The following is a 57,671-nucleotide window of genomic DNA, read 5'->3' as shown; positions in this document are numbered from 1 at the left end:
AGCGGCGGAGGCTCTGGCCATCGCCATTCGCAAACGTGTTCGCGGCGAGGTCCGGTTCGATTTCCGCAGCCGCGCGCTCTACGCGGCGGACGCAGCCGACTACCAGCAGATGCCGATCGGCGTGGTCATCCCGCGCGACGTCAACGACGTGGTCGAGACCGTTGCCGCCTGCCGCAAACACGATACGCCCATCACGACGCACGGGGGAGGAACCCGCTTGGCCGTGCCGTGGCGCAACTCCGTCGTGATCATCGACATGTCCAAGTATCTTCGGGGCGTTCTCGCCATCGACCCCTCACGGCAGCGGGCAGTCGTGGAGCCGGGATGCGCACTCGATTCTCTGCGGAGTAAAGCGGAGGAGCACCGTCTGACCTTCGGTCCCGACCCATCGAACCACGCTCACTGCACTCTGGGCGGCATGATAGGCAGCAACGCGTGCGGACTGCACTCGGTCATGGCCGGGCATACCGCCGATAATGTCTACAGGTTGGACATCCTCACTTACGACGGGCTGCGCATGACCGTCGGTCCGACCTCGGAGGAGGATTTGGAGGCCATCATTCGCGGCGGCGGCCGGCGCGGGGAGATCTATGCCGGCCTAAAGGCGTTGCGCGACAAATACGCCGATACGATCCGGGCACGCTTTCCCAAGATTCCGCGCCGCCTCTCCGGCTATGCGATAGATCAATTGCTGCCCGAGAACGGCTTCAATCTCGCTCGCGCACTGGTCGGTACCGAGGAAACCTGCGTTATTGTCCTGCATGCGGAATTGCGCCTGGTGCCGAGCCCGCCCGTGCGCACGCTGCTGGTGCTGGGTTATCCGGACATTTTCCGGGCCGCCGACCACATTGCCGAACTCATGGCGTTCAAACCCATCGGCCTCGAAGGCATCGACGACTCGCTCGTCAGGTCCATGAAGGCCAAACAAATGCGCTTGGAGGAATTGCAACTGCTGCCTGCGGGGCGCGGCTGGCTGATCCTGGAGTTCGGAGGCGAAACTCAGGAAGAATCCGCCGGCAGAGCGCGGCAACTCATGGACGAACTGCGCTGCAAACCAGGGGCTCCGTCCATGAAGCTGCTGGACGATCCTCGCGATGAAGCCCGGATACGGAAGTTCCGGGAGGCCGGACTTACGGCGACTACCCATGGGGCGGGATTGCGGATGGTCCGGCCGATCTGGGAGGATGCGGCCGTGCATCCTCAGGATGTCGGTCCGTATTTGAGGGAATACCGGGCGTTGCTCGATAAATACGGTTATCGCTGTTCTTTGTACGGCCATTTCGGCGAGGGCTGTATCCACTATCGGATCGACTTCATCGCGCACGAACGCATCCGACATTGGAGGGCTTTCGTCGACGAAAAGACGGACCTTGTCGTGCGTTACAACGGTTCACTGTCCACCGAACAGGCCGACGAACCGGCACAAGCGGACCTTTTGCCCAAACTGTACGGCGACGCGTTGGTTCAAGCATTCCGCGAGTTCAAGGCGATTTGGGACCCGCAGAACCGGATGAACCCGGGCAGGGTGATGGATTCGTTCTCGTATGCGAGACCATTGCATCTGAGACGGGCGATGTGACTTCTAATGCAGGCTCCGGTTTTGCTGATGCTCGCCGTTGGCCGATCTCTTCTGCCATGGCTATGGCGACTGCAAGAGCATTTTTCGGTTTGGTTGTAGAAAGGTTCGTCGGCAAAGGATTGCCGACCTACGCCTAAAACTGACGATATAGTAGGTCGGCAATCCTTTGCCGACGAACCGCGTCAGGACTCGGCCAAGGCCCCCGTTCGGCTTTCGTCGACGAAGCGCTCGGTAGCCTCGTCCAGCGCGCGCGGCTTGCGTTCGCGGATCTCGTGGACGTAAAGGGTTTGCGGCTTGAATTTCTGCTCGTTGCGTTCGGGCGGCAGGGACATCTCGTATTTGACCGGGCGCCGGTGGTCCGCCAGTTGCAGTTCCGGGTTGAAGACGCTGTTGAATTTCCACAGGCTTTTCAGGAAGTTGGTCTGGCCCCGCAGCAGACGGCGGAAGACGATGCCGGCCGCGCCTTTGAGGGATTCCCAGCCCATGTGTTTCAGATTGAGCACCTGCTGGGTTTTCACCAGTTCCGCGTAGAACTCGGGCAGCGGCAGCCGGGTGGGCAGGACGGCATGCTGGATGTCGAACAAACGGTAGTCGCGGGTGGTCAGCTTTCGTGATTCGGTGTGCCAGGTTTCGGTGCCGGGGTAGGGCGTGTTGACGCTGATGTTGACGATCTCGGGAATCTCGAGGCACCATTGGCGGATGGTTTCGAAGCGGTCCCGGTCCCAATCGGGGTCGGCGATGAGGTTGATGGCGACGGTGATCCCCAGGGAGCGGGCGAATTCGAGCGCCTCGAAGTTCTTGGACAGGCTCACCCGCTTCCGATAAAGAGCGAGACCGGCCTCGTCGATGGCCTCGACCCCGAGAAACATGTATTCCATGCCCAGCGTTTTCCAGAACCGGAACACGTCCTTGTTGCGGAGCAGCACGTCGCCCCGGGTCTCGAGGTAATACTCCTTCTTGATTCCGCGTCGGGCGATGGCTTCGCCGATTTCGAAGCCGTGCTTGTCCTGGATGAAAGCCACGTCGTCGACGATGAAGACGCCGGGTTCCCGGACGCGGCTCAGGTCCTCGACGATCTTCTCCGGGCTCATCACGCGGTAGCTGCGGCCGTAAAAGGTCCAGGCGCTGCAAAAGGAGCAGTCCCAGGGACAGCCGCGGGTGAATTCGACCGAGGCACAGGGATCGAGAGTGCCGAGGAAATATTTGCGGCGATGCCGCACCAAATCCCGAGCCGGGCTGACATCGTCGAGATCGGCCACGAAGCCGGGCGGCGGACCTTCGCCGTCGGCCGTGACGGCTCCCGGTACCTTATGCACCGAATCGCGGTCGTGCTCGATCGCCTCCAAGAGCTTCGGAAATCCGGCTTCGCCCTCGCCGCGCAGCACGCAATCGATCTTGCCCTCGCCGTGTTCCAGCAGGTCCTTGGCCGTGAACGAGGCGCTGTGCCCGCCGATGCAGACGAAGCTGTCGGGTAGCCGGTCCTTGGCGTCCTTGGCGAGATCGATCACTTCCGGAACATTGGCCAGGTAATTGAGGGCGAAGGCCACGACGTCCGGCCGCCAGGTTTCCAGCATCCGGTAGAAATCCCGGTGGGTCTCGACCTGAAGATCGATCAGGCGGACCGAGTGCCCCAGGCGGCGTGCCGATTCCGCGACCATTTCCAAACCTAAAGGCTCGAGACGGAGAAAGACCTTGGTGTACATCAGGGGACTGGGGTGGACGGCGAGAATTTTCATGGAGTGATCTCTTCTAGTTATTGGTTTGTCGATTCGTTCAGGAAAATCCTTGTTCCGCACCATCGGTCGGTGTCGGGTCAAAAGCAGACTATGAAATTTGGAGTCCGTGTCAATGACGGAAATTCCTTTGAGGCGGCGCTCGCCATAAGAAAATTGTCATTCCGCCGGATTTCACGGGCTAGAGCGTTTTCCGAATCGGTGTAAGGGACTCGGATATGTAGGTCGGCAATCCCTTGCCGACGTATCGGCTCGGCGAAGGGCTTTGTCGGAAGGGTCGCGACTAAAGCGACCGTTTGCGATTGGAAGGGCAGCTCTGGCGCTCCCAGAGATGCCGTTTGCGATTGGAAGGGTCGCGACTAAAGCGACCGTTTGCGATTGGGAAGGGATTGCCGACCTACGTTCTCCCCTCCTGGAACGAATCCGTACACCGGAATGGAAAACGCTCTATGAGGGCACGGGGCGCGCGCCGGTCGAGCAGGTATTCGGTCACGGGCGCCGGCTGCGGCGAGAGATATCGCGGCACCGGCTCGGCCTATCTCTCGTCTGAACGGTCGCCCAGCAGCGGCTTCAATGTGGTCAGAATGTCCCGCCGGTTCTGCGTGTACCAGAGATTGCCGAGATGGCCGCCGCGGGGGTAAATGGTTGCGCGGTCGCCGAAGATCCGTTCGGCGAATGTCAGGTCTTCGCCGGACACGAGGAAATCATCCGCATTGTGCATGAGATAAACCTTCGGATTGTCGCGCAAGGCCGGCGCGATGCCTTTCAGTGATGACTCTCTGACCAATTCCTCGAAGCCGAGCTTCCGTTTGCTGGTCCGCTCCAAATGCGGCACCAGGACCCGTTCGAGATAGCTCATGAGGTCGTACGATCGGGCTTCTTCCAGGCGGGCGCTTCGATATCCCCAGGTAATCGGTGCCCGGAGAAATCCCATCGCCGGATGAACCAAGGCGCTGACGTAAAGCGAGCTTCCCACGGGCTGACGCAAGGTCCATCCGATCAGATAGCGTATTTTTTCATCGTCCAGCTTGAGACGCCGGTCCCAGTGGGCGAAATAATCGGGATCCTCGATGTCCCGGCTGAGGGCGGCACTGCCAGTGCCGATGGCGTAGGACTGGATGTTCGATCTCTGCTTTTCCGTGTAGCGAGCTTCCAAGTCCGCCAGCTGCTCAATTGTGCGGATCGCCCCGAGCAGATCGATGGGAGGGTTGATCAGGAGAGTGGCGTCGAAGCCGATTTTCTTTCTTTCCGAGTCGAGTTTGCTCAAATGGGCCGCGGTCAACGCGCCGTGGCTCATCCCAATCAGGCCGATTCGGGTGATTTCCGGATGAAATCGCTCGCGTACGGCGTTCAGAGCCGATTGCATGGCTCGGTACATGTCCTCGCTGTCCCTTTCGGTGAGGCCGGGCAAGGCCGAGCGGCTGGCGCCCAAGGTGAAGTTCCAATGAAACGGGGAGGGCAGCGACAGCACTTGAAAACCATGGTCGGTAAGCAGCTGCGCGAGATAACGGGCGGCGCCCGAATAGGCGGAACCGCCGAATCCCGGCAGGAGAAACACCAGCGGCGCAGGTCCCGGATGCGGCGAATAGCGGATACGCAGTTTTCCTTTGCCTTCCAGCAGGTAAACATCGTTCCGGCCCGGAATCAGCTCCAGGTCCAAATGCTGGGTTTCCTCCCAGACATAGCGCTGTTCGCGGTCTTTCAGGATGGCGACGGTGGCGGTGGCGAGATAAGGATTCTTGTAGGGGTAGCGGTACGACGACTCGTCCACTCGTTTGGCGGATGCGATCTGGCAGATGCACAGCAACAATACGGCCGAGATTCCGCGCCATCGAAACATCGGATTTTTCCGGCGATATGGCATATCAGTCCTCGCTGAAGAAATCTGGCGTCTTCACGCCGGCCTGGTCCGCATGCAGCTTTACGCTTCGACTTAGGAGCCTGGAAACGGCAGTGGGCCGTTGTGGAGGATTGCGAAGAATCCCCCTGTCGCCTCTAGTGCACAGTGTTTGGTCCCGACTCTGGACCGAAGAGAACGTTCTACGCCTGGCCGGCTTATCCGGTATTGCCATGAGCAATCACAGGCGGCGCTTGCCGCCGGCACGTTCCATAACGTCCCACCGTTGACCGCCAGGCGGCGATGCCATTTGTGGAATTAGACCAGAGCGGGCATTACCGGTGCAACGGCGACGTGTGCGGCCCGCAGGGGTTAAGACCTGGTGGCGTTCGCTGCACCGAATTGGAAAACACTTGAGTCATCCACTCTGCCATGTCGGTTTGAACGACTGTCACCCATTCAAAAGCCACCCCAACCACCGGCGCATTCAAGCCGTCCGCCGGTGTGAACTTCGCCAGGCCGGGATTTCAATGAGGATGACGACATTCTCCCGCCAAAGCGTTCAGAACACGACCTCCTCCCCGAAGAAGCGCTGAAAAAGCCCTTTCGGGTTGGGAGGATGTCGGGTAAGGGCTTTTCGATTAGCCAGTTACGCGCAGCGGTGGCTTCGGTGGACGAGTAATCGGCGCTTCCTTGGGCCGGAGGGCGGCTTGCCGGTCCGACCAACCCCGCGCGAGCGTCGTGCAGCAGCGTCACTCCCGCGAACAAGATGACTAGGGTCGTCACTTTCGCCCGACAAAACTGTCAGTACTCATCGCTCATGCGTTCGGGGTCATTCAGGTTTCATGCTTTCTTCCAGTTTTGGCTTTCCTGATTCATATCGATTATGTCGTCCGAACCCAAAGTGGAAAAGCTTGCTTCCGCTCAGTGGCACGGGATATGCCAGGATGCTGGACGATCGCGCGCAAATCCGCGGGGATAGTAACCGAGTTAGCAAAGCGGCGACGCCAGAGACAGCGGGGAAAGGCGCCCCATGCTGGGATTACGGGCTGTGCCTCAGCGCAAGATGCCGTGACGCATCGTCGCGGGAAATGCGGGAACTCCGGAAAGAATACGCAAATTCCGTACTGAATTCCGTGGCGACGAACCGTATCCGGTTGGCCGGTCGAATCTCAACGTTCCTTAGTTTGAACGGAACGCTCCTGTCTCGCTGTTTCGAATTACTAACAGGATTCGAAAACGCCATATCTGTATTTTAGGGGGGTTAATGAAAGTATTATTAAAAGTTTTACTAAACCATTTTTTTATTACTCTTGGTAATTCACTTCCAAGATACCTCTATTTCAATAAGATTCGACCAAGTTTTTACAGGATGGCAGGCTTAAATATCGAAAAGCGGGTAGTAATCACCGGGCCCCTTTCTTTGCGCGCAGATACTACGAATAAGATATTTATATCGGAAGGCACATATTTCAACAGCGAAACGAGATTTGGTTGTCAAGAGAGTGAAATACGAATCGGAAGGCACTGCCTGATCGGACCGCGGGTATCGATTGAGTCTGCAAGCCACGACGTTATTCACGAGGAGGGCAAAGGCAGAAGAGTCTTCACCAAACCTATAGTAGTGAAAGATAAAGTCTGGATAGGTGCAGGAGCGATTATTTTGCAGGGAGTTACGATCGGTGAAGGGGCGGTGATTGCGGCCGGAGCCGTTGTTCATAAAGACGTTCCGGACTACACGGTAGTCGGCGGGGTTCCTGCGAAGATACTGAAAAAAATTCAGGCATAAAGCTTTTGATTTGCCCAGGGCGTCAGGCTTTCATGACGAGTCCCGCCAGTTGCGTGATTTCGGACAGAACGGCCGCGACTAAGCCGGGTATCGCCATCGCCACCGGCGCGCTCAAACCGTCGCCCGGTCCGAATTCGGCATCGGCCGGGATTTCGACGAGCAGTATGATGACCTTGTCCGGCAGATCGTTCAGAGCCCTGCCCAGGGCCAGGGTCGAGGAAAGCCCGAAGCCGTGGCTGGAGCAGGGCTCAGAGCTGTCTTCGATCTGTTGCGCATCCAGGCGCCGGACCGAACCCGGCGCCGATCCGGATTGCGCGGCGTCGATCAGGATCGCGAGATTCGCGCCCCGCATGGCGTCGAGGAGATGGTTGCCGACCGGGGCGCAGACCTCCGCCGATACGAGTCCCTCGGGCAGCGCGCGGAAGCCGTCCGACAGCATCAGGTTTTCCACCGCGATCCAGCCGAGTCGGTCGTCGCCGAAAGGCGAACCCAGCCCCAGAACGCGGACCGGCGTCATTCGCGAATCACCTTCAGCTTCAGGAAATGCGTGGCGCAGGAAATGCACGGATCGTAGTTGCGGATGACCTTTTCTCCGTGCAGCCGCAATTCGCCGTCGCTGCGGTCGAGTCCGAAGGCTTCGATCGAGCGGTGCAGGTCCTCGGCGATGCGGGCCTGGTTCTGGCTAGTCGGAGGGACGATGCGCGCCTTGAGGATTTTGCCGTCCTCGCCGACATCGTAGCGGTGCCAGAGCAGTCCGCGCGGCGCCTCGGTGCAGCCGAACCCGCTGCCGACGCAGGTATGGCCGGAGACGAACGGGACGTCCGGCTCATAATTCTCGAGCAGGCGTATGGCTTCCACGATGGCTAGGTGAATCTCCACGGCGCGCGCCAGCATGCTGTGGAACACGTTGCGGGAAGGGAAGGGGATGCCGGTTTTCGCCAGTGTCGAACTTACCGGTTCCGGCAGCCGGTCCCAGTTCAGGTTGAGCCGAGCCAGGGGACCGACCAGATAGGAGCGACCTTCCAGCAAGGAATATAGCGCGGTGGAATGGGGTTCCTGGTGCTCCTTGAAGTGATCTTCGTAGCGGTCGACGGGAATATCGAGTCCGGTGTCCGAAACGATGCGGCCGGAATAGAGCGGGTATTCGCTCGGGTGCCGCAGCGCCACGCTGACGAAGTCCTGTTGGTCTTGAGGCACATCGACACTCGCGGTCCAGGCGACCAGGTTTTCCGCATCCGGCAGAGCGGCTCGCAGCCGGTCCAAGAGCTTTGTCACCCGGTCCTTGGGCGGCGCGGAATGGAACCCGCCGAGCCGCGCGCCCACCGGATGCACCGAGCGCGCGCCGAACAGCCGGATCAGTTCGTTGCCGAGACTTTGAAGGCGCAGCCCGCGGCGGACCTCGTCCGGATAATCCCGCGCCATTTCCGGAGCGCTGGAGTATCCGAAGAAATCGGGCGCCGCCAGCAGGTGGATGTGCAGGCTATGGCTCTGAATCCATTCGCCGCAGTACATGGCCCGGCGCATGGCTTCTATCCAGGGCGTGGAGCGCCAGCCGAACAGGCTTTCCAGGGCCTGCACCGCGCTCATCTGGTAGGCCACCGGACAGATGCCGCAGATCCGCGCCACCATATCGGGTACTTCGAAGGCTTCGCGTCCTTCCAGGAACTTCTCGAACAGGCGCGGCGGCTCGCCAATGCTGAACTTCAGGTTCTCGATGCGGCCGTCGCGGATGTGAAGATCGAGGGCGCCTTCGCCCTCGACCCGCGCCAGGACGGGCACGTTGATCTTGATTTCCCGGCGCTCGTTCATGATTTCTCCCTCCAGCGCTTGCCGGCTTCGCGGAAGGCCTCGGCTTCGCTGTTGATGTAGCGGAAGCGGCGGGCGATGCGCTCCGCGGGCATGCCTTTCTGCTCGAACCAGCGGCCCCAGGAGTCGCCGTTGATGTTCTCCGCCGGTCCGTAGCAGCCGTAGCAGTCGCGGCCTATGCCGGGGCACAGCACGCCGCAGCCGGTGCGGGTGACCGGTCCCATGCAGTGCTGCCCCTGGGCCACCATGACGCAGACGATGTTTTTCCGCTTGCATTCCATGCAGATTTTTTCGTTTTCGTCCCGCGGCGGGGCGCCGAGTAGCAGCGAGCTCACCGTCGCCATGACCTGCCGGGTGTTGACCGGGCAGCCCCAGAGCTCCATGTCTACGGGCACATTGGCGGCGATGGGCGTCGCCGTGTCCAGGTGGTCGATCTTCGAGAGATCGGAATAGACGTCGGCGAACCAGCGGGCGGCGTCCGCCTGGTTGCGCAGCGCCTGCAGGCAGCCCGAGGTGGCGCAGGCGCCGATGGGTACGAGGAAGCGAGTGTTTTCGCGGATGCGGCGGATGCGCTCCCGCTCTTCGTGGGTGGAGATGCTGCCTTCGATGAAGGCGAGGTCGGCCGGCGCATCGGGGTCGACGATGCCCGCTTCGGCAAAGTGCACCACGTCCGCCAGCTCGAACAGTTCCACCAGTTTTTCGCCGGCATTGAGAAAGGCCAGCTGACAACCATCGCAGGACGAAAATTTATGGACGGCGACGCGAAGCTTCTTGTCCATGTCAGAACCCCTTCTTGCCCAGGAGGGCCTTCAATTCGGGATAGGGAAACACCGGGCCGTTGCGGCACACGAAGGGCGCGCCGATCATGCAGTGTCCGCAATGGCCGATGCCGCAGTGCATGTTGCGCTCCATGCTGAGCCAGATGTCCCCGTCGGCCACGCCGCGCTGGCCGAGCTCGTAGATGGAAGCACGCATCATCGGCTCGGGGCCGCACAGGAAGACGATGGTCTGGCCGGGATCGATATGGGTCCGGTCGAACAGCGCCGTCACCAGGCCCTGATGCCAGGTCCAGCCGGGCTCGGCCACTTCCGCCGCCAAAAGCACCTGCGTATCCGGCAATTCCCTCCATCGCTGGTACTGCTCGTGCCAGATGAGGTCGTCGGAGCGTTTGACGCCTTGCATGATCAAGAGCCGCCGGAAGCGCTCGCGCCGCGCCACGATGTAGCGGATGACCGAAACCAGCGGCGCGCAGCCGAGCCCTCCGGTGATGAGCGCGACATCCTTTCCCTGAGCTTCGAGCAGAGGCCATCCGCGCCCGTAGGGACCGCGCACGCCGATCCGGTCGCCCGGCTGGAGCCGGCTCAGCGCGCGGGTGACGCGGCCGACGGCCCTGATCGTGTGGTCCAGCGTTTCCGTCTCGTCGGGATCGGAGACGATGGAAATCGCCACCTCGCCGATGCCGTAGAGGTAAATCATGTTGAACTGGCCGGGTACGTATCCGTAGGCGCCTTGGGCGGCCGGATCGGTGAACCTCAGCTTCAGGGTGAAGATGGTCGGCGCCTCCTGGACGCGTTCGACGATTTCGGCTTCGCGCGGCAGATAAGGATTTTGCATGGGCCTCCTCAGCGGCAGATGGCCGCCAGTTCTTCCGTAATGTCGATCCCCACCGGACACCAGGTGATGCAGCGCCCGCAGCCCACGCAGCCGGAGCGCCCGAACTGGTCGTGCCAGCTGCCCACCTTGTGAGTCAGCCATTGCCGATAACGGGTGCGGGTATCGGGACGGATGGTGATGCCGTGGATGTAGCTGTGCCTCTGGGTAAAGCAGGAATCCCATTCCCGATAGTGTTCGCTGCGGCTCCCGTCGAGGCTCGGCACATCGTTCTCGCTATGGCAGAAGCAGGTGGGGCAGACTAGGGTGCAATTAGTGCAGGAAAGGCAACGCTGCGCCACCTCGTTCCAGCGGGGATGATCGAGACGGGCAAACAGCACGTCCTTGAGATTGCGTGACGGAACGCCCTTGACCTGCCGACGGCCGGCGTCCTCGATCTCCCGGTCGGCGGTTTCGATTTGTTCGGCGCTCGCTTTCTTGACCGGCAGTCCGGCGAGAATCCGCTCGCCCTTTTCGCTTCGCGCCTCGATCAAAAAGCCCTCGTCCAGCTCCGAAAGCGCGAGATCGTAGCCGTAGCTTGCCCGCGGTCCGTCGCCGGTCGAGGCGCAAAAGCAGTTGAGGGAGGGGTGGGTGCAATGGACCGCGATCAGGAACAGCTTTTGCCGCCGCGCCGTGTACCAGGGGTCGGGATGCTCGCCCTGCATGAAATGCCGGTCGTAGATGTAGAGCGCGGCCAGATCGCAGGCTCTGGCGCCGATGACGGCTACGGGTTCGGCTTGCGGCGATTCGCCGGCGAATTCGACGGACCCGTCGGCCTTGCGCTCCGCGGTCCAGAGCTTGTCGCGGCCGGCGAAGGTCAGCGGGCGCAGAGCTTGCGGTCCGTTGGCCCAGGCAAAGAAGCGCGGCTCGGCGGTTTGTTCCAGCCCGTATTGGCCCGGCGCTTGCAGGTCGTGGATACCCTGCGGCAGATCCTCGACGCCGGTAATCGGCTCGTAAACGATGGCGCCGTCCCTGACGCGCGGACCGATGCATCGATAACCGGCGGAAATCAGTTCGGACAAGAGTCTCGGAAATTCGCTCCGGGGCAGAAAGTTGCGTCGCTCGGCCATGGTTTGGACTTCCTGTTGCATTACCGCTTACCCATGGCAAGCGTGGCGTTCGGAGGATTGTAAATCGTTTCGGACATCCGTGAAACGATGAAACGGCGCAGACCGGTCTCTTACGAAAATAGACCAATGGGTCCCGAATGGACCGTTCACCCCGAGCGTATGGAAGGGTTTCAAGCGCCTAATGGGATTGGATCCTAGCGCGGTCTCGCCATGCTGTATTTCTCGAGAATGGATTCAGCCTCGTCGGAACGCAGGAACGCCAGCCAATCCTTCGCGGCACCCGGATTTCGGGCGTTCTTGGCGATGGCGGCGGCCTGTATGCCCTCGCGGTTGTGTTTCGGCGGGATCGGAACGAAGTCGATAGGATGGCCGATCATCATCTGGTATCGCGGCTCGCTGATCCAGGTCACCCCGGCGTCGACCTTGCCCTGCATGATCCAGAGCGGCGTCTGCCGATGATGAATTTCGGTCAGGAATGCCTCGCCCTTTTTCACCTTGGTATCGTAGATTTCCCGGACCAGATCCTCACCGCCCGCCTGCCGGAGAGCGGCTCTGATCTGCTCGGAAATGCCCTCGGTTTCCGGATCGGGATTGGCGAGCCGCACACCCGGCTTGCCGAGATCTTCCAGCGAACGGATGTCCTTGAGATTGCCTTTTTTCACCATGATGGCGAGGCGATTCTTAATGAAACGCACCGGCGGACCTTGCAAGACGCCCTGTTCGATCAGTTCGGCGATCCGTTTTTCTCCGGCCTGGACCACGTCGGGCTGGATCGACAGGGTAAGATTGCCCACGGTAATCGTGTTGTGGTCTTGAAGTTGTTTCACGATGACGCCCGGCGGAAGCGTTTCGTAGAAGATTCGTCCCCGGAGTTCGGGCTTTTGCCGCTCGAATGCGTCGACCAGTTCTTCCAGGGCGAAAAAGTAGTTGCCGCCGGCAAATACGACGAACTCGGCCGCAGCCGGATTGCCGTGGAAATCCGGCATGTTGTCGACTTCCGGCACCGTGAACACGACACCGGGATGGGCAGCGGGAGGCGTTTCTCCTTGCCAAGGCGGGAAGACGGCGGGCAATGCGGCGGTGGCCGAAGTATCCGCGCTCATGATCGACTCCGCGAACAGAAAGGCCGAAACGGCCAGCCAGAGGTGTTTCCACACGTCGGCTACTCCATCGGTTAAGAGGACGGCATGCTTCTTTAATCCGGAATCAGGGCGTACCCGTCCATCTGATACAGCGGGAGTACGGACAGAGCCGAAAGCGCCACCGTGATGTCCGGATTGACGTCGGCCGGCTCGAATTCCTTTTCCGCCAGAGCTTGCCCGCAGACGTAAAGCGTAACGCCGGCTTTCTTCAGCGCCTGGATCAGTTCCGTGTTGGGGTTTCCGTTGCCGAACCGGTTGCGGTAGCGTTCGTCCTTCAGAATCGCCGGGGTCGCCGAGCCGTGCACCACCAGAACCAGCTTCAGGCGTTCGATTGGCACTCCGGCTAGGGCGAAGGTGTTGATCAGCCGGGCCACGTGATCCAGCCCTTCGTTCGGCTTTTCGGGCGTCTCGGCGCCTTGGGTGATGTCGAACAGCACCTTGTAAGTCCGATCCGGCGAAGGCCGCGCCGCCGCATCCGGATACGGCCGAACCTTGCCGTAGCCCCGAATGGCGGGGTATTCCCATCCGGACTTGGATTCCGCCGAAGCCTGGTCCATCGAGCTGCCGATTAGCAGACCCGCCAAAACGAAGGTCGTCCTTTTGGACATGCCGGTCTCCTTTTCGGGAACGGTAAAGAAGCGGAGCTCAGATCTCGACCGCCCGAGACACGGTGTCGGCATCGCGGGCGGCCTGACCTCCCGCAATCGACTCGAAGTCGCCTCGGAGTGCCTTCAGTGCGTATTTTTCCCGGTCGATCTCGCGCCGTGTGCGGATGCCGAGCCGACGGAACACGGAAACCGGCGGACACCAGCCTTGCAGCGCGTGTTGAAGGAGGAAGCCGGCGACGCCGGTCGAAAGCCATAGCCAACGGCGGCTGTGTATTTGGGACAAGGCCAAGCCGGCGAGAGAAAAACTGGCGGCATTGGCTTCCAATACCCTCTCGATGTCCCACTCCCGGTCCAGCGCATCGATGCGGCGCGTCAGGGTTTCCCGGCTCGTACCGGCGTACTGGCTAATAGTCGCGCGAATTTCGTCGTCGATGCGCGCGTTGATGTCCGGGGGCGTATGCCGTCGGACCCGATCGGTTTCATAAGGCTGAATTGCAGTCATCTTCGATCTCCTCGGATGTTTTTCGCTCCGGGATCGCTTAGCACCCATCACCACAGTCTGTGTGGTCCTCCCGTGCGGGTGGCGGGATCTCGGATCAGTCTGGCCTCAGAATTTGGTCGAGGTTACGCCCTCGAAGTAAAGGGTATCTTCGTACGCGGTGACGCACGCTTGGCATCCGCATTGCCCCAAGCAGGGGTCCGGGCATTCCGGAACGCATGTGCAGACTTCCCAAAAGGTCTGATCGTTGGTAAAGGGCCCCTTGTAAATGCCATCCGGCCGATAGCGTTTCCTTCCTTCTTGGGTGGGTATCTTCATGAGTTTCTCCCATATCAATCGTAGCCGCCGAGGTGGATTCAAACGATAGAATTTGCACAAACGGGTTTTCTGCCCGTTCCCTCGGGGAATGGTTAGGGCGAGGGTGAAAGCGCGCACGCTATTTTGCTGCTCTGAGGTGATCGATGGCCTCTTGGGCCGCTTGCCGCGCCATCTCGGCTTGATCCGCGTCGCTATGCTCGATGGCGCTATCCAGGCTTTTCAATGCCGCCGTCAAATGCTCGTCGAACGTGGACTGGGTCAATGCGGCCTCCACGTACGTCTTGGCGAGTTTTGCGTGCTCGCCCACGCCTTTGGCGTCGCCCTTCTCACCGGCGAGTACCGCGGCTTCGGAGTGTTTCCAGGCTTCCTTGATGTGCCGCTCCTTCGTGAACACGCGCCCCTTTTCGTCTTTTCCGGCAATCCCGGCTTGAGCGTGCTGTATGGCTTCTTCGGCTATCGCGGCGTTGAGGTTGAGTCCGAATAATGACACTAGGAGACCGATAAGCATCTTGCTGCGCATGTGGCTCCTCCTTTGAGCCCTATCGGCTCGAAAAAAAAGCTCAAATTTAACAATTAGTAAGTCGGAAGACTCTTACAGTTGCTAAGGAGTTTTACGAACAGATGCTTCGCGGATCGGATATGCGACAATCATCCCGGCGCGGGTTGGGAGAATTTTGATGATCGATGAGGCGCGGAGATTGACGAGCCAGGGAAGGGAAAGGTTCTGCTATTCTGCCCTACGAGCTGTGCTCTGGTCGAAGCGAAAACAAATCAGACCGAGTTAAAGCGCTAGCCGGCCGAACCATCCGGAGCTATTCGCGTTGTCGGCATAATTCGGCGTGATCGCGTGCAATGCGGGCGCCCGCTGGCCATGGGCCGATAAGAGGTCCAGAATCGCCGTACGGGATCACGGCTTCGGATCTTAGCTCTGCAAATTGAATATCCTGCCACAGGAGACATTATGAATCGTAAAGTTGGGGGTGATAGGCCGGCACGGCCGAACGGTCGTATTCTGGCCATTGTGTGCTGCCTTCCTCTCGCGGCGTGCTCCCTCATCACAGTGCACACGCCCGGGGGCAATACACGCACGATGAACCAGCGCGAGTTCGCGGAATACGTCGAGCACGTTTTTCGCTATCACAACCAAGTCGTCAACGAACTCATCGAACTTTCGGGCACAAGCGACGATATCGATGATGAGGACGCCGCCGAGCTCGCGAAAGAAGAGGCTCATATGCTTCAAGTCTGTGCATCTCTCAACGACGTCGTTTCCGAGTCCATGACCGGGCAGGACACCGATTTTCAGGCCAAAATGCGGCTTGTCGACGCGGTTCCCGAATGCGAGGCGGCAACCCGCAAAGTGGAAGACCTGTTGCCTTAAGAGAGGGAAAGGTCAGGTCTCTCCCGATGCGAGCCAACGGGCGCAGTCGGCGCCCAATTCCGCGACGGCGCGCGACTCATAGTCGTTCACATCGTCCGCCGTGAGAGTATCCGTCCAGCGGCCGTTCGTTCCCTTGTTGATGAAAACCCGAGCGCCTCCGTCCCAGAAGACGCCTCCCAGCGGAGCGCTTTTCGGCGCATTCTGCTTCATCCAGTCGAAGGAGCAATGCTCGACGATGGCTCCCCAGTTCGATTCGTCTACGGAGATGTCGAGGAAGGCAGCGATGCGGCGTATCTGGCCCGGCAGATCCCGTTTCAAATCGGCGAAATGGACCAGCATGACGTTGGGCATATTCCTGATGCTCCACCAGCTGCGGACGTTTTCCCAGAACGGCCAGAAAGGATAGCCGTCCCGATCCATCCAGTCGCGCCAATATTGCCGGACATCGCTGGTCGGCGGCTCGATCGGAGGACCCACGCGTCCGGGCGTGTCGTTCAAGGCTTCGTACCAGGCCCGATTGGCATTCGCGTGGTGGTTGTACAGACTCCAGACCACGTCCCGCCCGTCGCGTCCGATGTAGATGTACTTGGCGCGAGGCGAGAATACGAGGGCGTCTACCGGCAAGTGTGTCTTGAGGAAACGCCTATGGGTCTGTGCCTCCACGACCGGCAGCTTTTCCGCTTTAGGCGGTACGCGCAGATCGAGCCACGGCGACATGGTCGCGACCTCGATACCCGGATCGCCGCCGAAGAGCAGTTGGCCAACGATCTGCTGCATCCAGGTCGTACCGGATTTCCCGTAAGTCGCGACGACGATGTCGTCATCCCGAAATGCAAAGTCGTTCCAGATCGTGGAATCGAAATGATGATTGTGGATCTCGCGAGCTTTTTTCGGCCATTCAACCGTCTGCGCCATGCGTTCATGTCTCCGGGGTGATTTTGGTTCTTCGAGAAGCGACTTTCCGATCTATTATTCAGGCCCGTAAATACCCTCCTGGTATTTCGGGCCGCCGCCCAGGCCCGGTACACGCCCGGCCTGGGCTCACGCGGCTTGTCGCCGCGCCGGGGCATCCCTGCCCCGGATTAACCCGGCCTATATTTATAGGCCGGGTTAATAGGCGAAGTCGGGTTCAGCGCCAACGACGTATTTTCCTAAGGTAAGCCTAATGACGATCGCTGAGCAACTCGCGCGTGTCGATTCTCACCGAATCAAGGCGGCGACGCACGATGCAAAACCTTTCGCCTCTTCGGGCAGTTCGGCGCGTTCGGCCGGGAGAGTGGGATCGGAAAGCGTAAACGACCCAGCCATCTTCGGGCTGGCGCCGGTTGTGTCTACGCTTCCCGCGATGTTGAAGGAATAGGACTTCCCGGCCGGCAGAAAGCCGATACATCCTTCGATAGTGTTTCCGGTACCCGCACTGTGGACTATGGCGAATGAGCTCAGGAGAGCGAGACTTCCAACGATTCCGATCGTGATCAAGATAAGATTTTTCATATTTCTTCTTCTTTTTTGATGACTCGCGAGGCGGTCACCGAGCCGCGTCAGCGGCCCGGTGGACGACCAAGTTAGGGGTGGTATCCATCCGACAGTGTCTTCAGAAAAGCGACGATCGCATCCTCCTGATCGTCGGTCAGATGAAGATTGCCCAATTCGTCGGTGTTTACATTCACGGGAACTTCCGGTGCCGGCCAGCAGTCTTGAGCCAGCGCATCCGCTTCCGTCGTGAACGGATTGAGACAAGTCGGTTTGGCATCCCGAGTGTTGTAGAAATGAACGATCCCTTTCAAGCTCTTGAAATACCCATTATGTGCAAAAGCCTTGACGAAACCCTCATACGGCCGCTTGTCGACGTTGCGCAGCGTGGGCACCTTTTGTTTGCCCAGGTTGGCCGGTGCAAATTGCTGATAATCCGAGCGGTTCGCCAGGAATTCGCCGAGACCGAGGTCGATCCAGCCAAAACCCGCGGCGTTGAACTCGGACTGGGTATAGAAGGGGTTGTCGGGATTGCGGGGCACGCCGATGTTGTCATAAGTGAAGTCGGTGAACAGCGGCGGCTGGCCGTTGGGACCCGGATCCACGACATGGCAGTTCACGCATTTTCCTTTGCCTTTAAATAGGTTAAGCCCTTTCTTCTCTTGCTTGGTCAATTTGACCACGCCTTTTAGATAATAGTCGTATTTCGAGGTAAAGGCGTTCGACTCGGGCGAGGCCTCGAAGTCGGCGACGGAGCGCGCGATGCGGTCGAAAGCGGCGTCCACGTTGTCCGGATCGCAGGCATCCGATCCCCAGACTTGCTTGAAAAGGCTCGCGTAGGAGCTGCCGCAAACTCTCGAAACGACATCGGCCGGCGCGGCCAGGGCTTGCTCCAAGGGATTGAGGAAAGGGCCTTGTGCCTGGTCCGCGGCCGGGTTGCCCAGTTTTTCGCCAGTGGCGCGGCCGTCCCAGAAGTTGCCGCCGATGAATAATGCGTCCTTCTTTTCGATTACATAATGCAAGACCGGGCTGGGGGACGCATAGGCCGAACTGGGCGGTTTGCGGTTGCCGAATCGGCCGCTTATGGAACCCTCATACACCGTCCCGGCTGCGTTGAGCGCGGAGTCGGGGCCGGTCCAGCCCGCCTCGGGCGCGTGGCAGGCAGCGCAGGCCTGGTTGCCGTTGACGGATAGATTTTCGTCGAAGAATATGGACTTTCCCAACTCCTCGGATGGCGTCAACGCCTGCGTCACAACGGGCTCTGCCATCAGGCACAGGCTTAGCGCGTAAATGGTGACCGTCTTCTTGCTCATGTAATCTCTCCTCCTGTTTGAGATCATCCGACTACGTTGTACGTCAGCCGAATCCAAAATGTGACAGACGCTCAAGCGTCGGCCGATTTGTCCCTCTCCAATACCGCTTACCTCTATCGAGCATCGCACCGATTTGGCCCTTCACCGGTCTGCCGGCCACACTCGACAGCCGGTCTCGGGCCGATACGTCAAACCGCCGGCACTTGTCGGGTCACTTGGGCGTAGGTCAACTCGACGGAGCTAGAAAAAACGAGCTGAACGGCTGGTCCGGAATTGCAGCTCGAACAAGCTGGGAACGCCGCAATGAAAGCGAAATTTTCCGGTGCGATACCGCGCTAGGAAACGCCCAAAGAGCATGACGGTCAAGTCGGTGAAATACGGAAAACCTTGTAGGACTAGGCTTACACGCCAAACCCCCTCAAGTGAAGCCGGCTGGACGGAAAGGTAGAAAGGATAGATTGTTGTTTTATATCCCCTCATGCTAAGTACATTCAGGGAAGTCTTGCGGCATAGGCAACCTGCCGGACAACCCCGCCAATCAAGCCAATCTGTCGAGACTCCGCAAATATTTGCGGAATGTACTTAGAGCGTTTTCATCTCGCTCGTACGGCAAACCAGGCTTGGCGGAAGTCGTTGGCGCCTTCGGCTCGGGTGAATGGATTCAAGCATTCGTAGGTCGGCAATCCTTTCCCAATCGCAAACGGTCGCTTTAGTCGCGACCCTTCCGACGAAGACGCTCGGCCGGGACGTGGCGTCGGGAAGGGCGGCTTCGGCGCTCCAATCGCAAACGGTCATCCCAGGAGCGCTGGGATGACCCTTCCAATCGAAAACGGCCTGGCCGGGAGCGCCGGCCAGCCCCTTCCCGAAGACGCCGTTTGCGATTGGAAGGGGCCGATTAAAGGCCCGTTTGCGATTGGGAAGGATTCCCGACCTACTCGCGAGTGCCCGTACAGTCGGTATGAAAATGCTCTAATGGTTCGGCGGCGTCTGGGCTAATGCTGCGATTTCCCGTTTCGCCCGCTCGACGCCGTCGGGGTCGGCGTTCAGCGCGATGATCCGCTGCCAGTAGTCCGTCGCGGCTTGCGGGTTGTTCCGCAGGGCTTCGATGCGGGCCGCCGTCTCGAAAAAGGCGGATCGGGCCGACGGCGGGTAGGCATCCGGTCTCGTCTCGATCTGTTTTTCCAGGCGTGCCCGGGTATCGAGGGCACGTTGCATGGAACCGTACATGTCGACCTCGGCGTCCGTATTCATCTGCACGAGCAGCACCGTGAAGTCGTCAGGCGCCTTTTGGGCGGCTTCGTCGAGGTCCTTCAGACAATCCCAGACCAGGTACAGCTTTTCCATGCCGAGCAGCCATGGCGCGGTTCGGCCGGCGATCTTGCACTCGTTCGCTGCGAACCAGGCTTTCGCCGTCATATCGTCCGGATTCTCCTTGACGAGTTCTCGGAGCAGCGCGTCGGCCTCGTCGATCCGATTGTGCATGAAGTCCAGGCGCGCCAGTTCCAGTCGACTGTCGTAGTCGATCTGATGCTCGATCGCCTGGCGCAGCTCGATGTCCGCCGAGGACCACGGCGTCTCCGGAAATTCCTTTCCGCAGCCGCCGATGAAGGCGGCCGCCGCCACGGCAAGCACTGTCTTTTTTTTCATCGTGAACACCTTCAGGTAGTTATCGAAATCAAAGGTAAAGGGCGAACCCGGAATAGACGACGAAGCCGAAGGGAATATCTTGGGTTTCCGATCCGGATGCGCCGCCGTAGTATTGGCCGCCCATGAGAATGGCCGCCCGGTCGAGTATCGGGTAACGCAATAATCCGCCGACCAATACGCCCTGATCCTCGATTCCGTAACGGAGGAAGGCGCGGGCGTCCAGGTCGCCGATCAAATGGCTGTCGGAGATGCGGGCGAACAGATAGTGGCGCTGCATGCGGCCGAGCAGCGTGTTCGCCGTGCCCAGGAATCCGCCGGCCGCAGGCCCCAGGGGGGAGTCGAGCAGCGGCGTGCTCGATCCGGCGGCGTCTTCCAACCGGTCGAACTCCCCTTCGCTATAGCCTTCGCCGTTGTACAGATATTCCACGATAACGTTGACCAGGCTTTCGGTCGTGTACTGTCCGCCCAGAAGGAATTGCGGGCGCCATTCGCGTCGGTCGTCGCGGTCGAATACATAAAAACTCTCGGTTCCGCCGGGCAGGTCGATGCGTCGCGGCAGCGCCGTCCGGCGGCGGTCGCGCACGCTGAATTCGCCGTGCAGTTCGAGCTTGTCGCCGATCGCGGCCGAATAAGATCCGCCCACGAAATTCATGTCTCCGATACGGGCATAGGTGAGCGCCGCGTCGCTGCTGGTGAACTGCTTGCGCAGGCGCAGGGCGTAGGCCCACTCGTAGCGGTTATCCGGTCCGTAGACTTTTTCCCGAGACTTATGGTTGAGCGTGTAGGCGCTGGCGCCCCAGCCGTCCTCCCCGGTCCAGTCGAGGCTGGCGTAGACCTCGCCGTTCCGCTTGTACGAGAAAACCCGGTCTTCGAAATTCAGCTCCTGGTCCTGGAACGGATTGCTGGGGTTCCAGATGTAGCCGGGCCCCCACTTGAAAATGTCGACGCCCCCGCTGAGCACCACGTTGTCGGAAACGTTCCAGTCGAGCGCCGCCGCCTGCGTGTAGAAGTCCGCATCCCCATCCGTGCTGCGTATCCGTTCCTGTCCCCAGAAATCGCCCCGTAGCGTGAAGGGGCCAGAGCCGTAAATGGGCGACAGGCGCAGCCCCAGGATGCCCGTGTGCGCCGGGAAATCCAGAATCCGCCCGTCCGGGTTGAAAGGCGTGTCGTCGCGGGGCGGCGCATACTGCCACGCGGCCTCGGCCTGTCCGCGAACGCCCACACCGCCCAGGTCGAAGGCCGGGGCCGAGGGGCTGAAGGAGGCTGCCGTCAGCATGAGAGCGATTGCGCCGTGGCGGGTCGATTTCATCTCAGCCTGCTGAGCGCCGACACGGTGAACCGGGAAACCGGGAGTTCGGTGACCTTGAACTGCGAATATTCCATGATGGTCTTCTTGCCCGCGCTCAAGGGGTTCTGGATCTCGATGGTGACCAATTGCTCCTTGCCGCCCAAGTCGGGAAGCTTCTCATAGCGCGTATAGCGCGCCGTTTTGAGCAGCTTTCCGGTAGCCGCGAAAAACTCCGCCTGGTAGGGCATGAAGTTCTTCTCCTGTATCCAGAGGTGCAGTTTGTCGTAGGTCGCGAGACTGTCGGGCTTGGCCTTCAGTTCGAGGACATGGCAGGGAATGCCGTCCACGGTCTCTTGCTTCAGGTAGGTCGGATCGTAGTCGCCGGAAAAATCGGTACTGGCGACGTCGCCGTTGGAGGCTTCACCCAGCAGCCGCTGCTGTGGCGTGATGCGAATCGGCTTGCTGCTCAAGGGCGAGTGGAACCAGAGGTTGCTCTGATCCATCAGGAGCGCCTTGCCCCGCTCGCTGACCGGATCGGCGTAGATGATCAGCGAGGTGTGGGCATTCAGGATCTCGGCCTTGAGCAGAAAGGTCTTTTCGGCCTCGTCGGGCTCGATGCTGCGAAGCTTGAGTTCGAAAGCAAACGACTTGCCTTTGAAATTGCGGTATTCGTCGGCTTTCCGAAGCAATTCGACCGCCGACGGAGTTTCGCCCGTCGGCATGTCTTCGGCCGCCACGGAAGCGGACAAGGCCAGCAGCAGAGCGCCGGTCACGAAGAATAAAACGGATTTCATGGGTGTTTCCTCACGAATGGGTAGTGATCAAACGTATCTCAGAGCATCGACGATGGATTTCCGAGCCGCCTGCATGGCCGGCACCAGGGTGGCGAACAGGGCGATCAGGGCGACCGCGCCGACCGAACCGGCCCAGATCCAGGGAACGTACGCGATGCGGAGCGGATAGCCCTTGGATGATCCGGGAGGCGGCGGCATCATGATCTCGAGGGCATTCAGCGAATAGGTCAGGGCGATACCCGCGAGGACGCCCAGTACGGCGCCGAAGACGGCCAGCATCAGGCCTTCGGTCAGGAACTGCCGGACGATGCCGCCGCGATGGGTGCCCATGGCGCGCAGCGTGCCGATCTCGGCGGTGCGCTCCATGACCGTGACGATCATGGTGTTGGCCACGCCGAACACCACGACCACATAAATCACCAGATTGATGAACAGGAAAAAGCCGTCGTATAGATCGACCACCTTCTGGTAGAAGGTGGCCAGCTTATGCCATTCGATCCATTCGATGCCGAGGTCTTGCGCCCGGCTGCGGTCGGCCACGTCCGCCACCACCGCGTCCAAGGCCATGGTCTCGTCCAATAGCGCCACGACGGTGTCGACCGACTGGGTATTGAGGAGTTGCTGCGCGTGCGGGAGCGTCATCATCATGGCGGCATCGTCGTATTCCTTGGCGAAGCTTTGGAAGATGCCCTGGACCGTCACGTCGACCGCATTCATCACTCCGTTGACGGTGGACGCGAGTAGCGAGAGTTGGTCGCCGACCTTGACGTTGAGCGCCTGAGCCAGACCTTCCCCGAGCAATACGCCCTCGGGTTCCTCCTCGTCCAGATCGGTGCCGTCTATGATCGTCAGCGCGGAGTTGATCAGCGTCTCCGTCTCCGGATCGACGCCGCGCACGATGGCCGCCTGGCTATTCTTTTCGTTACCCAGGAGCGCGGTAAACTCGAGCCTGCGCGAAGTCATTTGTACGTGGGGGTTGCTCTCCAGGAGCGCCTTGACCCGTTCGGCCTGCTCCAGCGGCATGCGGTAGCGGTCGGGGTCTTGCCTATGGTTCGCTTCGTAGCCCGCGCGGTGGATTTGGAGATGCCCGTACTGGCTGCGAATCACGGATTCCCGAAGGCCGATATAATTGGCCTCAACGAAACCGCCGAACAGGATGATGCCGGTGACGCCCGAGAGAATCGTCAGTAGGGCGAACAGCGAACGACGCTTGTGGCGGAGAATGTTGCGCCAGGCAACCTTGATCAGAAACATGCCGCCGTCCTCCCCTGAGTTCCCGCCGTCGCGTCGTTCTCGATCTTGCCGTCCCGCAGCAGGATGCAGCGTTCGGCATTTTCCAGAAGTTCCCGGTTATGGGTGCAGATGATCACCGTCGAGCCCTGCTCGCGAGAGAGGTCCAGCATGAGCTGTATGATCGCTTCGCCGGTAGTGGAATCCAGATTGGCCGTCGGCTCGTCCGCGATGAGAAGGCGCGGATGATGGACCAGCGCGCGGGCGATGGCGACCCGCTGCCGCTGCCCTCCGGAGAGCTCGTTCGGATAGTGTTTGGCGTGTCCGAGCAGCCCCACGGCCTCGAGCATGCCTTCGACCCGGCTGCGGCGTTTCTTGGCGCTTTTCTCGCCGTTCAGGAGCAAGGGATATTCCACGTTCTCGAATACCGTCAGCACCGGCAGCAGATTGAAATTCTGAAAAACGAAGCCGATGTAGCGCGCGCGGAAGTCGGCCAGCGCGCGATCGTCGGCGGAGGCGACATCGCGTCCCGCGACGACGATACGTCCCTGATCGAAGCGGTCGAGACAGCCGATGATGTGGAGCAGCGTCGATTTTCCGCTGCCCGAGGGACCGCCCAGGAACAAGCGCTCGCCTTCGTTCACGGCGAGGGAGACGCCGCGGAGCGCATGCACCTGGCTCTCGCCGAGCCAGTAGGTCTTGTGCAATTCGTTGATTTGAATGAAGCCCATAGGTTTTTCGTTCTCGTCTTATTCGATCGTGGTCTTTGAAACTCGCGGCATTCCCGTGTCTATATGATCAAACCGTCATCCACCCGCAGCACTTGCCCGGTCATCCAATGGCCGCCGCGAGCGAGATGCAGGATATTGGCGGCGAGATGACCCGGATTGCCCTGTCTGGCAAGCCCCATTACCTTGAACAACATCTGTTCGTGGACCGTGAGCTGGACGCCGGTGTCGATGCCCTCGATGAAGCCATGACAGAGGACGTTGACGGCGATCCGGTAGCGGCCGAGTTCCTTGGCCAGACATTTGCTCATGCCGATCAGCGCGCCGCCCGCGGCGGACCCGGCCAGGAAGCCTTCGCGCCCGCTGCTGGCGGCGTCGTCGCAGATCACGATCACGTTGCCTTCGACGCCGTCTTTGGCCATTCTCGGCGCGAGCGCCCGTACCGCGAGGAACAGCCGCTGGCTCGCAGTTATCGTTTCCGTCAACACGCGATCGGGATCGGGCTCGGCCGAGGCTTGGCGCATGCGGTCGAGAAAGACCAGCGCATCGATTCCGCCGAGCGCTGCGTGCGCCGCTTCGGCCGATCGTTCCAGACGTTCCGTCGCCGATTCGGCATTCGTCGCGTCCGATTCCTCGGAGTGGTGGACCGTGGCGCCTTGCGCGGCCAGCATGTCGGCGAGTGCGCCGGCGTAGGTTTCGCGCCCCAGGAGCCAGATACGGGGATGGCTTACCATGTGACCAGCCCCCCCGTGACGTTCAAGACCGTTCCGGTGATGAAGCCGGCTTCGGCCGAGGCAAGGAACAGGGCGGCACCGACCAGATCATTAGGGGTGCAGCTGCGCTTGATCGGCGTGCTGCCCATGATCGCGGCGCGCACCTGGGGTTTCATGACATCGGCGATGCCGCCGTCGAGGACCTGCGGCGCGATGCAGTTGGCGGTCCAGCCGCGGCCGGCGATTTCCCGCGCCAGTCCCTTGGTGTAGGCGATGACCGCGCCTTTCGCCGCCCCGTACAGCGAACGCATGGGTTGTCCCACCAGGCCGGTGATCGAGGTGATGTTGATGATGCGGCCGTAATCTCCGGCGGCGCATCTGCGCCGCATTGCCTCGCACAGGTAGACGACCGGCGCCAGGTTGCCCCGCAGCATGAGGTCCGCATCGCGTTCGGTCAGCATCATGATCGAATCGTCGCGCGCCGTGCCGATGCAATTGATCAGGACGTCCACGCCGCCCAGCCGATCGAACGCCCGATCGAACAGGTTTTCCGCCGCTTCGCGGTCGGTCAGGTCGGCCTGCGCCGGAAAGGCGCGGGACTGCCCCCGCTCTGCGTTGATGCGCTCGGCCAAGCGCTCGGCGGGGCCGCTGCTCCGATGGTAATGGAGACAGACCCGTGCGCCCGCGTCGGCGACGGCTGCGGCGATCGCCGCACCTATGGCGCCGCTGGCGCCGGCGATCAGCACGCGGCGCCCGGCGAGCGATGCCGGGCCCGATGCGGTGACGGAGCCGCCCGTCGCTCGATTGGTGTCTGTATTCGGCATGATGAGTCGATGTCCTTCCGATGCGTAAGCTTTAGCGGTTTTCGGCGAGGATTTTCTCCGCCTCGGCGAGCTTGCCGCGGGCGTCCGCCAGGTGCTCCGCCGGGCACTCACGGGATTCGCACAGCGCGAGATAATGTTTGAAGTCGACCACGGCGAACGAGGTCCGCTTCAGGAAGACCGGCAGCTCCATGCTGTTGTAGGCGCGGGTCAGGCGTACAACCAGATTGTCGGGATCCTTCTGCACGGCCTTGTCGAGCAGGCGCGTACCGGATTTGACGAAAAAGGTCTGCTTGCCCGGATCGGTTTCGAACAGGGCTTTCATGGTGATCACGCTGCCCAGCCAGCCGGCCACCTCCTGATCCTCCGGGTGCAGCTTCTGAGCCTTCTTCAGATACTGCTCCGCAGTCTCGACCCGCTGCTTGTCGGGTGCGGTGCGGCTGATCTGATGCAGGATGATGCCCGCGGATTTCAATGCCTCGAAATCGTCCGGGTTTTGGCGCAGGGCGGTTTCATATTTCGCCAGCGCGTCTTTGGCCTCGGCGCCCTTGAGGTAGATTACGTCGGCCGCGAAGCCGTGGGCGCTGATGGATGCGAGCACAAGTACGGAAAGCAGTCGTTTCATTGACATCATGGTTCACTCTCTTCTGGATGGTTGAACGGGATACGGCGATAGAAACCGGCTAGATTTCTTCCAAGACGATTCGGGCATCGCTGCTGGCCTCCATGCCCGTCCATACGGCGGAATAAAGTCCCGCGATGCCGAACGAGTCGCTGTGCGCGAAGACGACGTTGCCGAACGGCTGCTTGGCGGCATTCAGGACTTCGTCCATGCCGGGCGTACACCCGACCATCGGGTGTCCCCAGCGGTGGAGCCGAACCGTCTCGATGGCGCCGCGGCTTCGGGGCAGGATGGCATTGAGATCGCCGACGATGCGCGCCGCGAGCTGCTTGGCCGAGCCGCCGAACAGTTCGATGCGGCCCGCGCTGCCGGGATACGGGACGTACACGGTCAAATGGCTCGATCCTTTCGGATCGCGATTGCTGCGAAGCCAGTCGGCGGCGACGATGAAACGGCTGAACCTCGAGGCGCTCGCGGTCTCGAAGGCGGGGGCGACCCGTCTCGACAGTTCCACCTGGGCGACCAGGTAGGCGTTGTAGCGAAACCGGTCGTAAACGTCCGGCCGCTCCTCGCGCAAACCCACCACGGCGTGCTTTGCGAACACCTTGGGGACGGCCATCACGGCGCAACGGGCCTCGATGGTTTGCAGCGAACCGTCGTCCGTGCATCCCGTCACCCAAACCTTGCCGTCCCGACGGTTCTCGACCCTGATCGCGGTGAATCCGGTCATCAAGGCGTTCGGACGGATCGCTTCGCAGCGCTCGCGCAGGATATCGGAGATGGCTCCATGTCCGCCGGGCAGGGTATAGGCGGGCGCCGGGAGATTCGAAAGCAGGTAGAGGGCGATCCAGGCGGAGACGTCCTCGCCGGTTTCGCCGAGACGGGAGCTCAGCATCAGTTTCAGGAAATGGTTCACGGCCTCCGGGTAGTCTTTGTCCGCGAGATACCGGCTCAGCGTGACGCGGTCGAGCTGGCGGATGTCCGCCCGATTGTCGGCGCGCGGAAAGAATATCCCGTCAATGGGGTGACGTAGCGCCGCCAGATCGTCGCGCACGCGGCGGAACCCCTCGCGCTCCCGCTTCGAGAAGGGCAGGTGGCGCCAGCCTTCTTCCGCCAAGGGGTCTTCGACCAGGCGGCCGCGGACATGGTAGGCCAGTCTGGGACCCAGAACGGGCTCGAACGGCACGTCCAGTTCCCGGAAGAAATCAATGAAGGGGGCCACCGGGCCCTGGCTGACCAGCGCCCCCAAGGGATAATGGATGCCGCGGCTTTGCCGGCGCCGCGAGTTGCCGCCGAGCGCGTCCTCCTTTTCGACCAGCAGGCAATCGTACTCGCCGAGCCGATACAGTGCGGTCAGCCCCGAAATGCCGCCGCCCACGATGACGATATCCTTGCGCAGCGAAGGCTCGGGGACCTTGAAGGAAACGCCGTCCCGAACCTGATGCGTGACCCCGAAGTGGTCGACTTCGTCGAAGGCGTTCGGAAGCCTTACGAGGTTCGGCCGGCCTTTGGCGTCGACGCGGAAGGTCGCCCCGGCACCCAGTCCGAGTCCCCCGAGGACGGCCAGTGCCTTGAGCGCGGAACGACGGTTCATGACGAAAACTCGACCACAAGGTCCGCTTTGGCGACCAGGACGCCGTCCTGATTGACGAAGCGGCAGCCGATTTCAGACGGCAGGCGATCGCTTCCGGTAGGCACGCATTCCACCTGAACGGTCTGGGACGGCAGCACCGGTGCGAGAAACTTTTGCCGCACGATGCGGCGTATGCGGCAAGGACGGCCGTAGGTCTCGGTCAGAGCCTTGCGGGCGAAGGCGAGCAGCAACACGCCCGGCAGTATGGGATTGCCGGGAAAGTGGCCCGTGAATACCGGTTGTTCGCCGGAGACGACATAGGATTTCGTAGTCATGGCTCAAGCTCCCGTGACCGTGAGCCTGCCGGCGGCGACGACGGCGTCGCCCTGAAGTGCCCGGAAGCCGCCCCGGCACAGCCCGCCGAAGCGGGCTTCGATGCGGACTTCGATACGGATGTCCCGTTCCGGATCGGCGGGTGCATTGAACTCCACTTGCTCGAATCCGAGGAGCAAATGGCGGGCGTCCTCGCGCGATTCAGGGCGATCCGCGTCGGTGGCGAGCACCACGCCCATGATCTGCGCGGCGCTTTCCAGCACCAGTTCGTCGGTGAGATCGCGCCCGGTCCAGTCGTTCCATAGGATCCGGTCCTCGGCCAAAGTGACGTGACCGGTCCCGGCCGCGCCCGGTGTCTCGATGTCGATGTAGTTCGGCATCAGGATGGGGTGACGGTGAGGCAGGAGGGATTCGATGTCGGAACGTTCGAGTCGCATGGCTCTGGGTCCTATGCCGCGTAGTCGCAGCCGACGACCACGGAGACGTGGCTGCCGCCGACGCCCGATCCGTGGTGCAGGAAGCGGGATACCCGCTCCCGTGCCGTGCTGTAGTTGAGAAGGGAGGCAATGCCTTCGTCGTAGTCCACGCCCTCGTTCATAGCCGGGACGACTCCGCGCTGGGCGCAAGCGATGCCCAAAGCCAGGCGCAGGACGCCGGAGGCGGCGAATTCGCCGGTATAAGCCTTGATCGCCGAGACTCTCGCCGAGGAGTCGCCGAGCGCCTGCCGCCAGACCTCCGCGTCCGAGCGATCCAGGTTTTTGCCGCCGTTGGCGGGGCTGGATACCCAGTCCATATCGGCGAGTTCGCACCCGGCTCGAGTCAGCGCCTGATCGATCGCCGCGACGGCCCCATCGGAATCGTGGCGGAACGAGTCCTTGGCCGACGATCGCAGGCCGATGCCTTCGATGGTTCCGAGAATCTTCGCCCCGCGCTCCAGCGCGGCTCGTTCGGTCTCCAACAGCAGGGCTGCCGCGCCCTCGCCCAGGGCGAAGCCGGAACGGCGGCGGGCGAACGGGTAGGAATCCTTGTCGCCGGCCAAGCCCAAATCGTGGAAGGCTTCCACCAGCGCCGGGCTGAGCTCGTCGGCGCCCACCACCAGGATGCGTTCGGCGAGTCCCTGGCGGAGCATCATGGACGCGTACAGGAGCGCGTATTCGCCGCTGACGTCGACGCCGGTGACGGTGGAGTTGGGACCGGCCACGCCGAGCTCGATCGCGGCGAGGCCGGCGCTGGCGTTGTACACCGTGGTCGGGAAATGGGCGGGGCTCAGGGTCTTGATGCCGTCGCGCAGGAACTTCTTCTGATGCTCCACGACGCTGTTGAGGCCGGAAAAACCGGTTCCGACCAGGAGACCGCAGTCCCGGCGCAGGTCCGACGGCAGCTCCGCGTTAGCTAGCGCCTGGCAGCCGGCCGCGATGGTGTAGCAATTGATCGGGTCCATCCGCCGCGCCTTCTTCGGGTTCAGGTAATCGGCGACATCGAATCCCTGAACGGCGCCGAGGCGGCGTTCGGGCCCGAAGCGGTCGGTCTCCGCGAGTCCGGTCTTCCGCTCGGCCGTAGCCCGGACGGCTGTATCGACGTCGGAGCCCAAGGGACTCACGATACCGATGCCGGTAATGACGATCTGATCAGTCATGACGAATAACTCCGTTAAAAAGGTGTTAGGTTGCCGCGCCGGGGATCGAACCATTCGCCGTGGCCGGGCACGACGAAGTCGGCCTCGGCGACACGGCGGCGGGAGGCCAGGAGCCGTTCCCGATCGTGGACGATCAGATGATGGTCGATGCCCGTGGCGAGAAAGTCGTCCAAGGACAGCACCGCATCGCCGGCGATCATGCAGGCGCCCTGTTCGGTGTCCACCCAGAGGCCCATCTGGCCGGGGCAATGACCGGCCAGGTCCACCGTGGCGACGTGCGGCGAGAGCTGCTCGCCGGGGTCGCAGAGATGGAATTCGCATGCACGGTCGGACGATTCGAAGTCGTAGCGCGAATCCGTGGCGAGACGCAGGAATTCGCGCAGAAACACCGGCGCGATGAGCTCATGGCTCTCCTTGAGGAAGGCCTTGTAAGCTGCGCGGTCTTCCCGGTAGCGCATCAATTCGCACACGAATCGATATTCCTGTCGGGGGACATGAATCCGCCATCTCCGGCACTCGGGGGCCAACGCTTTGTAATGGTCGAAATGCAGGTGCGTGAAATAGGCGTCGGTGATGCCGTCCAGACCGAAGCCGACCACGCCGCGCAAGGCCGCGTCGAGTTCCGCCGCCGTGGCGAAGTCGCCGTCGTCCACCAGGAAGCGCCGCGGCCCGTCGACGACCAGGGTCGCACTGGCGCGAAGCGTCAACCGGGTGGGGCGGTTCAAGCGGTAGACCCGCGCGTTCTCAGACACTGAGACCTCCGTCCACGACGATCACCTGGCCGGTCATGTAGCTGTTTTCGGGCGACGCCAGAAAGCAAGCGACACGGGCGACTTCCTCCGGGGTTCCGGCGCGGCCCATGGGAACCGACTTGATCAGCGGCTCAAGCTGTTTCGGATTCATGCCGGCCAGCATGTCGGTGTCCACGAATCCGGGCGCCAGCGCATTGACGCTGATGCCGTAGCGGGCCAGTTCCTTGGAGAGCGAGCGGGTCATGGCGATGACGCCACCCTTGGAGGCGGCATAGTTGGCCTGCGCCGGCGTTCCGATCAGGCCGCTGATCGACACCACGTTGACGATACGCCCGAAGCGCCGCCGCATCATGTCCTTGACGACGGCGCGGGACACCAGAAAGGTGCCTTTCAGATTGGTGTCGACCACGTCGTCGAAAGCCGCCTCCGACATCATGGCGAGAAAACTGTCGCGCAGTATGCCGGCATTGTTGACCAGGACCTCGATCGGTCCGAGATCGCCGGTCACCGCCTCGACCATGGACTCCACCTCGGCGGCCGTCGCCACGTTCGCCGGATAGGCGCGGGCGGTTCCGCCGGCCTCGTGGATTTCCCGGCAGAGTTCTTCCGCCTTGTCGCGGTTGCTGGCGTAATTCACGGCCACTTTGCAGCCCGCCTCCGCGAGCGCTTTGGCGATGGCGCGGCCGATGCCGCGCGAGGCGCCGGTAACCAGTGCGACCTTGTCTTCGAATCCCATGATTTCACCCTTCATAGCGTCTGAAAATCAAAGAGGTGTTATTGCCGCCGAAGGCCAGGGAATTCGACATGGCGTATTCCATCGCGTGATTGCGGGCCCGATTCGGCACGTAGTCGAGATCGCATTCGGGGTCCGGCGTCTGGTAGTTGAGCGTCGGCGGGGCGAACTGGCCTTGCAGGCTCAGCACCGTCGCGGCGGCTTCGATGGCGCCGGCCGCCGACAGCGTGTGGCCGATCATCGGCTTGATCGTACTCATGCAAAGCCCGTCGGGTTTTTCGCCGAAGACGCGCTTGACCGCGGCGGTTTCCGACTTGTCGTTGAGCTGCGTGCCGGTGCCGTGGGCATTGATGTAGCGTATCTGTTCCGGCTGTACGCTCCCTTTCCGGAGCGCCATATCCATCGCGCGGGCCATGCCGTCCCCTTCGGGATGGGGGGCGGTGATGTGGTTGGCGTCCGAGGTCAGGCCGTAGGAAACGAACTCGGCAAGGATCGGCGCCTTGCGCCGCAAGGCGTAATCCATGTCCTCCAATACCAGTACCGCCGCCGCCTCGCCGAGGACGATACCGTCCCGGTTCAGATCGAACGGCCGACTCAGCGTCGGACTCAAGGCGCCGAGCGCGTTGAAACCGGACAGGGTCACGTAGGAGGCCGCCTCGACTCCGCCGGCGAGCATCACGTCGGCATAGCCCTCGCGGATGAAATCGGCGGCGTAGCCCAAGGCGGTGGCGCCGGACGAGCAGGCCGTCATGATGCTGCTGCGCGGCCCCTGGAAACCGAAATAGGCGGCCACCACATTGCCGGCGTTGTCCGGATTGGTGGTGAGCAACCGGGACGGGCGCCTCGGTTCATGCCGAATGGCGCGGGTCACGTAGGCTTCCGTGTCGGCGACCGCTCCGCCGCTCCCGAGAATAACGCCCGTTCCGGCGCGAACTACCGAATTGGCCGGGAGGCGCGCCGAATCCACGGCTTCCTGGGCGGCGGCCAGGGCATACAGATCGACCGACGAATAGTGCTTTCTCGCGCGGCTTCCGATACCCGCCGGGACCTCGAATCCCTCGATCTTGCCGAGCTGATTCGAGGCGAAGCCCTCGGTGTCGTGCCAGCGGTTCTCCTTCACCCCCGAGCGGCCGAGCCGGAGCGAGGCTTCGAACTGGCTGGCGTTATTGCCGATCGGGCTGACTATCCCTATGCCCGTGATAGCGATGCGTTTCATGGATACTCCCCTGCGGACTTAACCGGTAGCTTGTGGCGAGCTCAGGCTTTTGCCGCGATCAGCTGACCGATGTGGTCGGCCAGAGTGTTGAGGGTACGGAAGTGGGCTTGCACCTCCTCGTCCTGTTTCAGCTTCACGCCGAAGGTCTGTTCCACGCCGAGCACGATGTCGATCACGTCGATGGAGTCGATGTTCCATCCTTCCGGATCGAACAATCCGTCATCGTCGCCCGCATTGATCGCGGCGATATCCATGTTCAGGCGGTCAGCGAAGATGTTTTTCAGTTCGGTCTTGATTTGCTCGTTTTGCATGGCTTTTTTCCTCGTTTGGGGTTAAGAGTGTTAGAAGACAGTCAATGGGTCTCTTTTTCGAACGCGTTCAACAGCTTTCGAATCGGCGGAATCGCGCGGAGCCTTCTGATCACCCGATGCCACGGCACCGGCGCGATCATCCGCGTCAGAACGGAAGACTTGAAGGACAGGGTTCTCGGGATGATGGCGTGCTCGGGACACGACTGCGAACACAATCCGCAGCCGATGCATTCGGTCGAAATGGCCACTGAGTCCAGCCGAGCGGTTTGTCGGTCCCAGGACGGCACGATGGCCGGGCAATCGACCTTCAGACATTCCCCGCACTGGGTGCAAAGATCGGTTTTGATCGTGTACCGGTAATTGGTCGGCCCTTTCCGCGGCAATCCCTGCACGCAGTCGCCTTTGACCACCATGACGGACAGGCGGTCGGACGCCAGGAAGGCATCCAGGGTGGATTCCAGCTGATCCACGTCCAAGGCATCGACGACGGCGAATTCGGGCACGCCCAGTGCGTGTAACAGGCGCTCCCAATCGTCACGCTTGAGCGGCCGATTGGTGAGCTGGAAGCCGGTCATGGCCGTTCCGGCATTGTCCAGGATTAGGATGGTTCCCGGTATCTTCGCCGTCACGGCGGTCAGTAGCGACGGGATGCCGGAATGAAAGAAGGTCGAATCCCCGATCACAGCGATGCAGGAGCGCGCCGCCTCCGGACCCATGGCGGCAAGGTAGCCCTGCAGGATGCCGAGGCTTGCCCCCATGCACAGATTCGCATGCAGCGCTCCATGGGGTTCCAGCGCACCCAAGGTGTAGCAGCCGATGTCGCCGACCACATAAAGATCGCGCTTGCCCAGCGTATAAAAGATCCCGCGATGAGAGCAGCCGGCGCAAAAACCGGGGGGGCGGGGCGGCAGCGGAAGTCCGGAGTGGCTTTCCGGCGTCGTAACCTGGTGCCGGATCGGGATGACTTTTCGCTTGTGGCCGATCCGTTCCTGCAGACGTTCCGCGATCTCCGGGATGTCCGGACTCTCGAGATGTTTAAGGGAAAATTCGCCGACCCCGTCGAAATGGGGACGCGCGGCGACGTTGACGCCCAGGGCGCGGATGCGCTGTTCCAGGAAGCGGCTCGATTCCTCGACCACCAGAATGCGGTCGCAGCGGGCGGCGAACTCCAGGATCGCTTCTTCATTCAAGGGGTAGCTCATGCCGGCCTTCAAAATCGGCGCCCGTCCCTCGAACAGTTCGCGGACGGCATGATAGGGAAAGCCCGTCACCACGATGCCGTAGGGATATTTTTCCAGGCGTTCGGCCGGCATCAGGGTTTGCATGAACCACCGGCTCCAGTGTCCGTTGGCCAAGCGGTCGATTCTCCGCACCAGATCCTTGTGCCGGGCCGGGACGAATGCCGGCAGCAACAGGTACTTCTCTATCGGGGCGGCGAAGCCCAGATTCGGGAGAACTTGGCGTCTCGCTCCCATCACCGTTCTGGATGTGCCGTAGCAGATCGGGGTCGTAACCCTCACCACGACGGGGACGTCGAACTGCTCGCTGATTTCGAAAGCGAGTCGCGGAAAGATCAGCGCCTCGTCGATATCGGAAGGTTCGAGCACGGGGACGTGCGCCGCCTGGGCAAGCTGCCTGGTGTCCTGCTCGTTCTGCGAGGCCTTGGCGCCCGGATCGTCGCCGACGACGATGACCAGTCCGCCGCGGGTGCCGGTGTAGGCGACGTTGAAGAACGGATCGGCCGCCACGTTCAAGCCCACGTGCTTCATCACCGCCAAGGCGCGCTGCCCGGCATGGGCGGCGCCGATGGCCGCCTCCAGGGCGACCTTCTCGTTGGCCATCCATTGGGTCTTGATTTCGGGAAAGCGCAGGAGACCTTCCACGACCCCGGTGACCGGCGAGCCGGGATACGAACCCACGAACGCGGCACCCGCTTCCCATGCGCCGCGCGCAACCGCCTCGCAACCGTTGAGAAATGCCATGTTCAAGCCCTCGCTTCGGATCGCTTCGTCTTGCGCAGATGGTCGACGTACCGCACCGGGGTATCCGGGGCGTTCCATCGGGCTATCTGGCTCAATACCCGGCTGGGACCGACTTCCACAAATTCGCGGTAGTGCTCCGAACGGAGATTTCGAACCAGTTGTTGCCACAACACGGTTTGGCATGGCTGGCGCGTAAGCGTGGCGAAAACTTGATCGGCGGACAGCAGCCGCTCGCCGGTGATATGCGACCACAAGGCATGTACCGGCGCAGCCACGGTCAAGCCCAGTTCGGCAGCCCGCGCGGCGACTATTTCGGCGACGCGCCACATGCGGATCGAGTGGAAGGGGATACGGGCATCGATGTCGTCCCGGCGAATCAATGTCCCCTCAAGAGTGCGGCACAGCTGCTCGATGTCTTGTTCGCTCCCGTACACCACGATCTGGTAAGCGCTGTTGATCGCGAGCACTTCCACGGAGAAACGGTGGGCGAGACTATGGGCCCCGATGGGGGTGTTGGTGGTGATGACCGAGATTTTTCCGGTGTTCTCCGCGAATTCGTCCCAAGCGACGCTGAACATCGCCTGAAGCCAACGGAACGACATTTCCTCGGTCAATGAACAGGCAGCCACGGCTGCGGCGTAAAAACCCAGGCTATGGCCGCAACAGCCGTAGTTCGCGTCGGGGCTGGATTGCCGTACGACGCGCCACCACAGGAGGTTGAGAGCGTGTATCCGCAGCTGGTGCAGGTTTTCGCGCTCCCGATCGCTAGCTCCGTGCTCGGTACCGAGATCGCAGCCGACCAGCTCGCTCCAAGCGGCCAGGAGCTCTTCCGACCACGGATGGTAAATCCGGAATTTCTCGATCATGCCGGGGTAATCCGCCCCCAAACCTGGAAACATGTAACAACAAGGCATCGGTCGATTCTCGGTTCTGATTAAACGTTGGCTTCGGCGAGTTCCGCTTCGCCATATTCGGGGTGGACGCAGTCGGATGATTTTTGAGGATTGGAGAGAGGCTTATTGGATGCTTCGCTGTAGAACCGCAGGAAACCCCATTCCATCGCCCGGATGTTCTTGTGCGCGGTACGTGGCGCCAAAGCGCCGAAGGCGAGCGTCTTGGCGCGTTGGATGTCGAGGTCGAAGGCGGCGCAGAAGAATCCGAGCATGGCGCTGGATGCATAAACCGCTTCCATGCGCTCGGATAGATGCCATTGCGCCAGGGGAATCAGCACGCAGTGAGCGCCTCGCCCTTCCAGTTCGCGCAGGATTTCCTGCGTGTCGGCGTAGGCGTACTGCTGGAGCCCGCCACAGATGGTTTCGATGCGTACATCGGAAAGAAGGCACCAGGAGCCGGGCCGCAGCCGGTCGCGATACCGAAGCGCCTCAAGGGGTTCCAGGCCGATCAGGATGTCTACGTCCGATACGGCCAGGGACGGCGCGCACACCGAACGACCAGCGATCAGCGTGGCGGCGGTGCTTGCGCGGCGTTGCGCCACACCGCGCTGCTCCGCCGTACACACATGGCAGTACCGGTCGGCGATCAGGTCGCGCAGTCGCCGGGTCAGGTTGGCCACACCTTGTCCGCCGATCCCTACCATGAGGATGCGAAGATCCTCTGGCAGTTCGCCGGGATGGAAGCGGTACGCTTCTGCCGTGTTCTCGGGGTCCGATGCCGACTGGCCACGGTCTTCCCACTGGATGAACTTATTCCAGTCATTCCGAAGGCGCACGGCGGATGGACGTCTCGCTATGCTCATTTCGCATGCTCCTCTTCATATTGAAGTTCGTTTTCGTTCCTCACAATTTCACATCGGGTAAACGCTCCAAGGAGCGGCTGGAGAGTTGTCTCTCCGTCCGTGTGTTCTTGTTGAGGAGTTCTTAGGCGCAAGAGTCTATAGGGTGGGATGTTAATTAAATGTGACATATTCACGCGATAGCACGCGTTGTTGCGCCACGGCCGCCTGTAGGGCTTTTCCAAAGGCAATGCCGATGAGCCTACGCAGGTTGATCAGGACCGGTCGGCGAACGGCGTTGAGGACCGATATGTACAGACAGACACCGTTGGACGTTTTGCCGGTTCCAGGCGAGTGCCTCGTGCGCTAAGTACATTCAGGGAAGTCTTGCGGCATAGACAACCTGCAGGACAACCCCGCCAACCAAGCCAATCTGTCGAGATTCCGCAAATATTTGAGCAATGTACTTAGAGCGTTTTCATCGCGCTCGTACGGCAAAACCAGCTTGACGGAAGTCGTTGGCGCCTTCGGCTCGGGTGAATGGATTCAAGCATTCGTAGGTCGGCAATCCTTTGCCGACGAACCCGTTGGCCCAACGGCACCGTCGGGAAGGGTTGCGGCTAAAGCGACCGTTTGCGATTGGAAGGGTCGCGACTAAAGCGACCGTTTGCGATTGGGAAGGGATTCCCGACCTACTCGCGAGTTCCCGTACAGTCGGTATGAAAATGCTCTAAAAACAAAAAAGAGCTTCTGAAAGGCCTAGAATCTCTTGCTGAATCCGACATGGCGAAACGAAGTACGGCTGAGGTGCGGAATCGCTTCATGAAAATACGGTAGCGCCACGAAAAATGAGCGATACAGAAGGGAAGGCAAGCGATCGCAGCGTATCGAGTCGCCGCGCCATAGCGGCTTGATATGGCTGTGCGAGTCAAAACGCGGCGAACAGGTAGTCCAGTGCCGGACAGAAACAAGAATGGGTTGACACCGCAACTTGTCAGCAGACTTTCCGCCGGCACTGCGTCTTCGACAGCTTACTTCTGTATGGGAACAGCATTCAAAACGGAAAAGTCCGAGGCTTGAATCTCGGCGACGCCGCTGAGCCTGGTATCGGTCCCTGTGGCAGTGAGCCAGCAGGAATAGGCCAGGTTGCCCTGGATCGGCGCGACAAAAGCGCAATACGTGGCAGGTTGAAGTTCGGCGTCACAAGTGTCGCTAGAGGGAGCGACGGTCTCGTTAGTGTTCGTGAATATCTGGCGTTGCGTGATTGTCACCGGGGACAAGCCGTAATTGAAGATTCGGCAACTGATATTCCCGCCTACAGAGCCGGGACCGCCATAGGCCGGACCCCCGGCGAAGATTTCTGCCTGTGCGGTTCCAAAGAAGCCGATCAGACTAGCAAGCGCAGCAAATGTAAGACGAGCGTTCATGGCAATCTCCTTTGCTCACTAACGATGGATCCTATAAAGGGTTGCTTTGGTTAAACTCGGGTGAATTCAATTAGCCAAACGCGGCAACCCTTAGCAAAGTTATCTAAATAACATCGTTGAGCCGGTCCGTATATCGGTAAGATTACAGCGAAGTTAATTTAATGAATCAGGGACAAAAGCATCTGGCCGGCACCCTGCAAGATTCGCAGAGCCTCAAGTTCTATGCCCTACGAGTCGACCTTTGCAAACTCATGCGAACCGGCTGGAGGCTTACGCGTGAGGCAGTTGTCAACCAAGATTTGACAACTCCAAGTCGGCGCCGGCTGCATCACTGATGTCTCTGAACGCATCGGCAAACGGAGCGCAATCCGGAACTGAAAGCTGGCGTGACTTCAGACAGAACGGCAGTACCCACAGCCGCAGCCTTTCCACTTTGGGGAACTCGAACACCGGGAGCGGCCGGTCGAACGTGGCCGTCTTGGGGTAGATGAGGACGACATCGCCCCGACCGTCCAGGTAGCTCTGGCCGTAGGCCTGCAACTGGTAGAAGTCACTTTGCGAGAGGCCGTACTTGTCCGTGCCATTCGCCTTTAGGCCGTCCAGCAGCTTCCACTTGGAATCTAGCACCAGCGTGTCCCGGCCGGCATCCCGAATCAGAAGATCGGGCTTCAATCGGAACCAGTTCTGTTCACAATGGCGAACCAGGTGATGACTACGGGCCTGGGTTTTCAGGATCATGGGCCGCGCCAGTTGTTTCGCCAGATGCTTGGCGACGAATGCCTCGAACACCGCCTCCATCGGAAACAGCAGTGACGGCGCACGATGCCCGCCGGTGCCGGTCAAGGGCGATTCCTCATCGAGGATGAGCCGCGCCCAGGCTAGCGCATCAGCGTAGTAACCCATGCCACGGTCCAGCCTCGCTCGCTGAAAGTCGACCCGAGGCTGTGCAGAAACCGGGACGTCCGCGAACACGAACGCCAGCTCGCGGGCCAGTTGCTGGTTGAGCCGCGAAGCAGACAGCATCAACGCACGCCGCAATGCGGCATGCAGTAAACGGTTCTCCGGCCGGTCGATCGAGAACTTGTCGTGCTCGGTGAAGAAGCGATCTGCCCGATACAGGTTCTGCCGCACATGCGGCGCCATCAGCAGCTTACCCCTTAGGGTGAAGAGATTGTCTTGCCTGCTTGAATAGTCGCTGCGCAGCCCACGCTTGACGATGTGGTCGACCGTGCGCAGGAACTCGGCAATGAAGACCTCCAGCAATGGCATCCGCGCTGCCGAAATCCTGGCGCCGTCGATTTGAACGTGGCGGAAACCTTGGAGGCAGCAGAGCATTTCGATCAGCAGCTGACGCGCCTCAGCGACACCGCCGCCGATCGCCTTGCCGACCTTGGGCAGCACCTCGATCTGGAAACCGTCCGGGGCGCGGATCACACCGACGAAACTGGTGACCTGCACGACGCGACGCCCGCGTCGCTGGGCCAGGCGCAGCCACGACGCCTCTCCTTGCTCGGCGACCCGCAAGCACTGATCCTCAAGCCACCTGTAAACGTTGTCTGGGATGGGATGCAAGCCCTCGGCGCCCGCGAAGTCCGACCTCGCTGCCATCAGTGCGTCGAATTCGTAGATCGTGATGCCGCTTACCCGCGCCCCGGCATTCATGTCGACAAGGTCTGGTAGATGCCAATGTAGGCATCCGGATTGGAGAACGCGGCCTCCTGCACCGCGTAGCGGCGCTTGGTGGCGTAGCTGTCCAGTCCGTGGTCGCCACCGAACAGGCGAGCCAGATCATCCTCGTGATCCTGGCTTTCCAGCACGAACTGCGCGGCTGATGGCTTCTGGTTGTCGGCCAGAACAAGACGAATCTTCTGCCAGTCCTCGAAGAAGTACTCTTCGAGCAAGGGCAGGATGCGCGTGCTGAACACCTGCTGCAGCGCCACCAGTCGTTCGTCTCCGTCAGGCACTTTGGCCAACGGTGTGAAGTACGCGTGGCCGATGCAATGGTCCCGGTCGTACAGTGCCTCGACGCGCTGGTTGATCGCGTCGAGCATGCGAGGTACGTCGATCACTTGCTCGCCCAGACTGACGCGCAGACCTGCGAGAGGCGCGCCCGGTTCATCGCGAGCATCCGGCATCACCGGCACGAACTCGAACCGGCGGCGTAGCGCGGTATCCAGCAGCGCAAGGGAGCGGTCTGCCGTGTTCATCGTGCCGATGATGTCGACATTGGCCGGCACCGAAAAGCTATCGCCGGAATAAGGCAAGGTCACCGAGACCGCGTTCTCGGCGCCTTCGCGCTTGTCGGGTTCGATCAAGGTGATCAGTTCGCCGAAGATCTTGCTGATGTTGCCCCGGTTGATCTCGTCGATCACCATCGCGAAACGCTGATCCGGTGCGAGCCGCGCCCTGCGACACAAACCCTTGAAGACGCCCGAACGGATTTCGTATTGGATTTCGCCAGCCTCCGTGTCGCCGTCGAGGACCGGCCGGAGCCCCTCGACGAATTCCTCGTAACCGTAGGATTGGTGGAAGGTGACGAAGCTGTAGCGCTGGACCGCTCCGGTGTCGCGGTGGCCGGCTTTCAGTTCATCGACCACGCGAACCAGATCTTCGCAGGTGTCCCGCCAGTCGCCAGCCAAATGCCAGACCGAGTCTGCCGACTTGTCAAAAACGCCAGGTGCGAGGCGCTTTTTCAGCTTCACCGTTGCGGAGTCCTCGACCGCGTGGGAATTCAGCGTCTGCCAGAGGGTTTGCCGGATGTTCCGGTTCGGCCCGTTGGCGGCGATCACCGCCTTGATGAAGGGGTGCTCCGTAAGATCGCTGACCTTCCCTTTGCCACCCAGGTCGTACAACGCTGCGGCTGCGGCCTCCCACCACTTCAGGATCGCAATCTTCTCGGCGATGAACTGGCTGCGCCACTCCTCATTGGACACCGAGGTCATGGCCTGCTCATATTCGCGCTTGAGCAGCTTCGAGAGCTCGTAGGTCTTTCCCGTGCCCGGCGGACCGTAATAAATACGGTTGATGGGCTGGCTCACCGCATCGGTATCGGCCGCTTCCTCCTCATTGGAGTCTTCACCCGGCTCCGCCGGGTCGTCGCGCAGTTCATCGGGCCACAGGCCGGGCCGCTCGGTTTCGAGCACCAGCCAGTCGTCCAGCGAGTCACGCTCGGTCGACAGGGCCGCTTCGATCTTTGCCACCAGATCCTCGGTCAGAAGCTCCCGGTTGAGTTTGCCGACTGGCCCCAGCGGTCGGGTCCAGGTGATCCTTCGGGCTCGGGTTCCGCGGATGACGCCCAGCACCCCCACCGCGCGCTCGCTGCCGGGATTCTTGCGTCCGAAGCGCACCTGGACGCCCTTACCCATATGCCACCAGTCCAGGCCGGCAGCGTGAACGGCTCGCGCCAACCGGCAGAACAGCGCCTTGTCCTGGGAAGGCCAGGACGCCCGGAAGGTCCTGAAGACCGGCTTGCCGTCGAAGTGTTTGAGCAGGTCCTCGTCGCTCAGGGTCTTGCCCAGGTTCAGCTTGGCGACTACCTCGTCGTAGCGCAGTTTGAAGTTGCGGATAGCCTCCACGGTCCACGCCACCAACTCGTCAAACGACTTGGTCAGTCCGTCGGTCGCAGGCAATACGGCCATGATGGGCGATGCCGTGACCGGCCCGCGGATAGCCTCGTACTTAGGGCGCAGTGTGAAGTCATCTGTTTGAGTGTCGACCAGATCGATCTTGACGACGAAACCGTGAACTGCATCGATCCCGACGGTGTAGGCCAACTCTTTCGGTGACTCGGAAGACGGGTAGATTCGTCCCCAGTTGTATGAAATGAACTTTTTTTGCCACTGATCGGTCGGCTTTCGGACTGTCTTGGTCCAGCCCATAGGGAAAAAACTCTGTTGAACAGCCTCAGCCCAGCGCTTCGTAACATCGAATGCTTGGCTCAGTTCCTCATAAACCTTTTGCTGCTCCGGGCTGGTCTTGTCGTAGACCGTCCCCTTCCACTTATTCAGCAGCTTGAAGTAGTCACTGGTGAAATAGTCCGCCATCGTTCTTCAAATTCCTTCGACATCGATTCCGTGCTCGGCCAGCCAGGCCTTGCGTTGCGCGTAGTCAGGCATGGCGCGCTCCACGCGCAGCCAGAATGCGGGGGTGTGGTGCGGCTCGTGCAGGTGGGCGATTTCGTGCACCACCACGTATTCCGCGATGCGCGCGGGCAGCAAGACCGCCTTCCAGTGGAAGTACAGCCAGTCCCCCTTGCCGCACGAGCCCCAGCGGTAGCCCAGGTCCTGCACCTTCACGCCGGCAGGCTTCACCTCCATTCGCCTCTGGTACTCGGCCACGCGGCTCGCCAGCCAGGCCTTGGCGCGCTCGCTGTACCAGCGAATGAAGTGCTCGCGCGCGGCGGGCAGAGCATCGTGGCGCAGGCAGAAGCGGCCCGCCGCGAGCTTGAGTGGCACGTCCTGCTCGTCCACCAGCTTCAGCCGGTGGCTGCGCCCCAGGTAGAGGAAACCCTCGCCGCCGACATACTCCTTGCGGGGAATCGGGCGCTGTAGGCGATCTTTCTCGGCCAGCTTGGTATAGATCCAGAAGCGCTTTTCCTGCACAAAAGCGCGAAGGCGGGCCTCATCCAACTCGGGCGGGGCAGACAGCACCAGGTCCCCGTCACGTTCGACGGTGATCTGCATCGTCTTACGGCGCGCGCTGTGGCGCAGCGTGAACTGCAGATCGTCCACCTGGAGCTTGAGCGCTTCTACCTTCGCGAGCATCGAATCACACCTGCACCAGCTTGTCGTGGTTGGCGCGGGCCTGCTCCATCAGCTTGTCGGCCAGCACGCCCGCCTTGTCGGCGTCCACCAGAGGCGGACGCAGGCGCATTAGATAATCGAACAATTGGCCGTTCAAATCATCCTGTGCGGCCCGCTTGTGTGGGCTCCAGATGTTTCGGTTGCCCTGAAGTTCCTGGACCAGCAGTTCCACCAGCTCGACCGTCACATTCTTTAGGCGCAGCAGCTCGGAAGGCTGGGGCGTTTGCCCGGCACAGACCACGTCCAGCACGGTGCGAAGGAAGGGCGCGCAATGCTCGGGCAAGTCGCCCGGGGTATCGGCGGTGCTTGCCTTGCCCGTGCGCAGCTCATCGATGATCTTCTGCAGTTGGGCGATAACCTCGTTCCACTGCTCGCCGAGCGTCTTCAGGATCTCGTTCAGCCGCTCGGAGAGCTTGCGATACAGTACCGGGTCTTCGTCCACATGCTTGCGGATGTGCGAGCGAATCGCATGCTCCATCTCCGAGGCCTTGGCGCGGTCGCTGGCTGCGCGGGCGACGTGTGTGTCGAAATCGGCATCGGTGAGCTGGATCGGCGGGATCTTGGGATCGATGCCCAGCGAGATCACGTGGTCGTCGATCAGCTTGCGCACCTTGGCGCCGACGTCCTTGCCGAGGACCGGCGTGTCCTTGTAGCGGTTGCGAGCCCGGGCGTAGATGTAAGCCAGCCGCTTCGCGTCTGCCGAGTACGGCAGCCCCTCGGGGCGCGGCAGCACCGTGTCCAGGGACGCGAGGAAAGCCTTGAGCTTGACCGCGAACTCGGCCCGCAACCTCTCGCTGCCCAGCGCCTCGACGCAAGCTTCAACGTCCGCCAGCGACTCGATGCCCCGCTGGCGGAACAGGTCCACCACGCGCAGATGCCGGTCGCGCAGCACCGGCACCTCGTCCTTCAGGCTGGCCAGCGCGCCTTCCACGTCCTCGTCGGCGTAGGCGGCGAGGGCTTCCTTCAGGTGCTGCGCGACGCCGTAGTAATCCACCACGATGCCGCAACGCTTGCCGAAGCCGGTGCGGTTCACGCGGGCGATGGCCTGCAGCAGTTCCGCCTCTCGGATGGGCCGGTCGAGGTACATCACGCCCTCGATGGGCGCGTCGAAGCCGGTGAGCAGCATCGACTTCACCACCAGAAAGGCCAGCGGATCGGTCTTCTCCGGCTGGGCGTGGAACAACGGCTTCTTGAAGCGCTTGATCAGTTGCTCGTGTGCCGCGCCATCCGTCCAGTCCTTCCACGCCGGATCGTCGTTGTTGCTGCCGGAGATGACGGGCGCGAACTCGATGCGGGCCAGCGTGTCGCGGTAGCGCCAGGCCTGGACGAGCGCCTGAACCTTGGGCGGGCGCTGGTACAGGGCCTCGTCGTCCATTGCCTTGTCTTCCGGGCTTAGCGCCTCGGCCTCCACCAGCAGTTCGTCTCGGGCTTTCTTCAAGGCCTCGAAGTAGCGAATGGCCGCCAGCCGGCTGTACGCCACCACCTGTGCCTTGTAGCCGTTGGGCAGGATGTTGGTGACGTAATGGCGGAGGATGTCGCGGGCCTTGTCGGCGATCAGCGCCGGGGCGTCGAAGATGTGCCCCTTGGTCGCGTACTTCTGTTTGATGGCCTCCAGTTCCTCGGGGCTATGCTGGCGGAACAGGTCTTCGAACAGCTCGTCCAGGCTGGCGCCGTCCTTGATCGCGCCGGTGGCGGTACGCCCCTCGTAGAGCACCGGCACGGTGGCGCCGTCGGCCTCGGCTTCCTTGATGGTGTAGCGGTCGATGAACTCGCCGAAGACCTCGTGGGTGCGCTTCCTCTCGCCCATGATGATCGGCGTGCCGGTAAAGCCGATGCGTACGCAGTTGGGCAGCCCGGCCAGCAGATTGGCGTGCAGGTCGCCGGCTTGGGTGCGGTGGGCCTCGTCCACCAGCACGAGGATGCTGTCGTCCTCGTTCAGTACCTCGAACTTCTCGCCGGCCTTGTAACCACCTTTCGATTCTTTGATTTTCGGCAGGTCGTCCGCCGTCAGCGGCGCATCGCCAGCCGTGTCCGTGTCGCGGTACTTCTGGATGGTGGCAAAGATCAGCCCCGGCCCCTTGCGGCGCGCGAGAGCCTTCACGCCCGCCGTGCTGTCCGCCACCTCGACCACCTCGCCGGTGAGCGTGGCGGTCACGGACAGCTGGCTCTGCAGGTCCTTGCGGTCGGTAACCACGATGACCTTGAAGCGCCGGAGCTGAACGTCGGCGCGCATCTTGCGCACGAGAAACACCATCGTGAGCGATTTGCCCGAGCCCTGGGTGTGCCAGATGATGCCGCCGCGCCGGTCGTGCTCGCCATGCTCGCGGCGGGTCTTGCCCGTTTTGAGCTTGGCAATGGCGCGGTTCACCGCCCGGTACTGCTGGTAGCGGCAGACGGACTTGATGGTCTGCCCGCCCACCTGCATGAAGAGCAGGAAGTTTTTCACCACGTCCAGCAGGTGCGCGGGCGCCAGCAGGCCGGCGATCAGGCGATCCTGCTCCGACAGGGCGGTTTTGCCCAGCGCCTGCGCCACCTCGATCTCGCTGCCGGTGCCGTCCGGGCCGACCACCGTCTTCCACTGCGCGAAGTGCTCTAGGCCTGAGCCGACGCAGCCCACCCGCGCCTCGTCGAAGCTGGTGGCCACCAGCAGTTGGTTGGTGGCGAACAGCGCCTCGTTGCCCTCGTTGTCGTCCACCTCGAAAGCCGCCTTGCGCTGGTTGCCGTAGCGGCGCAGCTGATCGACCGCCTCGGCCAGCGGCTCGGGAATGGAGGGGCTCTTGCACTCCACCACCACCAGCGGGATGCCGTTCACCAGCAGAACCAGGTCGGGCACGATGAAGGCCTTGGCCGCGTTGAAGCCGGGCGGGCAATCCACTCGGTATTGATTGATTACCGTGAAGCGGTTGTTGGCCGGGGTGTCCCAGTCGATGTAGCGGAGGGTCTGGCCGCGCCCGCCGTCCCAGCCGGGCAGTCCCTCGACGGTCAGGCCCTTGATCAGCAATTCGGTGGCCTTCTGGTTGGCCTCCATCAGCTTGTGCGTGCCCAGGCGGGTGATGGCCGCCACCGCTTCCGACAGGCGCGCCTCATCCAGCCAGGGCTGGCCATCCGGGCCAGGATTCAAGGCGTGTAGTTGCTGGCGCAACGTCTCTTCCTGGATGACTTCGGCGAAGCTGCTGCGGCCGGTGACGGCCGGGTCATCCAGGCTGCCTTGGATGTGCGCCCAGCCCAGCGCCTGCAACTGGGCGACGAAGGGCTTTTCGACGTCTTCGAGTTCCCAGCCCATTAACGTTTTCCTTCGGTTTTGTCACTGTCCCGCAGAGCAGCCAGCACCATGCCCCCCTGCTCGGACAAGCGATATTTCTGTAAACGGCTTTGCGGTTTGTCCGGCAGGGTCCTTTCAATCCAGCCGGCTTGGAGCGCGGGAATCAGGTACCTTTGGTGGAAGGATTTCCGGTCTGCCAAACCCAAGGCCGCTTGCAGGTGTTCGCGGGACATTTCCCCGTGGAGAGCGCGGAGCAATGCCTCGACTTGGGGGGTGACATGAGGGCCGACTTGGGGGGCGAGGTTTTCCCGCAGTGCATCGCGGATCATGGTGAGCATGAAGCCGATGAAGGGGGCGCTGTCGGTTTGCTCGGTACTGAGTTGAATCGCCCGGTAATAGGCCGCCTGATGCCGATGGATCAGGCTTTCAACCGGTAAATTAGCGAACAGGGGCTGCCAGCGAGAAAGCAGCAGGGTCTGCCACAGGCGCCCGATGCGGCCGTTGCCGTCGGCGAACGGGTGAATGAATTCGAATTCGCAGTGAAATACCGAGCTGGCGATCAGCGGGTGATCCTCGGTCGCGGCGAGCCAAGCGAGCAAATCGGCCATCAGACGCGGCACCTGGTTGGCGGGCGGGGCCATGTGCAAGACCTGTTCGCCGGCCATCACGCCGACGCCGCCCGGACGGTAGCTTCCAGCGCTGTCCAGCAGGCCCAGCATCAACAGCCGGTGCGCGTCCAGCAAATCGGATTCCCGCAGCGGGTTCCAGGCCGGCATGCGTTCGTAGGCCGCCAGCGCGTTGCGGGCTTCCTGAATTTCTCGCGGCGGCGCGATGACCCGTTTGCCGTCGAGGATGGCGGTTATCTGCGCTTCGCTGAGTGTGTTGCCTTCAATGGCCAGCGAGCCGGTCACGGTGCGGATACGGTTGATGCGGCGCAGGCGCAGCGGGTCTTCCCGCTCCAGCCGCAGCTCGAACCGTCCCAGCATTTCGCCGATTTCGGCCACCCGCGTGACGATTTCGCCGGTCAGGGAAAACGGCGGGCGATAGTCGCTCATGGCGCGCCGCCCACCAGCAGCGGCGTGACGCGGACGCGGCCGGTGAGGAGGTCGTCCATGAGGCCGGCTCGCTCTTGCCTGTACTTCTCAAGACAGTCACTTTCGAACTGAAGCTGAGACTGAAGTGCTTCATATCGCATAGCAATCGCGTCCTGCTCTTCTCGGGCTGGCACGGCCAATAGGAGCGGACGAAGATCCTGGAGATTGATGTTCTTCTGCGCGCTCTGCGGGGCTCGTGCGTCGAGCCCCCGTTTAGCTTTGCGGATAGACAGTTCGACGAATCGGACGCTGTGCGCGTCATGCACCACTGCGCCGACCACACTGTCTGGGAAGAACATCGGGATAGCCAAAATCGCCGTGTCAGCGATATTCGCGGCGATGGTGATCGCGATGGTTCCGGCAGGGAACTCTTGGCTGACTGATGTGCCGCGATCACTCAACGTCTGGGAAAACGTCGAGACGTACTCACCTTCGGCTGCCGCAACGTCGCCGGTTTGAATGAACGGATGCTTGCCTCCGTAGAACCTGGGATCATTTCTCGGCCTGTGCGTGAACTTTCCCCGGGAGACTTCAGCCATGTACCCAAGCGGCTGCATGCTCCAATCCTTCGGAATCCACCCCAGCGGCGACTCCTTGTAGAGATGCGGCGCCTCGGCCTGGGGCGGGCGAAGTTCGCCGTTGGCGTTGACGCCGCGCGTCAGCAGGTCGTGCAGCAGGCCCTGCTTGACGGCCTTGAGCTTGGCGATGATCGCCTCGGTTTCGTGGATGGCGGTGTCGAGGGTGTCGAGGACCTCGGCCAGCTTCGTCTGATGCGCGATTGGCGGGAAGGACACCGGCAAGGTGACCATGTCCCGCTGAAAGATGTGCGGGATCGAACTACCCGAGACCTTGTCATCGATGAGTTTCTTGAACTCAGCACCGTTCAGGACGTGATACAGAAAGCGATAGTCGATCCCCCGCACGGGGCGAACGAGCATCATCGTTCCATTGATCGTTGCTTTTCCTGGTAGCGAATCGATGCGAGCTACGCGCCCGATGGTGCCGTCTTTTGAAAGAATCACATCACCTTCTGCAAGGGCGATCTCCGACGATTCGTTGTAGCGGAACTCCGAGATGTGATCGGTGGCATCCCAGTCGATGCGCCCGCTCTCAATGTGCTTCCCCGCAATGAGAAAAGGCCCTGACTCCGTATACTCGGATGCGGCGAGTCCCCGCCAGCCGATGCGAGCCTTGATGTAGCAGTACTTTCCAAGCGGGTCGGTTTGCCAACGCTCAGACATACCCCAACCCCTTCAAGAACCCTTGCAGCGCCTGCGCCGCCGCCTCCCGCTTGCTTTCGATCTCGGTCAGCGTCACGCGGTACTTGTCCCACCAGTTCTCGAACGCGGCGACGATGTCCTTGCGCTGGGCCGCGATGTAGCGCTCGACGATGGCCTTCATGTCGTTGTGCAGAATGGTCAGCAGCAGCTCGGCGGCGGCTTCGGGCGTGAGGCCATCCACCGCCGCGTTGATGTGCGCGGCGAAGCTTTCCTTCTTGGCCTTGAGCTGTTTCTTCACGGCTGCGAGTTCCTTCTTCCACGCCTTGATCTGTTCTTCACTCACCGCGTTCTCGTCGTCGGCCTCCGCCGCCGCCTCGGCGGCTTCGCCTTCCTCGCCTTCGGCGTCCTTGGGGCTGGCGGCCTTGATCAGGCTGTCCAGCTCGGCCTTCCTGGCCTCCAGCTCGTTGATGGCCTCGACGAAGTCGCTCATCAGGAACTTGACGAGCTTGTGCTCCAACGGGCTTTCCTTGCTGGCCTTGTCTTCCAGCGCGGTGACGATGCTGGTGCGCCAGGCGTCGGCCACGCCCTTGGCGCCGCGCGCCATCAGGGTAAGGAAGTCGTACTTGGTCTGGTACCAGAAGCCGGCGATGATGCCCCGCACCTGGAAGGGATCGAGCATGCCGATGACTTCCAGGCTTTCACTGAAGCTGGCCAGCAGGTCGTTGCGCAGGGCGACGAGGATGGCCGCGTTGTCGATTTGCCCGGCCAGCGCGGTGATGCGGGCGCTGTGCTGTTGCCACCACTGCTCGAAGGCCTCGCGGATGTCGGCTTCCTTGGCGACGAGGCCCGCGTTGTTCTCGATGGCGGGCTTGAGGTCCTGACGCTTTGCCAGCTCGGGTTTGAAGTCGACGTACCTCTCGTCACGCTCGACGAACAGGTCCATCGGGTCGAGGCCGTGCGCCTTGAACAGGCGGGCCATCGCTTCGGCATGCACCTCGGCCTTGGGCACGCCGCCGACCAGATGCGCGCGCACGTCGTGGGGCTCGGGCGGCGGGGCGTTGTCGGCGTAGCGGCGGATGTTGAGGTTGTAGTCGTTCTTTTTCAGCGTGGCGTTGTCGACGATGGCCGAAAAGCCGTCTACCTGCTTGAACTCGTCGAAGGTGGTGACGATCTTCTCGATGTGCTCGGGCAGCAGATAGTTCTGCGCCCGGCCTTCGAAGAACTCGCGGTCGGCGTTGATGAACAGCACCTTGCCCTGGCGCTCGGGAGGTTTGCCGCTGACGCGATTCGCACCGTTCTGCACGCTCTGGCGCAGCACCAGGATGCAGGCAGGGATGCCGGTGCCGTAGAACAGATTGGGCGCGACACCGATCACGGCCTCGAGCAGGTCGTCGTCGATTAGCCGTGCGCGGATGGTCTTCTCTTCGCCGCCGCGGAACAGCACGCCGTGGGGCATGACGGTGGCGACCATGCCGCCGTCGCGGGTGACGGCCAGCATGTGCTGCAGGAACATCAGGTCGGCCTTTTTCGCGCCCAGCGGCACCTGGCCGTAACGGAAGCGCTCGGGGAACTTGGGCGACCAGGCGGGCGTGCCGTCGGCGGTCTTCTCCGTATTGCCCCAGTTGATGGAAAACGGCGGGTTGGTGAGCACCCGGTCGAAACGCATCAGCTCGCCGCCTTCGACATGCTGCGGCTCGGCCAGGATGTCGTCGTTCTGCAGATTGGCGGTGCTGATGCCGTGCAGCAGCATGTTCATCTTGGCGATGGACCACACCGTGCCGTTGAACTCCTGGCCGAAGAGATTGGCCTTGCGGCCGTCCTCTCCGTGTTCGTCGATGTACTCCTTGGCCGCGATCAGCATGCCGCCGGAGCCGCAGCAGGGGTCGTAGATGTCGTGGGCCAGGGTCGGCTTGACGAGGCGCACCATCATCCGGACCACCGAGCGCGGCGTGTAGAACTCACCGCCCTTCTTGCCGGCCGAGTCGGCGAATTCGCCGATCAGGTACTCGTAGGCCGCGCCCAGCAGGTCGGGGAACTCGAAGTCCTCGTTGCGCAGGCGGTGGATCCCGAAGTGCGAGATCAGCTGGCGCAGCTTGATGTCCGGGATCTTGCTCTGGCCCACCTTGCGGGTGAAGTCGATATGCTCCAGCACGTCGTACAGGCTGGTGTTGGCCGTCTCGATGCCGGTGAGCGCCTTGTTCAGGTAATCGCCGACGTTCTGGTGGGCGTCGTTCAGCAGGTATTCGTAGCGCGACTGCGGCGGCACCCAGAAGGAGCCTTCCTTCTTGTACCAGCGCGGGTTCTCCGCGGCGGCTTCTGCTTCGGCTTGGCTCTTGCCGGCGTCCATTTCGAGGCGGATCACTTCCTCGCGTCGCTGGTCGAACACGTCGGAGCAGCGCTTGAGGAACAGCATGCCGAAGATGTATTCCTTGAACTCGGAGGCGTCCATCTTGCCGCGCAGGATGTCGGCGGCCTTGAACAGGTGGCGCTCCAGTTGGGGCAGGGTCAGGGGCATCGGTGGTCTTCCGGATTCGTCATTGCTCGCCTTCCCGGTTCAGCAGTTCCAGGTAGGCGGTGTATTCATAGATGCGGTTGCGTTTCAGGCCGGTCAACTCGCGCACCAGGCCCAGCTCGATCATCGCGTCGAGCATCTTGCCTACCGTGTGCGGGCTCTGGCCGGTGACGGCGCCGATGGCGGGAATAGTGGTCACCGGGCGGGCGAACAGGGCCTGGTGGACCTGGAGCGCCGAGGGGGCGACGCGGCCTAGGCTGCGGATGCGTTCGCGGTCGGCTTCGCCTAGGGCATTGAGCGCCTTGGCGGTGTCCACGGCCTGCGTGGCGGTGTAGCGCACGGCAGTGGCGAAGAACCACAGCCACTCCTCCCAGTCGCCGTGCTCGCGTACCCGCTGCAGCATCTCGTAGTAGTTGCTGCGGTAGGTCTTGAAGTACAGCGACAGGTACAGCAGCGGCTCGCGCAATACGCCCTCGTGCACCAGGATCAGCGGGATCAGCAGCCGGCCCAGGCGCCCGTTGCCGTCCAGGTAGGGGTGGATGGTCTCGAACTGAACGTGCGACAGCGCGGCCTTGATCAGCGCCGAGTGGCGGACCGGCTGGTCGTTGAGGAATTTCTCCAGGTCGGACAGACAATCCCCCACCCGCTGGGGCGGCGGCGGTACGAACGATGCGCGCGCCGGGGATGCGCCGCCGATCCAGTTTTGCGTGCGGCGCACTTCGCCCGGGGCCTTGCCGGCACCACGCGCGTGGGTCATCAGCTTGGTGTGAATCTCGTTCATCAGGCGGGTGCACAGCGGCAGGCCGCCCTTGAGTAAGCCAAGGCCGTGCTCCAGCGCGGCGACGTAACAGGACACTTCGCGCACATCGTCCAGCGGCACGCCGGGTGCACCCTCGGCCTCGTAGAGCATCAGGTCCGACAGGGACGACTGTGTGCCCTCGATCTGCGAGGACATCACCGCCTCCTTGCGGACGTAGCTGTAGAGGAACACCGAGGTTTCCGGCAGCAACACCGTGATGCTGTCTAGCCGGCCCAAGGCCAGATGGGCGTCGTCCAGCCGCTCCTGCAGGCTGGCGTCCACGGTTAGCGGCGGTTCAGGCGGCAGGGGCGCGGGCACGAACGCGCGGCAGGTTTCGCCCGCCGCGACCGAGGTTTCGTAGTTGCCGGTGGCGCCGCGTTCCATAAATGACTCTTTGCACTAAGAAGTCGGCTTTATTGCACAAAAAGCTGAATTTAGCAATAAGCGCAGGGTGGAAATGCACTCCGTGCCTTGGCTGCGCGACCCAGAAGCGCCTGAATGGGCTCCGTTCAATACTGAGGAGCCGCCATGAAGCACAAGCCAACCCGACCCCACTCGACGCTTACGTGCGCCGCTACGGCTTTGTCCGGGAAAAGATCGAACGGCTGCAACGCCTGGCCGACAACCGCTTCGGCCACGATCTCGAGGCCATCTACCGGGCCACGTCGGCGACCTCGGGCAGGTGGAGACGGTGTTAGAGCGTTTTCCATCCCGGTGTACGGATTCGTGCCAGGAGGGGAGAACGTAGGTCGGCAATCCCTTGCCGACAAAGCCCTTCGCCGAGCCGATACGTCGGCAAGGGATTGCCGACCTACATATCCGAATCCCTTACACCGATTCGGAAAACGCTCTAAGTACATTCAGGGAAGTCTTGCGGCATAGGCAACCTGCAGGACAACCCCGCCAATCAAGCCAATCAGTCGAGATTCCGCAAATATTTGCGGAATGTACTTAGACAACCTGCTCGCCATCTTCGATGGCCAGTGATCCCGGTGCGCATCAAGCGAAGCGGCGGGCTCAAATGGGTGCTGCCGGCTTCGGGCTGCCCCGAGACGCCCATCCTCACTGCCTTGTCGCACGCCTTCCACTGGCAGCGCCTGCTCGACGAGGGGCAGGGGGCCAGCGGCAGGGAGACGGCGCGATGGCCTGCACCCGACCACGGTCAACGAGCTGCTGCGCCTGATTTTGTTGGCCCCGGCCGTGGTGCGGGCGCTGCTCGCCGGCAAGCAACCCCGCACGCTGAGCCTGATCCGGCTGAAGAACAACGAGGTGCCCTGGTCCTGGGACGATCAGGCCCGGTTGTTCGGGCGCCTGGACGGCTGAATCGGGCTCGACTCCGGCCTGGTCACCTGGATTGACCGCGAACCGCCGCGTGCAAGTCGTTGATTTGGCCAGGCCTGTGCATCGGCCAGCCACAGGTTGAATGGAGAAAAGAGAGGCCGAGCGGGGCAAAAGGGTGGGGAAAAGCGCCCGCCGCCGCGCGGCCAGACACCGCGCCGCTCCGGGAAGGCGCGCCAGCGCTGGCGCTTCGGGCAAGAAAAAAGCCGGGCGAGAGGCCTGGCTTCTGAATCGGTGGTGGACCGGAGGAGGATCGAACTCCCGACCTCTGCATTGCGAACGCAGCGCTCTCCCAGCTGAGCTACCGGCCCAAGTGCAAAAAAGACAAGGCTAATCGTTATTAACCCGGCCTATAAATATAGGCCGGGTTAATCCGGGGCAGGGATGCCCCGGCGCGGCGACAAGCCGCGTGAGCCCAGGCCGGGCATGTACCGGCCTGGGCGGCGGCCCGAAATACCAGGAGGGTATTTACGGGCCTGATTAATAAATACAATACTCCTTCGACATCCTTCTTTTCAACCTTGCTAAAAGCTTGCTGCACGACTCCGGCTCACCGGTTGCTCTCGGCCGGAGACGAACGTGCTGATCGTGGGCATTGGTCAAACAAGAAAAGCATGTCTTTTGCCCATTGATCAATAGCCAGAGCATTTTCATACCTAGTGTACGGGCACTCGCGCGTAGGTCGGGAATCCCTCCCAATCGCAAACGGTCATCCGGGGAGCACCCGAATGACCCTTCCAATCGCAAACGGTCGGCCTGGGAGCGCCGAAGCCGCCGTTCCCGACGGTGCCGTTGGGCCAACGGGTTCGTCGGCAAAGGATTGCCGACCTACGAATACTTGAATCCATTCACCCGAGCCGAAGGCGCCAACGACGTCCGCCAGGCCGGTTTTGCCGTACGAGCGCGATGAAAACGCTCTAAGAGCCTATCTCAGTAGGCCGTTCGCCCTGAGCCCTTCGACTCCGCTCAGGACAGGCCGGTCGAAGGGTTTCGGGGACCTACTGGGATAGGCTCAAAATCGCTATTCTTTGCCCGGAAGCAGATAATCCCGCTCCACCGCCTCGTCGATTAGTCCTCGGGCATAGTCCCATAGCGCGGTGGAACCGGCGGCGATGCGGGCATTGGCCGCCAACACCTGGTCGGCGGTGACGCCATGGTGCCGCCAGGCGCGGCCTTCGGTCAGGAAGTTGTGCAACAAAGGCATGAGTCGATCTAGAGACGCCGCAAAGCGGGCTTCGGTCGTCTCGCCCATTTCAAACTCTTCCCACAGCGCCCGCAGTTCCGCCGCCTGATCGTCCGGCAACATCCCATAAATCCGTTCGGCCGCCTGCCGTTCCCGTTCGGGCTTGCTGACGTTTCCCGCGACATCGTAGATCAGAACGTCGCCGGCATCGATTTCGACCACGTCATGGAGCAGCAGCAGCTTGACGACCCGCGCGAGGTCGAGGTCCATGTCGGCGTTGGCGTGCTCGGCGAGCACCAAGGCCATCAGCGCGACATGCCAGCTGTGCTCCGCCGAATTCTCCCGGCGCGAGCCGTCCGCCAGCCAGGACTGGCGAACGATGGTCTTGAGTTTGTCCAACTCGACGATGAAGCCGATTTGCCGTTTCAGTCTGTCCATGGGGAATCTCTACAAGGGGATTGATGGAGGATCGTAGGATGGGTAGACCGGAGCGAAACCCATCGGAATCGAAAGCCTCGCAATGATGGGTTTCGCTCCGGTCTACCCATCCTACCGCAGCAACGTCCGATAAAGCTCCCCATCCACATTCCCGCCGCTGATCACACAACAGACCGACTGTCCGCGGAAGCGTTCCGGTTCGGTCAGCAGAGCGGCCACGGCGAGGGCGCCGGTAGGTTCGGCCTTGAGATTGGCGAGTTCGAACAACAGCTTGACGCCCTGGGCAATTGAGGCTTCCGGTACCTCGACGATGCCGGCAAGTCCCGTATGCAAAATTTCCCAGTTGCGCCGGCCCAGGCTCAGGGTGCGCGCGCCGTCGGCGAGGGTTTGCGGTTCGGATTCGTTAACCACGATGCGCCCGGCTCTCAGAGAGCGTGCGGCATCGTTGCCCAGCAGCGGTTCCGCGCCGATCACGGGCGTCGATCGGCCGGCGCGATGCAGTCCCGTGATCAGACCGGCAGCGAGGCCGCCACCGCCCACGGGCGCGATGACCGCGTCGAATAGGTCGCCCAGAGCGGCAATTTCCTCTCCCAGGCTGGCATTGCCTTCGATTACCAACGGATCATCGTAGGCGCTGGCAACATAGGCATCGGGGCAGTCTGCGGCGAGTTCCGCCAGCCGTTCGGCCCGGCTTTTCACGCTTGTGTCCACTTCGTCTATCGTACCCCCGTATTCCCGCACCGCGTCCATTTTGACCCTGGCCGAAGTCGCCGGCATGACCACCCGGCAGGACTTGCCCAGCAGCCCGCAGGCATAGGCCAGCGCCTGTCCGAAGTTGCCGGACGACGCGGCGATGATCTGCCGTTGAGGGACTTTCGAAGCCAGATGGTAGGCGGCGCGGAACTTGAAACTGCCGGTGTGCTGGAAGGTTTCGCTGACCAGGGTAAGGTTCGCACCGACTCTTCGGGAGAGACGCGGCGCTGCGATTACGGACGTGGGATGCAGGACTGCGTTGAGGGATTGCGGCATCGTGGATACGTATTTGATTCAGGGCTTGGAATGATCTGCGGACCGGTCTGTTTGCCTTCGGTTCGTAACGCGTCGCCCCATCGCGCTGTGTCGCGATGGAAACGTTTCGACGGCACCCTAGACCTATCGCAGTAGACCGTTCGCCCTGAGCCTGTCTAAGGGCCTATCGTGAACCTGTCGAACTGTCTCTGATCGGTTCTAAGGCGACCGCTTCAAACTCGTCATCTGCTGCAGTGCTTCCCGGTGACCGAGCCGGCTTTGGCGCAAATTGACATACCATTGGCAATAGGCGCCGTAATTGCCGACCACACTGGCCTTGGCCACATCGGTCATGCCATCCAGCAGGGTCAGGAGAGATTCGCGGATATTCTGCTCTGCCAGCAGGTCCCGTGTTTGTACGGTTCGGTTGGCGACCATCCGTCGGTCTTCCTGCGTGAGCTTGGCGAGGAGTTTGATGCGTTGCTCGTATGCCGCCACGTCGCCGGGCGTCGGCCGATAGGAAGAGTCGTCGCGGTGTTCCTGAAGTGCCAGCCATTCGGCTGCGACGTCCTTCTCCGCCAGGTTCAGGAATTTTGCTTTGCGCAACTCTGCCAGTCGGTCGGAGCGCGTCAATGGCGATTCGACAGCGGCGGGGATGTTCTGGCTAGAGGAAGAATCCGGACTGTCGCATCCGGCTGCGACGATGACAAGGCCCATGGCGATCACCGGGTTGCTGAGCTCCCGGAGCGGCTTCGTACCGCGAAAGGGTTTTGATTGAGTCACCGGCTACTCCGAAAAGTTGGCGTCAGATCAGAGCGAAAAGGTTACCACGGCGAGCGCGAAATCCTGGTGCGGAAGGCATCGGGAATGTCCTTGCTTCGAAAATAAAGGATATTTTCCTTGCATCTTCGGGAGAGTTACCCGACATCCCTCGTGGGTCGCGACCGTATCGACGGGTATCCTACCCGGATGCCTGCAGCTTACCGCCATCGCTCATGCGGTGGTAACCACCCTTTTCCTTTTGTTTCGAATACGTCCGACATGTTCCATAAAAATTGCCCATATCTGTTGCGCCTGCCGCAAGCTTTCCGCCTACAAAGACTCGTTCCCTGCATACTCGCCTCGGCCGTGATATTGCCCGCCCATGCAGACTCCGTTTTTGTAACCCTGGAGAAGGACAATGCCGTAGTCGAAGTGGATGGGGCCACCGGCGAAGTCCGGCGCACGGTTCCGGTAGGCAAGCGGCCCCGAGGTATCCTGGCCGGGCGCGATGGCCTGAAGATTTTCGTGGCAACCAGCGAGGGCAATGCGATCGCTGTCCTGGATGCCCGCACTCTGGAACCCGTCGGCCGATGGCCGGTCGACAAGGACCCGAAAACCTTCACGCTGAACCCCCTCGAAACCCGCTTGTTCGCATCCAACGACGACGACAACCAGCTGACCGTGGTCGATGTCGAATCGCGCCAAGTGTTGAAGCGCATTCCCATAGGCAAGGAACCGGAGGGTGTTTCGATCAGCCCCGATGGGCGTTGGGTCGTCAGCACCAGCGAAGCCGACAATACCGCCACGTGGATCGACACCACCAGCCTGGAGCCGATGGAGCGAACGCCGGTCGACCCGCGACCTCGCTACTCGCGCTTTACCGATGACGGTGAACAGCTCTGGGTCAGTTCGCATGACGGCCAGTCTCTGACGATTATCGAAACGGCAACGAAGCGTCCGATCAAGACAATTACCTTCAAGATTCCCGATGTCGCGGACCGTGATATCGGAGCCGTGGGTATCCGAATCGACCGGGATCGCCGCTACGGTTATGTTGCTTTGGGCCGGGCCAGCCGGGTCGCCGTCATCGACGCCCGTACGCTCGAAGTGGTTCGGTACATTCCGGTGGGACAAAGGGTCTGGAATCTCGAATTCTCGCCGGACCAAAAGCGGCTTTATACCGCGAACGGACTCAGCAACGACCTCTCCATCATCGACCTCTCGACCTTCGTCGTAACGAAGACGGTTCCGGTCGGAAACGGTCCCTGGGCGATTGCCGTGCTTCCGTAACTCGTTCGGAGCTTTTCCCACAGTTCATTCGTGACAGCGCCGTGCGTTGCCCGGTTCCGTCACGATTGGGAACCTTCTTCCGTTCAGGCGTCTTTTCCCCGTTTATCGCACAGATTCCGCATTCGTCGGGCGTCTGGGGGAAGCCGAGGACCGTCTTTTTTCGGCGGATCGTAGACTTACAGTGAACGGCGCCCCGCTAACTCAAGCATGGTCGGAAACTAACGCTC

General features: G+C 61.6%; 50 protein-coding genes, 1 tRNA gene and 1 pseudogene (1 of these 52 running past the window's edge). 5 read left to right on the top strand and 47 right to left on the bottom strand.

Going from position 1 to position 57,671, the window contains the following annotated elements; genetic code table 11:
* Positions 1–1,579, top strand: partial view of an FAD-binding oxidoreductase gene (locus B2A78_RS14225; protein ID WP_077730666.1) — the 3' portion only. It extends 26 nt beyond the left edge of the window; only the last 1,579 of its 1,605 coding nucleotides appear in the window; its start codon lies off the left edge, out of view; it ends in the stop codon at positions 1,577–1,579.
* A gap of 182 nt (positions 1,580–1,761) precedes the next feature.
* On the opposite strand, the gene hpnR is transcribed toward B2A78_RS14225, so the two are convergent.
* Both hpnR and B2A78_RS14215 read right to left on the bottom strand, forming a co-directional pair.
* Positions 1,762–3,315 carry a hopanoid C-3 methylase HpnR gene (hpnR, locus tag B2A78_RS14220; RefSeq protein ID WP_077730665.1) on the bottom strand — a complete coding sequence of 518 codons (1,554 nt, stop codon included), beginning with the start codon at positions 3,313–3,315 and terminating at the stop codon, positions 1,762–1,764.
* Between the two features lie 532 nt (positions 3,316–3,847).
* A complete protein-coding gene (locus B2A78_RS14215; protein ID WP_077730664.1) occupies positions 3,848–5,152 on the bottom strand; it encodes an alpha/beta fold hydrolase in 1,305 nt (434 codons plus the stop codon).
* A 1,609-nt stretch (positions 5,153–6,761) separates the two neighbouring features.
* On the opposite strand from B2A78_RS14215, the pseudogene B2A78_RS26995 reads away from it, so the two are divergent.
* Positions 6,762–6,938 (top strand): annotated as a pseudogene (locus tag B2A78_RS26995) (DapH/DapD/GlmU-related protein); the annotation flags it as partial.
* Positions 6,939–6,960: 22 nt separating this feature from the next.
* Here the strand turns inward: B2A78_RS26995 and B2A78_RS14205 are convergent.
* The 10 genes from B2A78_RS14205 to smbP all read right to left on the bottom strand — a co-directional run bounded on the left by B2A78_RS14205 (position 6,961) and on the right by smbP (position 14,551).
* The gene (locus tag B2A78_RS14205) at positions 6,961–7,455 is read right to left on the bottom strand and encodes a hydrogenase maturation protease (RefSeq protein ID WP_077730663.1); all 495 of its coding nucleotides are present in this window, start codon (positions 7,453–7,455) and stop codon (positions 6,961–6,963) included.
* A complete protein-coding gene (locus B2A78_RS14200) occupies positions 7,452–8,747 on the bottom strand; it encodes a Ni/Fe hydrogenase subunit alpha (RefSeq protein WP_077730662.1) in 1,296 nt (431 codons plus the stop codon). The genes B2A78_RS14205 and B2A78_RS14200 overlap by 4 nt, the downstream gene beginning before the upstream one ends.
* Positions 8,744–9,523 (bottom strand): sulfhydrogenase subunit delta, encoded by a 780-nt coding sequence (locus tag B2A78_RS14195; RefSeq protein ID WP_077730661.1) that lies wholly within the window; start codon positions 9,521–9,523, stop codon positions 8,744–8,746. Before B2A78_RS14195 ends, B2A78_RS14200 begins: the two co-directional genes overlap by 4 nt.
* Position 9,524: 1 nt before the next feature.
* Positions 9,525–10,358: an FAD/NAD(P)-binding protein gene (locus B2A78_RS14190; protein ID WP_077730660.1), complete on the bottom strand. Its 834-nt coding sequence runs from the start codon at positions 10,356–10,358 to the stop codon at positions 9,525–9,527.
* Between the two features lie 8 nt (positions 10,359–10,366).
* Positions 10,367–11,464, bottom strand: a complete 1,098-nt coding sequence (locus B2A78_RS14185) for a 4Fe-4S dicluster domain-containing protein (protein WP_077730718.1) — start codon at positions 11,462–11,464, stop codon at positions 10,367–10,369.
* Positions 11,465–11,658: 194 nt separating this feature from the next.
* On the bottom strand, positions 11,659–12,621 hold the full coding sequence (locus tag B2A78_RS14180; protein ID WP_086133507.1) for a substrate-binding domain-containing protein: 963 nt from the start codon (positions 12,619–12,621) through the stop codon (positions 11,659–11,661).
* 38 nt (positions 12,622–12,659) lie between these two features.
* A complete protein-coding gene (locus B2A78_RS14175) occupies positions 12,660–13,214 on the bottom strand; it encodes a DsrE family protein (protein ID WP_166642542.1) in 555 nt (184 codons plus the stop codon).
* A 37-nt stretch (positions 13,215–13,251) separates the two neighbouring features.
* Complete coding sequence (locus B2A78_RS14170) at positions 13,252–13,716, bottom strand: DUF2892 domain-containing protein (protein WP_077730658.1); 465 nt, start codon at positions 13,714–13,716, stop codon at positions 13,252–13,254.
* 105 nt (positions 13,717–13,821) lie between these two features.
* Entirely contained in the window at positions 13,822–14,031 is a 210-nt protein-coding gene (locus B2A78_RS14165) for a hypothetical protein (RefSeq protein ID WP_077730657.1), read from the bottom strand.
* A gap of 118 nt (positions 14,032–14,149) precedes the next feature.
* Positions 14,150–14,551: a small metal-binding protein SmbP gene (gene smbP, locus B2A78_RS14160; RefSeq protein WP_077730656.1), complete on the bottom strand. Its 402-nt coding sequence runs from the start codon at positions 14,549–14,551 to the stop codon at positions 14,150–14,152.
* 441 nt (positions 14,552–14,992) lie between these two features.
* Between smbP and B2A78_RS14155 the strand changes: the two genes are divergently transcribed.
* Complete coding sequence (locus tag B2A78_RS14155) at positions 14,993–15,412, top strand: hypothetical protein (protein ID WP_133717184.1); 420 nt, start codon at positions 14,993–14,995, stop codon at positions 15,410–15,412.
* A gap of 12 nt (positions 15,413–15,424) precedes the next feature.
* On the opposite strand, the gene B2A78_RS14150 is transcribed toward B2A78_RS14155, so the two are convergent.
* The 31 genes from B2A78_RS14150 to B2A78_RS14000 all read right to left on the bottom strand — a co-directional run bounded on the left by B2A78_RS14150 (position 15,425) and on the right by B2A78_RS14000 (position 51,809).
* The gene (locus B2A78_RS14150; RefSeq protein WP_077730654.1) at positions 15,425–16,327 is read right to left on the bottom strand and encodes a sulfotransferase domain-containing protein; all 903 of its coding nucleotides are present in this window, start codon (positions 16,325–16,327) and stop codon (positions 15,425–15,427) included.
* A 285-nt stretch (positions 16,328–16,612) separates the two neighbouring features.
* A complete protein-coding gene (locus B2A78_RS14145; RefSeq protein WP_077730653.1) occupies positions 16,613–16,906 on the bottom strand; it encodes a hypothetical protein in 294 nt (97 codons plus the stop codon).
* 71 nt (positions 16,907–16,977) lie between these two features.
* Entirely contained in the window at positions 16,978–18,198 is a 1,221-nt protein-coding gene (locus B2A78_RS14140) for a cytochrome c peroxidase (protein ID WP_077730652.1), read from the bottom strand.
* A gap of 969 nt (positions 18,199–19,167) precedes the next feature.
* A complete protein-coding gene (locus B2A78_RS14135) occupies positions 19,168–19,845 on the bottom strand; it encodes a hypothetical protein (RefSeq protein ID WP_077730651.1) in 678 nt (225 codons plus the stop codon).
* A 28-nt stretch (positions 19,846–19,873) separates the two neighbouring features.
* On the bottom strand, positions 19,874–21,154 hold the full coding sequence (locus B2A78_RS14130) for a hypothetical protein (protein WP_077730650.1): 1,281 nt from the start codon (positions 21,152–21,154) through the stop codon (positions 19,874–19,876).
* Positions 21,151–21,927, bottom strand: a complete 777-nt coding sequence (locus tag B2A78_RS14125; RefSeq protein ID WP_077730649.1) for an outer membrane lipoprotein-sorting protein — start codon at positions 21,925–21,927, stop codon at positions 21,151–21,153. The genes B2A78_RS14130 and B2A78_RS14125 overlap by 4 nt, the downstream gene beginning before the upstream one ends.
* A 27-nt stretch (positions 21,928–21,954) precedes the next feature.
* Positions 21,955–23,181: an FtsX-like permease family protein gene (locus B2A78_RS26885; RefSeq protein ID WP_077730648.1), complete on the bottom strand. Its 1,227-nt coding sequence runs from the start codon at positions 23,179–23,181 to the stop codon at positions 21,955–21,957.
* Positions 23,172–23,888 (bottom strand): ABC transporter ATP-binding protein, encoded by a 717-nt coding sequence (locus B2A78_RS14115; protein ID WP_077730647.1) that lies wholly within the window; start codon positions 23,886–23,888, stop codon positions 23,172–23,174. The genes B2A78_RS26885 and B2A78_RS14115 overlap by 10 nt, the downstream gene beginning before the upstream one ends.
* A gap of 59 nt (positions 23,889–23,947) precedes the next feature.
* Positions 23,948–24,619, bottom strand: a complete 672-nt coding sequence (locus B2A78_RS14110) for an SDR family oxidoreductase (protein ID WP_077730646.1) — start codon at positions 24,617–24,619, stop codon at positions 23,948–23,950.
* A complete protein-coding gene (locus B2A78_RS14105; RefSeq protein ID WP_077730645.1) occupies positions 24,613–25,422 on the bottom strand; it encodes an SDR family oxidoreductase in 810 nt (269 codons plus the stop codon). The genes B2A78_RS14110 and B2A78_RS14105 overlap by 7 nt, the downstream gene beginning before the upstream one ends.
* Positions 25,423–25,453: 31 nt before the next feature.
* Positions 25,454–26,053 carry a hypothetical protein gene (locus B2A78_RS14100; protein WP_143735174.1) on the bottom strand — a complete coding sequence of 200 codons (600 nt, stop codon included), beginning with the start codon at positions 26,051–26,053 and terminating at the stop codon, positions 25,454–25,456.
* Positions 26,054–26,102: 49 nt separating this feature from the next.
* On the bottom strand, positions 26,103–27,635 hold the full coding sequence (locus B2A78_RS14095) for an FAD-dependent oxidoreductase (protein ID WP_077730643.1): 1,533 nt from the start codon (positions 27,633–27,635) through the stop codon (positions 26,103–26,105).
* Positions 27,632–27,949, bottom strand: coding sequence for a MaoC/PaaZ C-terminal domain-containing protein (locus tag B2A78_RS14090; protein WP_077730642.1), 318 nt, complete (start codon positions 27,947–27,949; stop codon positions 27,632–27,634). Before B2A78_RS14090 ends, B2A78_RS14095 begins: the two co-directional genes overlap by 4 nt.
* A gap of 3 nt (positions 27,950–27,952) precedes the next feature.
* Positions 27,953–28,384, bottom strand: a complete 432-nt coding sequence (locus B2A78_RS14085; RefSeq protein ID WP_077730641.1) for a hypothetical protein — start codon at positions 28,382–28,384, stop codon at positions 27,953–27,955.
* A gap of 11 nt (positions 28,385–28,395) precedes the next feature.
* Positions 28,396–29,583 carry a beta-ketoacyl synthase N-terminal-like domain-containing protein gene (locus B2A78_RS14080; protein WP_168175432.1) on the bottom strand — a complete coding sequence of 396 codons (1,188 nt, stop codon included), beginning with the start codon at positions 29,581–29,583 and terminating at the stop codon, positions 28,396–28,398.
* A gap of 14 nt (positions 29,584–29,597) precedes the next feature.
* A complete protein-coding gene (locus B2A78_RS14075) occupies positions 29,598–30,335 on the bottom strand; it encodes an MBL fold metallo-hydrolase (protein WP_077730639.1) in 738 nt (245 codons plus the stop codon).
* Complete coding sequence (gene fabG, locus B2A78_RS14070) at positions 30,328–31,071, bottom strand: 3-oxoacyl-[acyl-carrier-protein] reductase (RefSeq protein WP_077730716.1); 744 nt, start codon at positions 31,069–31,071, stop codon at positions 30,328–30,330. The genes B2A78_RS14075 and fabG overlap by 8 nt, the downstream gene beginning before the upstream one ends.
* A gap of 4 nt (positions 31,072–31,075) precedes the next feature.
* Complete coding sequence (locus B2A78_RS14065; RefSeq protein ID WP_077730638.1) at positions 31,076–32,284, bottom strand: beta-ketoacyl-[acyl-carrier-protein] synthase family protein; 1,209 nt, start codon at positions 32,282–32,284, stop codon at positions 31,076–31,078.
* A 41-nt stretch (positions 32,285–32,325) separates the two neighbouring features.
* The gene (locus tag B2A78_RS14060) at positions 32,326–32,595 is read right to left on the bottom strand and encodes an acyl carrier protein (protein WP_077730637.1); all 270 of its coding nucleotides are present in this window, start codon (positions 32,593–32,595) and stop codon (positions 32,326–32,328) included.
* Between the two features lie 41 nt (positions 32,596–32,636).
* A complete protein-coding gene (locus B2A78_RS14055; protein WP_166642544.1) occupies positions 32,637–34,577 on the bottom strand; it encodes a thiamine pyrophosphate-dependent enzyme in 1,941 nt (646 codons plus the stop codon).
* A 2-nt stretch (positions 34,578–34,579) separates the two neighbouring features.
* Positions 34,580–35,443 carry an acyltransferase domain-containing protein gene (locus tag B2A78_RS14050; RefSeq protein WP_168175431.1) on the bottom strand — a complete coding sequence of 288 codons (864 nt, stop codon included), beginning with the start codon at positions 35,441–35,443 and terminating at the stop codon, positions 34,580–34,582.
* A 68-nt stretch (positions 35,444–35,511) separates the two neighbouring features.
* Positions 35,512–36,333 carry a 2-oxoacid:acceptor oxidoreductase family protein gene (locus B2A78_RS14045; RefSeq protein ID WP_077730634.1) on the bottom strand — a complete coding sequence of 274 codons (822 nt, stop codon included), beginning with the start codon at positions 36,331–36,333 and terminating at the stop codon, positions 35,512–35,514.
* 1,007 nt (positions 36,334–37,340) lie between these two features.
* A complete protein-coding gene (locus B2A78_RS14040) occupies positions 37,341–37,736 on the bottom strand; it encodes a hypothetical protein (protein ID WP_077730633.1) in 396 nt (131 codons plus the stop codon).
* A 288-nt stretch (positions 37,737–38,024) separates the two neighbouring features.
* On the bottom strand, positions 38,025–39,398 hold the full coding sequence (locus tag B2A78_RS14035) for an McrC family protein (protein ID WP_205780784.1): 1,374 nt from the start codon (positions 39,396–39,398) through the stop codon (positions 38,025–38,027).
* On the bottom strand, positions 39,395–41,779 hold the full coding sequence (locus B2A78_RS14030; RefSeq protein ID WP_077730632.1) for an AAA family ATPase: 2,385 nt from the start codon (positions 41,777–41,779) through the stop codon (positions 39,395–39,397). Before B2A78_RS14030 ends, B2A78_RS14035 begins: the two co-directional genes overlap by 4 nt.
* A gap of 6 nt (positions 41,780–41,785) precedes the next feature.
* On the bottom strand, positions 41,786–42,499 hold the full coding sequence (locus tag B2A78_RS14025; RefSeq protein WP_077730631.1) for a SprT family zinc-dependent metalloprotease: 714 nt from the start codon (positions 42,497–42,499) through the stop codon (positions 41,786–41,788).
* A 4-nt stretch (positions 42,500–42,503) separates the two neighbouring features.
* Positions 42,504–45,821 (bottom strand): type I restriction endonuclease subunit R, encoded by a 3,318-nt coding sequence (locus tag B2A78_RS14020; protein ID WP_077730630.1) that lies wholly within the window; start codon positions 45,819–45,821, stop codon positions 42,504–42,506.
* On the bottom strand, positions 45,821–46,855 hold the full coding sequence (locus B2A78_RS14015; RefSeq protein WP_077730629.1) for a Fic family protein: 1,035 nt from the start codon (positions 46,853–46,855) through the stop codon (positions 45,821–45,823). The genes B2A78_RS14020 and B2A78_RS14015 overlap by 1 nt, the downstream gene beginning before the upstream one ends.
* Entirely contained in the window at positions 46,852–48,135 is a 1,284-nt protein-coding gene (locus B2A78_RS14010; protein ID WP_077730628.1) for a restriction endonuclease subunit S, read from the bottom strand. Before B2A78_RS14010 ends, B2A78_RS14015 begins: the two co-directional genes overlap by 4 nt.
* Complete coding sequence (locus B2A78_RS14005) at positions 48,128–50,629, bottom strand: class I SAM-dependent DNA methyltransferase (protein ID WP_077730627.1); 2,502 nt, start codon at positions 50,627–50,629, stop codon at positions 48,128–48,130. The genes B2A78_RS14010 and B2A78_RS14005 overlap by 8 nt, the downstream gene beginning before the upstream one ends.
* Before the next feature lie 19 nt (positions 50,630–50,648).
* The gene (locus B2A78_RS14000; RefSeq protein WP_077730626.1) at positions 50,649–51,809 is read right to left on the bottom strand and encodes a Fic family protein; all 1,161 of its coding nucleotides are present in this window, start codon (positions 51,807–51,809) and stop codon (positions 50,649–50,651) included.
* An 801-nt stretch (positions 51,810–52,610) separates the two neighbouring features.
* Between B2A78_RS14000 and B2A78_RS26095 the strand changes: the two genes are divergently transcribed.
* A complete protein-coding gene (locus B2A78_RS26095; protein ID WP_168175430.1) occupies positions 52,611–52,748 on the top strand; it encodes a hypothetical protein in 138 nt (45 codons plus the stop codon).
* 250 nt (positions 52,749–52,998) lie between these two features.
* Here B2A78_RS26095 and B2A78_RS13990 read toward each other — a convergent pair.
* The 4 genes from B2A78_RS13990 to B2A78_RS13975 form a co-directional block, all read right to left on the bottom strand.
* A tRNA-Ala gene (locus tag B2A78_RS13990) sits at positions 52,999–53,074 on the bottom strand.
* A 710-nt stretch (positions 53,075–53,784) separates the two neighbouring features.
* Positions 53,785–54,384, bottom strand: a complete 600-nt coding sequence (locus tag B2A78_RS13985) for an HD domain-containing protein (protein WP_077730624.1) — start codon at positions 54,382–54,384, stop codon at positions 53,785–53,787.
* A 111-nt stretch (positions 54,385–54,495) separates the two neighbouring features.
* Positions 54,496–55,413 (bottom strand): threonine/serine dehydratase, encoded by a 918-nt coding sequence (locus B2A78_RS13980; RefSeq protein ID WP_077730623.1) that lies wholly within the window; start codon positions 55,411–55,413, stop codon positions 54,496–54,498.
* 198 nt (positions 55,414–55,611) lie between these two features.
* The gene (locus B2A78_RS13975; protein ID WP_077730622.1) at positions 55,612–56,175 is read right to left on the bottom strand and encodes a hypothetical protein; all 564 of its coding nucleotides are present in this window, start codon (positions 56,173–56,175) and stop codon (positions 55,612–55,614) included.
* 258 nt (positions 56,176–56,433) lie between these two features.
* Between B2A78_RS13975 and B2A78_RS13970 the strand changes: the two genes are divergently transcribed.
* Positions 56,434–57,444, top strand: coding sequence for a PQQ-dependent catabolism-associated beta-propeller protein (locus tag B2A78_RS13970; protein ID WP_077730621.1), 1,011 nt, complete (start codon positions 56,434–56,436; stop codon positions 57,442–57,444).
* The last annotated feature ends 227 nt before the right edge of the window (positions 57,445–57,671 follow it).

The sequence above is a fragment of the Methylocaldum sp. 14B genome (assembly GCF_002005105.1).
GTDB lineage: Bacteria > Pseudomonadota > Gammaproteobacteria > Methylococcales > Methylococcaceae > Methylocaldum.
The sequence above is the reverse complement of the archived record's forward strand: the minus strand, read 5'-3'. Positions and strand labels throughout refer to the sequence as shown.

Coding starts and splice junctions, on each gene's coding strand:
- B2A78_RS14010 (WP_077730628.1), bottom strand. CDS start 48,135: ATGTCTGAGCGTTGGCAAACCGACCCGCTTGGAAAGTACTGCTACATC.
- B2A78_RS14030 (WP_077730632.1), bottom strand. CDS start 41,779: ATGGCGGACTATTTCACCAGTGACTACTTCAAGCTGCTGAATAAGTGG.
- B2A78_RS14150 (WP_077730654.1), bottom strand. CDS start 16,327: ATGGCGCAGACGGTTGAATGGCCGAAAAAAGCTCGCGAGATCCACAAT.
- B2A78_RS14200 (WP_077730662.1), bottom strand. CDS start 8,747: ATGAACGAGCGCCGGGAAATCAAGATCAACGTGCCCGTCCTGGCGCGG.
- B2A78_RS14165 (WP_077730657.1), bottom strand. CDS start 14,031: ATGAAGATACCCACCCAAGAAGGAAGGAAACGCTATCGGCCGGATGGC.
- B2A78_RS14065 (WP_077730638.1), bottom strand. CDS start 32,284: ATGAAACGCATCGCTATCACGGGCATAGGGATAGTCAGCCCGATCGGC.
- B2A78_RS14175 (WP_166642542.1), bottom strand. CDS start 13,214: ATGTCCAAAAGGACGACCTTCGTTTTGGCGGGTCTGCTAATCGGCAGC.
- B2A78_RS14100 (WP_143735174.1), bottom strand. CDS start 26,053: ATGATGTCAATGAAACGACTGCTTTCCGTACTTGTGCTCGCATCCATC.
- B2A78_RS14015 (WP_077730629.1), bottom strand. CDS start 46,855: ATGAGCGACTATCGCCCGCCGTTTTCCCTGACCGGCGAAATCGTCACG.
- B2A78_RS14045 (WP_077730634.1), bottom strand. CDS start 36,333: ATGAGCATAGCGAGACGTCCATCCGCCGTGCGCCTTCGGAATGACTGG.
- B2A78_RS14005 (WP_077730627.1), bottom strand. CDS start 50,629: ATGCCCCTGACCCTGCCCCAACTGGAGCGCCACCTGTTCAAGGCCGCC.
- B2A78_RS13970 (WP_077730621.1), top strand. CDS start 56,434: ATGTTCCATAAAAATTGCCCATATCTGTTGCGCCTGCCGCAAGCTTTC.
- hpnR (WP_077730665.1), bottom strand. CDS start 3,315: ATGAAAATTCTCGCCGTCCACCCCAGTCCCCTGATGTACACCAAGGTC.
- B2A78_RS14170 (WP_077730658.1), bottom strand. CDS start 13,716: ATGACTGCAATTCAGCCTTATGAAACCGATCGGGTCCGACGGCATACG.
- B2A78_RS14110 (WP_077730646.1), bottom strand. CDS start 24,619: ATGGTAAGCCATCCCCGTATCTGGCTCCTGGGGCGCGAAACCTACGCC.
- B2A78_RS14000 (WP_077730626.1), bottom strand. CDS start 51,809: ATGGAACGCGGCGCCACCGGCAACTACGAAACCTCGGTCGCGGCGGGC.
- B2A78_RS26885 (WP_077730648.1), bottom strand. CDS start 23,181: ATGTTTCTGATCAAGGTTGCCTGGCGCAACATTCTCCGCCACAAGCGT.
- B2A78_RS14205 (WP_077730663.1), bottom strand. CDS start 7,455: ATGACGCCGGTCCGCGTTCTGGGGCTGGGTTCGCCTTTCGGCGACGAC.
- smbP (WP_077730656.1), bottom strand. CDS start 14,551: ATGCGCAGCAAGATGCTTATCGGTCTCCTAGTGTCATTATTCGGACTC.
- B2A78_RS14135 (WP_077730651.1), bottom strand. CDS start 19,845: ATGAAAAAAAAGACAGTGCTTGCCGTGGCGGCGGCCGCCTTCATCGGC.
- B2A78_RS13985 (WP_077730624.1), bottom strand. CDS start 54,384: ATGGACAGACTGAAACGGCAAATCGGCTTCATCGTCGAGTTGGACAAA.
- B2A78_RS14190 (WP_077730660.1), bottom strand. CDS start 10,358: ATGCAAAATCCTTATCTGCCGCGCGAAGCCGAAATCGTCGAACGCGTC.
- B2A78_RS14095 (WP_077730643.1), bottom strand. CDS start 27,635: ATGAACCGTCGTTCCGCGCTCAAGGCACTGGCCGTCCTCGGGGGACTC.
- B2A78_RS14050 (WP_168175431.1), bottom strand. CDS start 35,443: ATGATCGAGAAATTCCGGATTTACCATCCGTGGTCGGAAGAGCTCCTG.
- B2A78_RS14115 (WP_077730647.1), bottom strand. CDS start 23,888: ATGGGCTTCATTCAAATCAACGAATTGCACAAGACCTACTGGCTCGGC.
- B2A78_RS14155 (WP_133717184.1), top strand. CDS start 14,993: ATGAATCGTAAAGTTGGGGGTGATAGGCCGGCACGGCCGAACGGTCGT.
- fabG (WP_077730716.1), bottom strand. CDS start 31,071: ATGGGATTCGAAGACAAGGTCGCACTGGTTACCGGCGCCTCGCGCGGC.
- B2A78_RS14125 (WP_077730649.1), bottom strand. CDS start 21,927: ATGAAATCCGTTTTATTCTTCGTGACCGGCGCTCTGCTGCTGGCCTTG.
- B2A78_RS14195 (WP_077730661.1), bottom strand. CDS start 9,523: ATGGACAAGAAGCTTCGCGTCGCCGTCCATAAATTTTCGTCCTGCGAT.
- B2A78_RS14035 (WP_205780784.1), bottom strand. CDS start 39,398: ATGAATGCCGGGGCGCGGGTAAGCGGCATCACGATCTACGAATTCGAC.
- B2A78_RS14130 (WP_077730650.1), bottom strand. CDS start 21,154: ATGAAATCGACCCGCCACGGCGCAATCGCTCTCATGCTGACGGCAGCC.
- B2A78_RS14025 (WP_077730631.1), bottom strand. CDS start 42,499: ATGCTCGCGAAGGTAGAAGCGCTCAAGCTCCAGGTGGACGATCTGCAG.
- B2A78_RS14040 (WP_077730633.1), bottom strand. CDS start 37,736: ATGAACGCTCGTCTTACATTTGCTGCGCTTGCTAGTCTGATCGGCTTC.
- B2A78_RS14020 (WP_077730630.1), bottom strand. CDS start 45,821: ATGGGCTGGGAACTCGAAGACGTCGAAAAGCCCTTCGTCGCCCAGTTG.
- B2A78_RS14145 (WP_077730653.1), bottom strand. CDS start 16,906: ATGAAAAATCTTATCTTGATCACGATCGGAATCGTTGGAAGTCTCGCT.
- B2A78_RS14140 (WP_077730652.1), bottom strand. CDS start 18,198: ATGAGCAAGAAGACGGTCACCATTTACGCGCTAAGCCTGTGCCTGATG.
- B2A78_RS14090 (WP_077730642.1), bottom strand. CDS start 27,949: ATGACTACGAAATCCTATGTCGTCTCCGGCGAACAACCGGTATTCACG.
- B2A78_RS14060 (WP_077730637.1), bottom strand. CDS start 32,595: ATGCAAAACGAGCAAATCAAGACCGAACTGAAAAACATCTTCGCTGAC.
- B2A78_RS14185 (WP_077730718.1), bottom strand. CDS start 11,464: ATGGCCGAGCGACGCAACTTTCTGCCCCGGAGCGAATTTCCGAGACTC.
- B2A78_RS14055 (WP_166642544.1), bottom strand. CDS start 34,577: ATGGCATTTCTCAACGGTTGCGAGGCGGTTGCGCGCGGCGCATGGGAA.
- B2A78_RS14105 (WP_077730645.1), bottom strand. CDS start 25,422: ATGCCGAATACAGACACCAATCGAGCGACGGGCGGCTCCGTCACCGCA.
- B2A78_RS14215 (WP_077730664.1), bottom strand. CDS start 5,152: ATGTTTCGATGGCGCGGAATCTCGGCCGTATTGTTGCTGTGCATCTGC.
- B2A78_RS13980 (WP_077730623.1), bottom strand. CDS start 55,413: ATGCCGCAATCCCTCAACGCAGTCCTGCATCCCACGTCCGTAATCGCA.
- B2A78_RS14085 (WP_077730641.1), bottom strand. CDS start 28,384: ATGCGACTCGAACGTTCCGACATCGAATCCCTCCTGCCTCACCGTCAC.
- B2A78_RS14080 (WP_168175432.1), bottom strand. CDS start 29,583: ATGACTGATCAGATCGTCATTACCGGCATCGGTATCGTGAGTCCCTTG.